Origin of the sequence: Georgenia subflava (assembly GCF_009193155.1) — a bacterium.
GTDB classification, from domain to species: Bacteria; Actinomycetota; Actinomycetes; order Actinomycetales; family Actinomycetaceae; genus Georgenia; species Georgenia subflava.
The window spans coordinates 1-55,150 of the sequence record NZ_VUKD01000003.1 but is presented as its reverse complement, the minus strand read 5'-3'; the positions used below and the strand labels follow the sequence as shown (position 1 = coordinate 55,150).

The 55,150-nt window shown below is 72.8% G+C and carries 55 protein-coding genes and 1 rRNA gene (1 of these 56 cut by a window edge); 17 read left to right on the top strand and 39 right to left on the bottom strand.

Annotated elements, in window-relative coordinates; genetic code table 11:
- The 3 genes from GD748_RS10380 to GD748_RS10370 form a co-directional block, all read left to right on the top strand.
- Nucleotides 1–561 carry the final stretch of an AAA family ATPase gene (locus GD748_RS10380; RefSeq protein ID WP_152195154.1) on the top strand. It extends 720 nt beyond the left edge of the window, so only the last 561 of its 1,281 coding nucleotides appear in the window; the start codon falls outside the window, past its left edge; it ends in the stop codon at nt 559–561.
- A 38-nt stretch (nt 562–599) separates the two neighbouring features.
- Nucleotides 600–1,142, top strand: coding sequence for a ferritin (locus GD748_RS10375; protein WP_152195153.1), 543 nt, complete (start codon nt 600–602; stop codon nt 1,140–1,142).
- A gap of 251 nt (nt 1,143–1,393) precedes the next feature.
- Nucleotides 1,394–1,858 (top strand): tRNA (cytidine(34)-2'-O)-methyltransferase, encoded by a 465-nt coding sequence (locus GD748_RS10370; RefSeq protein WP_152195152.1) that lies wholly within the window; start codon nt 1,394–1,396, stop codon nt 1,856–1,858.
- A 9-nt stretch (nt 1,859–1,867) separates the two neighbouring features.
- Here the strand turns inward: GD748_RS10370 and GD748_RS10365 are convergent, their stop codons facing one another.
- On the bottom strand, nt 1,868–2,917 hold the full coding sequence (locus GD748_RS10365; protein WP_152195151.1) for a S66 family peptidase: 1,050 nt from the start codon (nt 2,915–2,917) through the stop codon (nt 1,868–1,870).
- A 110-nt stretch (nt 2,918–3,027) separates the two neighbouring features.
- Here GD748_RS10365 and GD748_RS10360 point away from each other — a divergent pair, with 110 nt between their 5' ends.
- Together GD748_RS10360 and GD748_RS10355 are read left to right on the top strand one after the other, a co-directional pair.
- On the top strand, nt 3,028–3,384 hold the full coding sequence (locus GD748_RS10360) for an ArsR/SmtB family transcription factor (protein WP_226921153.1): 357 nt from the start codon (nt 3,028–3,030) through the stop codon (nt 3,382–3,384).
- Entirely contained in the window at nt 3,381–5,111 is a 1,731-nt protein-coding gene (locus tag GD748_RS10355; RefSeq protein WP_152195149.1) for a SulP family inorganic anion transporter, read from the top strand. Before GD748_RS10360 ends, GD748_RS10355 begins: the two co-directional genes overlap by 4 nt.
- On the opposite strand, the gene GD748_RS10350 is transcribed toward GD748_RS10355, so the two are convergent.
- Nucleotides 5,108–5,386, bottom strand: coding sequence for a DUF2277 domain-containing protein (locus tag GD748_RS10350; protein ID WP_152195148.1), 279 nt, complete (start codon nt 5,384–5,386; stop codon nt 5,108–5,110). The genes GD748_RS10355 and GD748_RS10350 overlap by 4 nt on opposite strands.
- Nucleotides 5,387–5,535: 149 nt before the next feature.
- Complete coding sequence (locus GD748_RS10345) at nt 5,536–5,973, bottom strand: MmcQ/YjbR family DNA-binding protein (RefSeq protein WP_152195147.1); 438 nt, start codon at nt 5,971–5,973, stop codon at nt 5,536–5,538.
- Between the two features lie 196 nt (nt 5,974–6,169).
- On the opposite strand from GD748_RS10345, the gene GD748_RS10340 reads away from it, so the two are divergent.
- Together GD748_RS10340 and GD748_RS10335 are read left to right on the top strand one after the other, a co-directional pair.
- Complete coding sequence (locus GD748_RS10340; protein WP_226921150.1) at nt 6,170–6,553, top strand: nitroreductase family deazaflavin-dependent oxidoreductase; 384 nt, start codon at nt 6,170–6,172, stop codon at nt 6,551–6,553.
- A 121-nt stretch (nt 6,554–6,674) separates the two neighbouring features.
- On the top strand, nt 6,675–7,148 hold the full coding sequence (locus GD748_RS10335) for a hypothetical protein (protein WP_152195146.1): 474 nt from the start codon (nt 6,675–6,677) through the stop codon (nt 7,146–7,148).
- A gap of 41 nt (nt 7,149–7,189) precedes the next feature.
- On the opposite strand, the gene GD748_RS10330 is transcribed toward GD748_RS10335, so the two are convergent.
- The 6 genes from GD748_RS10330 to GD748_RS10305 form a co-directional block, all read right to left on the bottom strand.
- Nucleotides 7,190–8,050, bottom strand: coding sequence for a TrmH family RNA methyltransferase (locus GD748_RS10330; protein ID WP_152195145.1), 861 nt, complete (start codon nt 8,048–8,050; stop codon nt 7,190–7,192).
- Nucleotides 8,050–9,969, bottom strand: coding sequence for an ABC transporter ATP-binding protein (locus GD748_RS10325; protein ID WP_152195144.1), 1,920 nt, complete (start codon nt 9,967–9,969; stop codon nt 8,050–8,052). Before GD748_RS10325 ends, GD748_RS10330 begins: the two co-directional genes overlap by 1 nt.
- Nucleotides 9,966–11,717 (bottom strand): ABC transporter ATP-binding protein, encoded by a 1,752-nt coding sequence (locus GD748_RS10320; protein ID WP_152195143.1) that lies wholly within the window; start codon nt 11,715–11,717, stop codon nt 9,966–9,968. The genes GD748_RS10325 and GD748_RS10320 overlap by 4 nt, the downstream gene beginning before the upstream one ends.
- Before the next feature lie 217 nt (nt 11,718–11,934).
- Nucleotides 11,935–13,329, bottom strand: coding sequence for an SPFH domain-containing protein (locus GD748_RS10315; RefSeq protein WP_152195142.1), 1,395 nt, complete (start codon nt 13,327–13,329; stop codon nt 11,935–11,937).
- Nucleotides 13,330–13,366: 37 nt separating this feature from the next.
- Nucleotides 13,367–13,816 (bottom strand): NfeD family protein, encoded by a 450-nt coding sequence (locus tag GD748_RS10310; RefSeq protein WP_152195141.1) that lies wholly within the window; start codon nt 13,814–13,816, stop codon nt 13,367–13,369.
- A 197-nt stretch (nt 13,817–14,013) separates the two neighbouring features.
- Nucleotides 14,014–14,811, bottom strand: coding sequence for an ABC transporter ATP-binding protein (locus GD748_RS10305; RefSeq protein ID WP_152195140.1), 798 nt, complete (start codon nt 14,809–14,811; stop codon nt 14,014–14,016).
- A gap of 297 nt (nt 14,812–15,108) precedes the next feature.
- Between GD748_RS10305 and GD748_RS10300 the strand changes: the two genes are divergently transcribed.
- On the top strand, nt 15,109–15,918 hold the full coding sequence (locus tag GD748_RS10300; RefSeq protein ID WP_152195139.1) for a hypothetical protein: 810 nt from the start codon (nt 15,109–15,111) through the stop codon (nt 15,916–15,918).
- A 181-nt stretch (nt 15,919–16,099) separates the two neighbouring features.
- On the opposite strand, the gene glgA is transcribed toward GD748_RS10300, so the two are convergent.
- Nucleotides 16,100–17,332 carry a glycogen synthase gene (glgA, locus tag GD748_RS10295; RefSeq protein WP_152195138.1) on the bottom strand — a complete coding sequence of 411 codons (1,233 nt, stop codon included), beginning with the start codon at nt 17,330–17,332 and terminating at the stop codon, nt 16,100–16,102.
- Nucleotides 17,333–17,497: 165 nt separating this feature from the next.
- Between glgA and GD748_RS10290 the strand changes: the two genes are divergently transcribed.
- Together GD748_RS10290 and serB are read left to right on the top strand one after the other, a co-directional pair.
- Nucleotides 17,498–18,739 (top strand): glucose-1-phosphate adenylyltransferase, encoded by a 1,242-nt coding sequence (locus tag GD748_RS10290; protein ID WP_152195137.1) that lies wholly within the window; start codon nt 17,498–17,500, stop codon nt 18,737–18,739.
- A gap of 195 nt (nt 18,740–18,934) precedes the next feature.
- The gene (gene serB / locus GD748_RS10285; protein WP_319593310.1) at nt 18,935–19,831 is read left to right on the top strand and encodes a phosphoserine phosphatase SerB; all 897 of its coding nucleotides are present in this window, start codon (nt 18,935–18,937) and stop codon (nt 19,829–19,831) included.
- A 36-nt stretch (nt 19,832–19,867) separates the two neighbouring features.
- On the opposite strand, the gene GD748_RS10280 is transcribed toward serB, so the two are convergent.
- The 3 genes from GD748_RS10280 to fabG form a co-directional block, all read right to left on the bottom strand.
- Complete coding sequence (locus GD748_RS10280) at nt 19,868–20,368, bottom strand: SixA phosphatase family protein (RefSeq protein WP_152195136.1); 501 nt, start codon at nt 20,366–20,368, stop codon at nt 19,868–19,870.
- On the bottom strand, nt 20,368–21,135 hold the full coding sequence (fabI, locus tag GD748_RS10275; RefSeq protein ID WP_152195135.1) for an enoyl-ACP reductase FabI: 768 nt from the start codon (nt 21,133–21,135) through the stop codon (nt 20,368–20,370). Before fabI ends, GD748_RS10280 begins: the two co-directional genes overlap by 1 nt.
- Nucleotides 21,136–21,213: 78 nt before the next feature.
- Nucleotides 21,214–21,930, bottom strand: coding sequence for a 3-oxoacyl-ACP reductase FabG (gene fabG, locus GD748_RS10270; RefSeq protein ID WP_152195134.1), 717 nt, complete (start codon nt 21,928–21,930; stop codon nt 21,214–21,216).
- A 163-nt stretch (nt 21,931–22,093) separates the two neighbouring features.
- Here fabG and GD748_RS10265 point away from each other — a divergent pair, with 163 nt between their 5' ends.
- Genes GD748_RS10265 through GD748_RS10255 form a run of 3 tightly spaced genes read left to right on the top strand, consistent with a single transcriptional unit; the run spans nt 22,094 to nt 23,525 of the window.
- Nucleotides 22,094–22,420, top strand: coding sequence for a DUF3099 domain-containing protein (locus GD748_RS10265; RefSeq protein ID WP_226921147.1), 327 nt, complete (start codon nt 22,094–22,096; stop codon nt 22,418–22,420).
- Nucleotides 22,417–22,638, top strand: coding sequence for a hypothetical protein (locus GD748_RS10260; protein ID WP_152195133.1), 222 nt, complete (start codon nt 22,417–22,419; stop codon nt 22,636–22,638). Before GD748_RS10265 ends, GD748_RS10260 begins: the two co-directional genes overlap by 4 nt.
- On the top strand, nt 22,635–23,525 hold the full coding sequence (locus GD748_RS10255; RefSeq protein ID WP_152195132.1) for an SURF1 family cytochrome oxidase biogenesis protein: 891 nt from the start codon (nt 22,635–22,637) through the stop codon (nt 23,523–23,525). The genes GD748_RS10260 and GD748_RS10255 overlap by 4 nt, the downstream gene beginning before the upstream one ends.
- Here the strand turns inward: GD748_RS10255 and GD748_RS10250 are convergent.
- Entirely contained in the window at nt 23,512–25,125 is a 1,614-nt protein-coding gene (locus GD748_RS10250; protein ID WP_152195131.1) for an ABC-F family ATP-binding cassette domain-containing protein, read from the bottom strand. The genes GD748_RS10255 and GD748_RS10250 overlap by 14 nt on opposite strands.
- Before the next feature lie 356 nt (nt 25,126–25,481).
- On the opposite strand from GD748_RS10250, the gene ypfJ reads away from it, so the two are divergent.
- Nucleotides 25,482–26,357: a KPN_02809 family neutral zinc metallopeptidase gene (ypfJ, locus tag GD748_RS10245; RefSeq protein ID WP_152195130.1), complete on the top strand. Its 876-nt coding sequence runs from the start codon at nt 25,482–25,484 to the stop codon at nt 26,355–26,357.
- A gap of 186 nt (nt 26,358–26,543) precedes the next feature.
- Here ypfJ and GD748_RS10240 read toward each other — a convergent pair whose 3' ends face one another.
- The 9 genes from GD748_RS10240 to GD748_RS10200 form a co-directional block, all read right to left on the bottom strand.
- A complete protein-coding gene (locus tag GD748_RS10240) occupies nt 26,544–28,019 on the bottom strand; it encodes a nucleobase:cation symporter-2 family protein (protein ID WP_152195129.1) in 1,476 nt (491 codons plus the stop codon).
- Between the two features lie 424 nt (nt 28,020–28,443).
- Entirely contained in the window at nt 28,444–28,776 is a 333-nt protein-coding gene (locus tag GD748_RS10235; RefSeq protein ID WP_152195128.1) for a metal-sulfur cluster assembly factor, read from the bottom strand.
- Nucleotides 28,773–29,258: a Fe-S cluster assembly sulfur transfer protein SufU gene (sufU, locus tag GD748_RS10230; protein WP_152195127.1), complete on the bottom strand. Its 486-nt coding sequence runs from the start codon at nt 29,256–29,258 to the stop codon at nt 28,773–28,775. Before sufU ends, GD748_RS10235 begins: the two co-directional genes overlap by 4 nt.
- A complete protein-coding gene (locus GD748_RS10225; RefSeq protein ID WP_152195126.1) occupies nt 29,251–30,594 on the bottom strand; it encodes a SufS family cysteine desulfurase in 1,344 nt (447 codons plus the stop codon). The genes sufU and GD748_RS10225 overlap by 8 nt, the downstream gene beginning before the upstream one ends.
- A gap of 17 nt (nt 30,595–30,611) precedes the next feature.
- Entirely contained in the window at nt 30,612–31,370 is a 759-nt protein-coding gene (gene sufC / locus GD748_RS10220; protein ID WP_152195125.1) for a Fe-S cluster assembly ATPase SufC, read from the bottom strand.
- Nucleotides 31,371–31,417: 47 nt separating this feature from the next.
- Nucleotides 31,418–31,762, bottom strand: coding sequence for a non-heme iron oxygenase ferredoxin subunit (locus GD748_RS10215; RefSeq protein WP_152195124.1), 345 nt, complete (start codon nt 31,760–31,762; stop codon nt 31,418–31,420).
- The gene (gene sufD / locus GD748_RS10210; RefSeq protein WP_152195123.1) at nt 31,759–32,976 is read right to left on the bottom strand and encodes a Fe-S cluster assembly protein SufD; all 1,218 of its coding nucleotides are present in this window, start codon (nt 32,974–32,976) and stop codon (nt 31,759–31,761) included. Before sufD ends, GD748_RS10215 begins: the two co-directional genes overlap by 4 nt.
- Entirely contained in the window at nt 32,976–34,427 is a 1,452-nt protein-coding gene (sufB, locus tag GD748_RS10205) for a Fe-S cluster assembly protein SufB (RefSeq protein WP_193312914.1), read from the bottom strand. The genes sufD and sufB overlap by 1 nt, the downstream gene beginning before the upstream one ends.
- Nucleotides 34,427–35,200: a helix-turn-helix transcriptional regulator gene (locus GD748_RS10200; RefSeq protein WP_152195122.1), complete on the bottom strand. Its 774-nt coding sequence runs from the start codon at nt 35,198–35,200 to the stop codon at nt 34,427–34,429. The genes sufB and GD748_RS10200 overlap by 1 nt, the downstream gene beginning before the upstream one ends.
- A 251-nt stretch (nt 35,201–35,451) precedes the next feature.
- Between GD748_RS10200 and GD748_RS10195 the strand changes: the two genes are divergently transcribed.
- The 3 genes from GD748_RS10195 (at nt 35,452) to GD748_RS10185 (ending at nt 38,457) form a co-directional block, all read left to right on the top strand.
- Entirely contained in the window at nt 35,452–36,489 is a 1,038-nt protein-coding gene (locus tag GD748_RS10195; protein ID WP_152195121.1) for an ABC transporter ATP-binding protein, read from the top strand.
- Nucleotides 36,486–37,271 carry an ABC transporter permease gene (locus GD748_RS10190; RefSeq protein WP_152195120.1) on the top strand — a complete coding sequence of 262 codons (786 nt, stop codon included), beginning with the start codon at nt 36,486–36,488 and terminating at the stop codon, nt 37,269–37,271. Before GD748_RS10195 ends, GD748_RS10190 begins: the two co-directional genes overlap by 4 nt.
- 169 nt (nt 37,272–37,440) lie before the next feature.
- Entirely contained in the window at nt 37,441–38,457 is a 1,017-nt protein-coding gene (locus tag GD748_RS10185; protein ID WP_226921144.1) for a COX15/CtaA family protein, read from the top strand.
- Here GD748_RS10185 and GD748_RS10180 read toward each other — a convergent pair.
- The 16 genes from GD748_RS10180 to rrf all read right to left on the bottom strand — a co-directional run bounded on the left by GD748_RS10180 (nt 38,406) and on the right by rrf (nt 55,018).
- Nucleotides 38,406–39,233, bottom strand: a complete 828-nt coding sequence (locus tag GD748_RS10180; RefSeq protein ID WP_152195119.1) for an NAD(P)H-binding protein — start codon at nt 39,231–39,233, stop codon at nt 38,406–38,408. The two genes, GD748_RS10185 and GD748_RS10180, sit on opposite strands and share 52 nt — an antisense overlap.
- 251 nt (nt 39,234–39,484) lie before the next feature.
- Nucleotides 39,485–40,114 (bottom strand): NUDIX domain-containing protein, encoded by a 630-nt coding sequence (locus GD748_RS10175; RefSeq protein WP_152195118.1) that lies wholly within the window; start codon nt 40,112–40,114, stop codon nt 39,485–39,487.
- On the bottom strand, nt 40,111–41,877 hold the full coding sequence (locus tag GD748_RS10170) for a CTP synthase (RefSeq protein ID WP_319593309.1): 1,767 nt from the start codon (nt 41,875–41,877) through the stop codon (nt 40,111–40,113). The genes GD748_RS10175 and GD748_RS10170 overlap by 4 nt, the downstream gene beginning before the upstream one ends.
- 75 nt (nt 41,878–41,952) lie before the next feature.
- A complete protein-coding gene (locus tag GD748_RS10165; RefSeq protein WP_152195117.1) occupies nt 41,953–43,113 on the bottom strand; it encodes a glycosyltransferase family 4 protein in 1,161 nt (386 codons plus the stop codon).
- A 36-nt stretch (nt 43,114–43,149) separates the two neighbouring features.
- Complete coding sequence (gene murJ, locus GD748_RS10160; RefSeq protein WP_152195116.1) at nt 43,150–44,793, bottom strand: murein biosynthesis integral membrane protein MurJ; 1,644 nt, start codon at nt 44,791–44,793, stop codon at nt 43,150–43,152.
- A gap of 1 nt (nt 44,794) precedes the next feature.
- A complete protein-coding gene (locus GD748_RS10155; RefSeq protein ID WP_152195115.1) occupies nt 44,795–45,658 on the bottom strand; it encodes a hypothetical protein in 864 nt (287 codons plus the stop codon).
- A complete protein-coding gene (locus GD748_RS10150; protein ID WP_152195114.1) occupies nt 45,655–46,794 on the bottom strand; it encodes a copper transporter in 1,140 nt (379 codons plus the stop codon). Before GD748_RS10150 ends, GD748_RS10155 begins: the two co-directional genes overlap by 4 nt.
- Nucleotides 46,795–46,815: 21 nt before the next feature.
- The gene (steA, locus tag GD748_RS10145; RefSeq protein WP_152195113.1) at nt 46,816–48,018 is read right to left on the bottom strand and encodes a putative cytokinetic ring protein SteA; all 1,203 of its coding nucleotides are present in this window, start codon (nt 48,016–48,018) and stop codon (nt 46,816–46,818) included.
- A 4-nt stretch (nt 48,019–48,022) separates the two neighbouring features.
- The gene (gene recN / locus GD748_RS10140; protein WP_152195112.1) at nt 48,023–49,744 is read right to left on the bottom strand and encodes a DNA repair protein RecN; all 1,722 of its coding nucleotides are present in this window, start codon (nt 49,742–49,744) and stop codon (nt 48,023–48,025) included.
- Nucleotides 49,741–50,580, bottom strand: coding sequence for an NAD kinase (locus tag GD748_RS10135; protein WP_152195111.1), 840 nt, complete (start codon nt 50,578–50,580; stop codon nt 49,741–49,743). Before GD748_RS10135 ends, recN begins: the two co-directional genes overlap by 4 nt.
- Nucleotides 50,577–51,428, bottom strand: coding sequence for a TlyA family RNA methyltransferase (locus GD748_RS10130; RefSeq protein ID WP_152195110.1), 852 nt, complete (start codon nt 51,426–51,428; stop codon nt 50,577–50,579). Before GD748_RS10130 ends, GD748_RS10135 begins: the two co-directional genes overlap by 4 nt.
- Nucleotide 51,429: 1 nt before the next feature.
- The gene (locus GD748_RS19505; RefSeq protein WP_193312913.1) at nt 51,430–51,591 is read right to left on the bottom strand and encodes a hypothetical protein; all 162 of its coding nucleotides are present in this window, start codon (nt 51,589–51,591) and stop codon (nt 51,430–51,432) included.
- A 40-nt stretch (nt 51,592–51,631) separates the two neighbouring features.
- The gene (locus GD748_RS10125) at nt 51,632–52,705 is read right to left on the bottom strand and encodes an HAD-IIA family hydrolase (protein WP_152195109.1); all 1,074 of its coding nucleotides are present in this window, start codon (nt 52,703–52,705) and stop codon (nt 51,632–51,634) included.
- A complete protein-coding gene (locus GD748_RS10120; RefSeq protein ID WP_152195108.1) occupies nt 52,702–53,607 on the bottom strand; it encodes a hypothetical protein in 906 nt (301 codons plus the stop codon). Before GD748_RS10120 ends, GD748_RS10125 begins: the two co-directional genes overlap by 4 nt.
- Entirely contained in the window at nt 53,577–54,527 is a 951-nt protein-coding gene (locus GD748_RS10115) for a hypothetical protein (RefSeq protein ID WP_152195107.1), read from the bottom strand. Before GD748_RS10115 ends, GD748_RS10120 begins: the two co-directional genes overlap by 31 nt.
- A gap of 374 nt (nt 54,528–54,901) precedes the next feature.
- A 5S ribosomal RNA gene (gene rrf / locus GD748_RS10110) occupies nt 54,902–55,018 on the bottom strand.
- Nucleotides 55,019–55,150: the final 132 nt, after the last annotated feature.

The window sequence follows — 55,150 nt, the reverse complement described above, 5'->3', positions numbered from 1 at the left end:
GCCGCGCTCGAGGACGCCTTCCCGGGGTCGCGCCTGAGAATCTCCGCGCACGAGGGCGTCTTCGAGGTGCTGCTCCACCAGCCGGGGCTGCTCCGCCCGCTGCACGCCGCCGAGCTCTCCGACGGCACGCTGCGCTTCCTCATGGTCGCGGCGGCGCTGCTGACGCCGCGCCCGCCCCAGCTGATCGTGCTCAACGAGCCGGAGCAGTCCATGCACCCGAGCGTGCTGCCTGCGCTGGCCCGGATGACGGTGCGGGCCGCGCGGCGCACCCAGGTCGTGATGGTCACCCACTCGACGGCGCTGTCCGAGGCCGTCGCCGCGGCGGCCGCGGACACGGCCGGCTCGGCCGGCACGACCAGGACGGCGGGCACCGCGGGCACGACCGGCGCGACTCCCACGACCGGTGCGACGCGCGTGACCGGCGGGGGTGGAGCGACGACGGCGGCTGGCGAGGACGACGCGGGCCGCGTCGTCGCCGTCGAGCTGGCGAAGGAGGCGGGCGAGACGGTGGTGGTCGGCCAGGAGGGGCCGCTGGACCGCCCGGCCTGGCACTGGCCGTGACCATCGACCAGGACACAGCCGGCGCGTAGCGTGGGTGCATGACCGAGACGACGCCGTCGACGTTCCTGCAGCTGCTGCGCGAGCAGGTGGGCCACGAGTTCGACGCCCACCAGCAGTACATCGCCATCGCGGTGTGGTTCGACGCGCGCGACCTGCCCCAGCTCGCCCGGCACTACTACCGCCAGTCCGTCGAGGAGCGCAACCACGCGATGATGCTGGTGCAGTACATGCTCGACCGGGACCTGGCGATCGAGATCCCGGCCGGCTCACCGGTGCGCAACGACTTCACCTCCGTCACCGAGCCGATGACCCTGGCGCTGGAGCAGGAGAAGCAGGTGACGGCGCAGATCGAGGCGATCTTCCGGGCCGCCCGGGAGGAGGGTGACGCCTTGGGCGAGCAGTTCATGCTGTGGTTCCTCAAGGAGCAGGTGGAGGAGGTCGCCTCCGCCACCACGCTGCTCACGGTGGCCGAGCGTGCCGGCGACAACCTCTTCGACCTGGAGAACTACGTCGCCCGCGAGCAGATCGGGGACTCCGGCGAGTCCGCCGACGCACCGGCGGCGGCCGGCGGCGCGCTGTAGCGCTCGAGACTCGCGCCAGGGCGCTGCCCCGCAGGCGCGCCAGGGCGCTGCCCTGCACGCCGGGGCGCTTCCCCTCCAGGTTCGGCGTGCGCTGCCGTCCGAACGGGAGGCCGCGCGCGCGCCGGCAGCGGGCGACCGCACGGTGACGCCGGAGGACGTCTCGCAGCCGTCTGGACAGTGACGGGCGGTCGACCGCGAGTCCTCCCTCGGCCTCCTCCGGTCCGGCGTCCCGGTACTGGCACGATGTCCCCGTGTTCCACGTCGTCTTCTACGAGCCCCGGATCCCACCGAACACCGGGAACGCGATCCGGATGACGGCGGGGGTCGGGGCGACGCTCCACCTCGTCGAGCCGTTGGGCTTCGACCTCAGTGACGCGAACCTTCGCCGCGCGGGCCTCGACTATCACGACCTCGCCAACGTCGTCGTCCAGCCCGACCTCGACGCCGCCCTGGACGCCGTCGCACCCGGCCGCGTCTACGCCTTCACCGGCAAGGGCGACCGCTACGTCGCGGACGTCGAGTACGCCGCCGGCGACGCCCTGCTCTTCGGTCCGGAGCCGACCGGTCTGCCGGACGACGTCCTCGCCGACCCACGGATCGAGGCGCTGGTGCGGATCCCCATGCTCCCCGGAGTCCGCTCGATGAACCTGTCCAACTCGGCCGCCGTCGCCGTGTACGAGGCCTGGCGCCAGCACGGCTATGCCGGTGGGGTGTGACAGAGCCCGTCAGGAGTAGTCCGCCCACACGCGCTGCTCTGTCCCGTCCACGGTGACGAGGCCCCCGTGGGGCAGGATCCACTGCGGTCGGGTGTGGCCGAACGGCACGCCCACGACGACGACCGCGTCGGGGTTGTACCGCTGCACCGTCTCGATCGCCACGTCCCGCTGCTCAGCCCGCTTGGACGCCCGCTCGGCGGAAGAGGGGTGCACCTCGAAGCTCGAGGTCGGTGGCCGGGCCACCATGACCGCGTCGACCGTCTCGAGGACACCGCGCTCGCCCAGGGAGCGCACGATCAGGCCGAACTCCCGCGCCGGGATCAGCTCCTCCGACGACTCGAGCAGGAGCACGCCGCCGTCGAGGACCGCCGGGTCGGTCGGGAACCGTCCAGCGGTCAGCAGCCACTGCAGGACCTCGATGCAGCCGCCCCAGGTCCGGCCGGTCACCGTGCGCGCCGGACCGGCCCAGGTCCACGGCTCCGTCGGCTCGCGGTCGCCGTAGTCGGTCAGCGCCGCCGGGTCCTTCCAGTCCTTGCCGAGGTCCTCGGACTCCCCCGGCTCGGTCACCTCCAGGCGTTCGCCGGTGAGCAGGGCGGCGCGCAGCGACCGCGCATGGACGTCGTCGACGGCGGGGCCGGGGCCCAGCTGCACCTGGGTCGAGCCGCCGTAGTATCCGGCGACGCCGTTGGTCCAGAGCCAGTTCAAGATGTTGGTGTTGTCGCTGTAGCCGAGGAACGGCTTGGGGTCGGCGAGCACGGGCTCGGGATCGAGGTGCGGCACGACGGTGATCTGGTCCTCGCCGCCGATGGTGGCGAGCACGGCCCGGATCTGCGGGTCGGCGAAGGCCGCGTTGAGGTCTCGGGCGCGCTCGCGCGGGGCAGCCCCGAGCTGGCGCGTGGTGGGGTACTCGACGGGCACCAGGCCGGTGAGCCTCGCGAGCCGTTCCATCGCCTGCTCGTGCACCTCCGGCGCGAAGCCGGGGGCGGCGAACGACGGGGAGAGCACGGCGACCTTGTCGCCCGGGACAGCCTTGGCCGGATACTTCACGGCGACAGTCAACAAGTGGCCGGCCGTCCATGGCAAAACAGCCACAGCCACAGCCACAGCCACAGCCGGATGATGACTTGATAGAGTTATCAAGTCATCATCCCCGAGGAGAGCTGCCCACCGTGCCCGAACGCGCCGTCGTCGAGACTCCGATCTACGAGATCAAGGCCGAGCTGTTCAAGGCGCTCGGGCACCCCGTGCGGGTGCGCACGCTGGAGCTGCTCGTCACCGGTGCGCAGCCGGTGAGCGCGCTGCTCGCCGATCTCGGCCTCGAGGCCTCACACCTGTCCCAGCACCTGGCCGTGCTGCGCCGTGCCGGCGTGGTGACCAAGGTCCGCGCCGGCAACACCGTCACCTACGCGCTCGCCGACCCGTGCGTGGCCGACCTGCTCTCCGCGGCCCGCTCCTTCCTGCTGCACCGCCTCGGCGAGACCAACGACGCGCTGGCCGATCTGGCCGAGACCCCCGAGCAGGCATGAGCACCTTCTCCGCTCTGACGCCCCGGTTCACCTGGCGCGGCGCTCTGCGCTCGGCCGCACACCTCGCGCTCCCCCGGCGCAGCGACTACACCGAGCTGCCGAGCTCGTGGCGCAAGGACCTGGTCGCCGGCGTCACCGTCGGGATCGTCGCGCTGCCGCTGGCGCTCGGCTTCGGGGTGGCCTCCGGCGTCGGCGCCACCGCCGGCCTGATCACCGCGATCGTCGCCGGCTTCGTCGCGGCGGTCTTCGGCGGCTCCCACTTCCAGGTCTCCGGCCCGACCGGGGCGATGACCGTCGTCCTGGTGCCCGTCGTCGCGCGCTACGGCGCCGAGTCCGTCTACGCCCTGGCCATCCTGGCCGGTGTCCTCGTCATCCTCATGGGGCTCACCGGGATGGGCCGGTTGCTCTCCGTGATCCCCTGGCCGGTCATCGAGGGCTTCACGCTCGGGATCGGCGTCATCATCTTCCTCCAGCAGGTACCGCTCGCCCTGGACACCGCCAAGCCCGACGGCGAGAACGCCGCCGTCGTCGCCCTGGACACCCTTCGTGTCACCTACTGGGACCGGGCGCTGACGCCGCTGGTGGTCACCGTTGGCGTCATCGCGCTCATGCTGGTGCTCACGCGGATCCGTCGCTCGCTGCCGGCGTCGCTGATCGCCGTCGCGGCGGCCACGGTGGTCGTCGAGCTCGTCGACCTCGACATCGCCCGGATCGGCGCCCTGCCTGCGGCGCTGCCCTCGCCGTCGGTGCCCGCCTTCGACGCGTCCGCGCTCGCCACGATGTTCCCCTCGGCGATGGCGATCGCGGTGCTTGCGGCGCTGGAGAGCCTCATCTCGGCCCGGATCGCCGACGGGATGGTCGAGGGCGTCGGCCACACCCACGCCAACCGTGAGCTCGTCGGGCAGGGCCTGGCGAACGCGGCGAGCGGCCTGTTCGGGGGGATGCCCGCGACCGGGGCGCTGGCGCGCACAGCCGTCAACGTGCGCGCCGGTGCCCGCACCCGGGCGGCCGCCGCCAGCCACGCGCTCGTGCTGGTGCTAGTGGTGCTGGTCGCGACGCCGGTCGTGGCGCTCATCCCGATGTCCGCTCTGGCGGGCGTGCTCATCGTGACGGCCCTGCGGATGATCGACCTGGGCACCGCCCGCTCGATCCTGCGCGCCACCCGCTCCGACGCCGCCGTGTACCTCGTCACCGTCGGCGTGACGATCGTGTTCGACCTGATCGTGGCCGTGCAGGTGGGCGTGGCCGTGGCGGCCTTCCTCTCGCTGCGGGCGATGTCCCGGGTCTCCGGACTGCGACGCGCGCCCCTGGAGCTCGACGCCGCCGAGGAGGACGCGCTGCTCGACGAGCACATCGCCGTCTACCGCTTCCACGGCGCGTTGTTCTTCGGCGCCACGAAGCAGTTCCTCGACGAGATCGCCACGGTGCGGGACGTCCACGTGATCGTCCTGGTGCTGACCGAGGTGCGGGTGATGGACACCTCGGGCGCGAACGCGCTGCAGGAGATCGTCAGGGACCTGCAGCGGCGCGGCATCACGGTCCTGCTTAAGGGCCTCGACGCCGACCAGCTGCGGATGGCGTCCTCGGTGGGCGTGCTGCAGTCGCTGGGCACCAAGGACCACTACTTCCACGATCTCCGTGCGGCCGTCGCCCACGCCCGCAACCACGTGCGCCACGAGCTCGGCGGGCTGTGGTCGCTGGAGTGCGCCCGCCCGCGGGTCGGTTAGACGGCCTGGGCGGCGAAGCGCTTCCGGCCGCGCTCCCGGGCCTTCTCGGCCTCGACCTCCCGGTCCTTGGGCGGTGCGGAGGTCACCAGCGCCGCAAGCAGCTCCTCGGTGGCGTTGGCGACCCGCTCGACCGCGAGGTCGAATGCGTCCTGGTTGGCCTGCGAGGGCTTGGTCATCCCGGCGACCTTGCGCACGTACTGCAGCGCGGCCGCGTGGACCTCGTCCTCGGTAGCTGGCGGGGCGAAGTTGTGCAGGGTATGGATGTTTCGGCACATAGGTCCAGCGTGCCATCAGCGCCCGACCAGGAGAAGAGCTCGCTGTGCCGAAGCCATGACCGTCGCCAGTGCCGTAGCCGTCACCGACGGCCAGGCGGTGCCCAGAAGGGAGCGGCGTCATCCTCGCCGGAAGGCAGCCCCGCCACCACTCATGTCCCGCGTGCGGCCGGCCCGCCGTCAGCGTCGAGCTGGGCGATCTGTCGTACGCCAGCGACCTGACGGTAGGAGCTGTCCAGAAGCTCGGCGACCTCCTGCCAGTCGACCTCTTCCGGGCCGTCGCCGGAAGCCGCCAGATCCAGGCCGATCCAGCCCGAGGGTGCGAGATAGGCGGGAGCGAAGGTGCGCGGGTCCTCAGCGAGGGCCAGCCGGTCGGACTCCTCGGGCAGCACGAGCAAACCGCGCGGGTACTCGGTGCGGACCGCGGCCGAACCCTTGGTGCTCGAGCCGTACACGCAGAAGACCTTGCTGACCCTGAAGTTGGGCCGGCCGTGTGCGACAGTCTCCTCGGCGTCCGGGAATCCGAGCGCGATGGTGCGCAGCCGGGCGAGGTAGGGATCGTCGTCGTCGAACATCTGCGGGTGGACCATGGGTCTCCTCTCGTCCTCGAGCGTGCCCAACAGCCTATGGCGCAGCATCCACGCCGATGACGCGGGCCGCTCCTGGACCGTGAGTGACGCCTCGGAGAAGACGGTTCGCCCGGCCGGTCCCCATCCGGCCAGCCGGTAACGGGCACCATCACGAGACTCCCGCACCTTGCCGACCGGCGTAGCGTCGATGGTGACCATGAGTCCACTTCCCCGCGGCATCGCCCGCGTCAACCGGATCGCCCTCAACCGCGTGATGCGCGTCCTCGCACCGCGGGCGCCCGGCTTCGCCCTCGTCCGGCACCGCGGCCGCCGGACGGGTACCGAGCACACCACGCCGGTCAACATCTTCCGCTCGGGCGCCGGTTACCGGATCGCACTGACCTACGGCACCGAGACAGACTGGGTGCGTAACGTCCTGGCGGCGGGTGGCTGCACAGTCATCATCCGTGGTCGCACCGTCGAGCTCGTCGAGCCGCGCCTGATTCATGACGCGGACCGCTCCTGGGCACCGCCTGTCGTCCGACAGATCCTCGGCATCCTCCACGTGCCGGACTCGATGGTCCTGGACGTCCGACGCTGACATTCGGAGCGGGTCCCTACTGCACCGCCACCGCCACGGCACGGCACGGCACTGCACTGCACTGCACTGCACTGAGAACCGAACCAGATCGCCCGCGCCGCCGATCTGCTTGAGTAGCCGGATGCGCGATCGAGTGGCGGCCCGCACTATGCCGGGCGACCCGATGGGCGGGTTCCGCACGCTCGGCCGCCTCCTCGCAGTGGGCCTGGCAGCCGGTGCGGTGATCGGTGGCACGACCGGCGCTCTGATCTACGCGCCGACCGGTGCGGTGCCCGGCATCCTGACCGGCGTGATGCTCGGCGCCGTGTTCGGGCTGGTTCTCGGCGGCGTGACTCAGGTGATCACCGCGACGCTGGCCTTTGTCGGGCGCCACTTCCGCCTGAGCAGGCGGGCGACGGGTCTCGTGGTTCAGATCTTCCCGGTGGCGGCTGCGTGCGGGGTGGCGTGGTGGGTGACGGCGAGTCTGGACACCTGGACCGGCCTGACCATGACTGCCACGGCGCTCGCGCTCGGCCTGGGGCTCCTCGCCGTCCGGACGACGACCCCATGGTGCCTGGCACCAATCGCCGACCAGTACGCGACGGCCCGCACCTGACAGGTCCGGCACGCGGGGGCGCCGCCGCAGAGCCGGCGGCGTCAGACCCGCGTGGCCCAGAACGCGACGGCGGAGGCTGCGGCGACGTTGAGCGAGTCGACCGCGCCCGCCATCGGGATGCGTACGACGACGTCGGCGGCCTCCACCGTGCTGCGGGCCAGGCCGTCACCCTCGGTGCCGAGAACCAGCGCCACCCGGGAGTGCTCGGCCTGCACGGCGTCGGAGGCGGCGAACTCGTCCAGGCTCACGGAATCGTCGCTCAGGGCGAGCGCCGCGACCGTGTACCCGGCGTCATGGAGCTTCTCGACGGACCCGGGCCAGGTGGTCAGCCGGGTCCACGGCACCTGGAAGACGGTGCCCATGGACACGCGCACGCTGCGCCGGTAGAGCGGGTCGGCGCAGCGCGGCGTCACCAGGACGGCGTCGACCCCGAGCCCGGCGGCGCTGCGGAACATGGCACCGACGTTCGTGTGGTCGACGATGTCCTCGAGGATCGCGACCCGTCGCGCCCCCGCGCCGCCGCGGGCGGAGGCGAGCAGCTCGCGCACCCCGGCAAGCGGCGGCCTGTGCATGGCAGCCAGGGCGCCACGGTGCAGGTGGAACCCGGTGATGGCGCGCAGCACCGGCTCCTCGGCGACGAAGACTGGCACCTCGGCTCCGCCGTCGTCCGCTCCCCCGCACGCTGCCGCTACCACCGGGCGCATCGAGTCCAGCCACTTCTCCGCCATGAGGAACGAGCGGGGCCGGTGCCCGGCCTCGATGGCGCGGCGGATCACGTTGGAGCTCTCGGCGATGTACAGCCCCTTGGCGGGCTCGTGCTTGGAGCGCAGCGCGACGTCGGTGAGGTTGGTGTAGTCGGTGAGCCGGTCGTCCTCGGGATCGGTGATGCGGACGACCGGCATCAGGCCTCCTCCACGACCGGCGCGGCGAACTGGGACTCGTAGAGCCGTGCGTAGGCACCGCCGGCCTCGAGCAGCCCGGCGTGGGTGCCCTGCTCGACGATCCGGCCGGACTCCATGACGAGGATCAGGTCGGCGTCACGGATGGTGGACAGCCGGTGGGCGATCACGAAGCTGGTGCGTCCCTTGCGCAGCTCGCCCATGGCCTGCTGGACCAGCACCTCGGTGCGGGTGTCCACCGAGGAGGTGGCCTCGTCGAGGATGAGGATCTGCGGGTCGGACAGGAACGCCCGGGCGATGGTGATGAGCTGCTTCTCGCCGGTGGAGACGCCGCCGCCCTCGTCGTCGATGACAGTCTCGTACCCCTCGGGCAGCGAGTGGACGAACCGGTCGACGCCGGTGGCGCGAGCGGCGGCGAGCACGTCCTGCTCGTCGGCGTCGGTGCGGCCGAACGCGATGTTCTCCGCGATGGTCCCCTTGAACAGCCAGGTGTCCTGCAGCACCATGCCGATCCGGGCGCGCAGCTCCTCGCGGGTCATCTCGCGCGTGTCGACGCCGTCGAGGAGGATCCGGCCGCCGTCGATCTCGTAGAACCGCATGATGAGGTTGACCAGCGTGGTCTTGCCGGCTCCGGTGGGGCCGACGACGGCGACGGTCTGCCCCGGCTCCACCACCAGGTCCAGGTGCTCGATCAGCGGGGTGTCGGCCTCGTAGCGGAAGCTGACGTCATCGAACTCCACCTTGCCGCGCAGGTGCGCCGGGGCGTTGCCCGGCGCCGGGTCGGGGATCTCCTCCTCGGCGTCCATGAGCTCGAAGATCCGTTCCGCAGAGGCGACGCCGGACTGGACGAGGTTGGCCATCGAGGCGATCTGGGCCAGCGGCTGGCTGAACTGGCGCGAGTACTGGATGAACGCCTGCACCTCGCCGAGCGTCAGGGCTCCGGAGGCGACGCGCAGCCCGCCGACGACGGCGACGAGCACGTAGTTGAGGTTCGAGACGAACGCCATCGCCGGCATGATCGTCCCGGAGATGAACTGGGCCTTGAAGCTCGCCCGGTAGAGCTTGTCGTTCTCGGCGTCGAAGGTCTCGGTGAAGCTGTCCTGGCTGTTGAAGGCCGTGACCAGCTCGTGCCCGGTGAACGCCTCCTCCACGTGCCCGCCGAGGGTGCCGGTGGACGTCCACTGGGCGACGAACTCCGGCTGGGCCCGCTTGGCGATGGCCATGGTCATCACCGCCGAGAGCGGCACGGTGACCAGCGCGATCAGCGCCAGCTGCCAGGACAGGTAGAACATCATGCCCAGCACGCCGAGCACGGTCAGCGTCGATGTGATGAGCTGCGAGAGCGTCTGCTGCAGCGACTGGGTGACGTTGTCGATGTCGTTGGTGACCCGCGAGAGGGTGTCGCCGCGGGCCTGGGAGTCGAGGTGGCGCAGGGAGAGCCGGTCGATCTTGGCCTGCACGTCGCGGCGCAGCCGGTAGCCGGTGCGCTGGACCACGTAGGCCAGGATCAGGCCCTGCCCCCACAGGAAGAGCGCGGAGACGAGGTAGACGGCCAGCACCGTGAGCAGCGTGGTGCCGAGCGCACCGAAGTCGATGCCCTGGCCGGGGACGACGTCCATGCCGGAGACCATGTCCGCGACCTGGTCCTCCCCGGCGGCGCGCAGGCCCTGCACGGCCTGGTCCTGGGTGATCCCCTCGGGCAGCATCCGGCCGACGACGCCGTTGAACACGATGTTCGTGGCGTCGCCGAGCAGCTTGGGGCCGAGGACCTGGAGGGAGACGGCGGCGGCACCGAGGACGACGACGAGGATCATCCAGGGCCGCTCGACGCGCAGGTGCTGGAGCAGCCGGCGCAGCGAGGGGCCGAAGTTCATCGACTTCTGGCCCGGGGGCAGGCCGGGACCGGGGCCGTGGGGGCTCATGCCGCCTCCGCCGCGCTCAGCTGGGACAGGACGATCTCGTTGTAGGTCTCCGACGTCTCCATCAGTTCGTGGTGGGTGCCGATCCCGACGACCTGGCCGTCGTCGAGCACGACGATCTGGTCGGCGTCCTTGATGGAGGCCACCCGTTGGCCGACGATCAGCACCGCCGCCCCGGCGGTGGCGGTGGGCAGCGCGGCGCGCAGGCGGGCGTCGGTGGCGAAGTCCAGTGCGGAGAAGGAGTCGTCGAAGAGATAGACGTCGGCGCGCCGCAGGAGCGCGCGGGCGATCGCCAGACGCTGGCGCTGCCCGCCGGAGAAGTTCCGCCCGCCCTGCTCGACGGACGCGGCGAGCCCCTCGGGCAGCGCCTCGACGAAGTCGCGTGCCTGGGCGACGTCGAGCGCGTCCCACAGCTCGTCGTCGGTGGCGCCGGGGCGGCCGTGGCGCAGGGTGGAGGCGATGGTGCCGGAGAACAGGTAGGCGGTCTGCGGCACCAGGGCGATGCGCTGGCGCAGCTCGCCCGGGTCGAGGTCGCGCACGTCGACGCCGGCGACGCGCACCGCACCTGCGGTGACGTCGACCAGGCGCGGGATCAGGTTGATCAGGGACGTCTTGCCCGCACCGGTGGAGCCGATGACCGCCGTCGTACGGCCCGGCTCGAGCCGCAGGTGCACGTCGCGCAGGACCGGCTCCTCGGCACCCGGGTAGCCGAACGTGGCGCCGTCGAGCTCGACGACCAGCCCCCGGGCGGCCTGGTCGGCGGCTCGGGGCAGCGCGGCCGGCGAGTCGGGGACCACGATCTGCGGGACGACGTCGAGGACCTCCTTGATGCGCTCGGAGCTGACCTCGGCGCGCGGCACCATCATGAACATCATGACCGCCATGAGCACGGACATGAGGATCTGCATGAGGTAGTTGAGGAAGGCGATGAGCGCCCCGACCTCCATGCTCCCCGCGTCGATGCGCATCCCGCCGAACCAGATCACGCCGACCGAGGACGCGCCGATGATCAGCTGCACGGCCGGGAAGACGACCGCGAAGATCTTGCCGACGCCGAGCGCGGTGGTCATCAGCTCGGTGTTCGCCTCGACGAACCTGGTCCGTTCGGTGGGCTGGCGGTTGAACGAGCGCACGACGCGCACGCCGGAGATCTGCTCGCGCAGCACGAGGTTGATGCGGTCGATGCGGCGCTGCATCTGCTTGAACAGCGGACCCATCTTCGCGGCGACCAGGCCCATCACGACGGCGAGCACCGGCACGACGACGAGCAGCAGGCCCGAGAGCGCCACGTCCTGCTGCAGCGCCATGAACACCCCGCCGACCATCATGATCGGCGCCATCACCATGATCGTGAAGGTCAGCACCGTGACCATCTGGACCTGCTGGACGTCGTTGGTGCTGCGGGTGATCAGCGACGGCGCACCGAAGCGGCCCATCTCGGCGGCCGAGAAGCGCTGCACCCGGTCGAAGACGGCGGCGCGCAGGTCACGGCCGACGGCCATCGCCACCCGGGCGCCGAGGTAGGTGGCCGCGATCGCGCATGCCACCTGCACCGCGGTGACGCCGAGCATCACGCCGCCGATGCGCAGGATGTACCCCGTGTCGCCGAGCACCACGCCGTTGTCGATGATGTCGGCGTTCAAGGTCGGCAGCGACAGTGCGGCGAGGGTCTGCACCAGCTGCAGGACGACGACGATGACGACGTCGCGCCGGTAGGGACGCAGAAAGCGCCGCAGGACACGGATGAGCATCAGACCTACTTCTCGGGTGCCGACCGCCGGGTGCGGCAGCCGGTCAACACTACGCCGCGTCGTCGGGAGCGGTCACCTACATTTTCGGACAGCGCGACGACGACCACGATGCGCAGCCACCGGGACCCTGCCGCCTGGATCGGGGATGATCACCTGCCGCAGGAGAAGGTGATCATCCCCGTTGTCGACATCGGTCGACTCGGCGTCGTGGCCGCCGCTACTGCTGGCGCGGGCCCTGCTCCTCGCCGCCGTCGTCCTGGCGCGGCGGGGCGAAGCGGGAGGTGTCCTCGCCCTGACCGGGCTCGTAGCCGTAGCCGCCCTCGGCGCCGGGTCCGGACTTGGTGCGCTCGCTCAGCTCCTCGGCCTTGCGCTGCGCCTCCCGCCGGGCCCGCTCGCCGCCCTCCTCCAGCGCCTCGTCGATACGGGACTCCGAGGCGGCGCGCCGCTGGGCGCGGGTGGGCGCCGACTCGGCCGGCTCCTGACCGCGGGCAGCGGAGCGGGAGAAGGGCACGCCGGACCCCTCGCCGGCCGTCGATGCCTCGGAGGTGGCGCGCTGCGCCTCGCCGCGGGCCTGGGCCAACGCCTCGTCCGGGTCCTGCAGCGTCGTCTCCTGCAGGTTCTTGGCCATGCCCTGGCCGTAGTCGCCGAAGTCGACGGTGGGGTGCTCGCCGTCGTCGATGTCCGAGCCAGGGCCTCCGGGCCCGCCCTTGCCGCCGCCACCACCGCCGACACCGCCGAAGCCGCGCGTGATGCCGTTGAGCGCAGCGGTGAGCTCGGTCGGGATGACCCACATCTTGGAGGAGGAGCCGTTGGCGATCTCCGGCAGCATCTGCAGGTACTGGTAGGCGAGCAGCTTGCTGTCCGGCTTGCCGCGGTGGATGGCGTCGAAGACCTGCAGGATCGCGCGGGACTCGCCCTGGGCCCGCAGGATCGCGGACTGCGCCTGGCCCTCGGCGCGCAGGATCGCTGCCTGCTTCTCACCCTCGGCGGTGAGGATCTGCGACTGCTTGACACCCTCGGCGGTGAGGATCGCGGCGCGGCGGTCACGCTCGGCGCGCATCTGCTGCTCCATGGAGCCCTGCACCGAGGCGGGCGGGTCGATGGCCTTGAGCTCGACGCGGTTGACGCGGATGCCCCAGCGCCCGGTCGCCTCGTCGAGGACGCCGCGGAGCTGGCCGTTGATCTGGTCGCGGCTGGTCAGGGTCTGCTCGAGGTCCATCGAGCCGATGACGTTGCGCAGCGTGGTCACCGTCAGCTGCTCGATACCGGTGATGTAGTTGGCGATCTCGTAGGTGGCCGACTTGGGGTCGGTGACCTGGAAGTAGATGACCGTGTCGATGCTGACCACGAGGTTGTCGGAGGTGATGACCGGCTGGGGCGGGAAGGACACGACCTGCTCGCGCAGGTCGACGCCGGCGCGCACCTTGTCCACGAACGGGATGAGGAAGTGCAGGCCCGCGTACATGGTGGTCTGGTACTTGCCCAGCCGCTCCACGATGAGCGCCACGGCCTGCGGCACGATCCGGACCGCGCGCGAGATCGCGACGATCACGAAGATGCCGACCAGGATCAGGATGATGGTCAGGACGATGCCGCCGGCACTCTCTGGCATGTTGCTCCTTGTTCGGGGGCGGGTGCGTGGTTCGGTGTCAGCTGTACAGCGTGTTGTCGGCGGTGGACTCGACGACGGCGATGGCGCCCTCGATGCGCACCACGCGCACCGTGGTGCCGGTCGCCAGGACGGCGCCGGGCAGCGCGGCGCGGGCGGTCCAGACCTCGCCGGCGAGCTTGACCCGGCCCGCCCGGTCGGTGACGTCCAGGAGCACCGTGGCCTCGCGCCCGACGTGTGCGGCGATGTTGGTCAGCGTGTCGGGGGTCGAGCGCAGCAGCAGGTCCTTCGCCCAGGGACGCACGGCGAAGAGCAGCACCACCGAGACGACGGCGAAGACGAGCACCTGCGCCCAGAACGGCGCCCCGAGCATGGTCGCGACCACCGCCGCGAGCGCGCCGCCGGCGAACATGAGGAAGATCAGGTCGACGGTCAGCATCTCCACGACGCCGAGCACCAGCGCCGCGCCGAGCCACCAGAGCCAGGCCATGGTCCTCCACTCCTTCGTCCGGCGGACGGGCAGCTGCCGCGGGGTGCCGACGCTGCCGGATGTGATCTCGATCCTACCGGCGTTCGGCTGCGGTCACGGGCATCACCACGCGCCGATCACCGCGACGCCGCAGGTCGCAGGCCCGGGGATGCGGTGCCCGCTGGTCGTAGGACCCGGCGACCCGGTGGGCGGACGGGTCAGCTCCGGGCGGAGCCGGCGGCGCGGGCGCTGTAGCGGTCGCGGTGGCGCTCGACCTCCAGGTCGAGCCCGAACGCCGCGGAGAGGTGCTGCGGGGTGAGGACCTCCTCGATCGGTCCGGCGGCCTCGACCCTGCCGTCGCGCAGCAGCAGCGCATGGGTGAAGCCGGCGGGGATCTCCTCCACGTGGTGGGTGACGAGCACCATCACCGGGGAGCGGCCGTCGCCGGCGAGCTCGGACAGGGCCGCCATGAGCTCCTCACGGCCGCCGAGATCCAGGCCGGCCGCCGGCTCGTCGAGCAGCAGGACCTCCGGGTCGGGCATGAGGGCGCGGGCGATCTGGACGCGCTTGCGCTCGCCCGAGCTGAGGGTGCCGTAGGTGCGCTCGGCCAGGTCACCGACCCCGAAGACGTCCAGCAGCACCTGGGCACGGTCGAGGTCGAGCTCCTCGTACTGCTCGCGCCACCGGCCGGTGATCCCGTACGAGGCGGTGACGACGACGTCGATGGCTCGCTCCCCCGCCGGCAGTCGCTGGTCCAGCGCCGCCGAGGCCAGCCCGACCAGCGGCCGCAGCTCGCTGAGGTCGGTCCTGCCGACCTCCTCGCCGATGATGGTGACCTTGCCCGAGGTGGGGTGCAGCCGCCCGGCGACGAGCTGGATGACGGTGGTCTTGCCGGCTCCGTTGGGCCCGAGCACCACCCAGCGCTCTCCCTCGTTCACGGACCAGCTCACGTCGTCCAGGATCGTCCTGGTCCCCCGGCGCACGGAGACCTCTGCCAGCTCGAGCACATCACCCATGCGACGACCCTAGAACACCCCGAGGCACGGTCCGCGCCCGCGCGCCGGGGACGGACGTCCGGATCGCGCCCGGGCAGTGTCGGGGGGCGCGTCCCGTGCCGTGCACGGACGTCTGGATCGCGCCCCGGCCGTGTCCGGTGGGGGTCCGCGCCCCCGCGCCGGGGACGGACGGTGCGGATCGCGCGCCGGCCGTGCCGGGTAGGGGTCCGCGTCCCCGCGCCGGGGACGGACGGTGCGGAGCCGTCAGGGCCGGCTCGTCCGGCGCGGACCGTTGCGACGCTCCGTATCGTTGCCCCTATGGCCGGGCCCGCGATCCTCACCCTTCCCCTCTCGGTGATCCTCGCGCTCTGGCTGCCGGCGGTGCGCAACGGGAGCGACGCGGTGCGGGCGTCGCGCGCGGTCACCGGGACCGGCGAGCCGCACCTGGTCCACGAGCGGGGTGCGCTGGCCTCCGGGGCGGGCACGCTGGCCGAGCTCCTGCCGCACCTCGCGCCGGTCCGCGAGGTGGCGGCGATCCTGCCCCGTCCGGGCGACCCGATGGGCGCCCCGGCGGTGCGGTCGGCGGACCTCCTCGACGCCGGCGAGGGTGTGCTGGTGCGGCGGCCGGGCGACCCGGGCGGCGAGCGGTGCGGCGTCCTCGTCCCCGCCCGCGAGCGCTACGGCAGCATCTTCGAGCAGGGCGAGCTCGTCACGTGGACCGTGGACCACGACGTCACCGACCACCTGCCGGCGCCGAGCCTGCTGCTCGCCGGGGTGGAGTCGCTCTCCCACGCCCGGCGGGAGATCCAGCTGGCGCTCTCCGAGGCGGTCGAGGCGCTCGAGGCGCTCGACGTGGCCCGGGACCGGCCCGACCTGGCCGAGGACCTGCTCGACCTGTCGCTGGCGACGGTGCCCGACCGGCTCCTGCCGCCGGGGCTGGAGCCGCGCCGTCTGGACGTGCTCGAGCGGGCGGCACGCCTGCTGGCCATCGTCGACCTGGCGACGTCGGACGACGGCGCGGCGGTCACCGCCGGGCAGGCGGGTGCGCGGGCGGCTGCCCTGGCGAACGTGGAGCGCTCGGCCCGGCACGCGCTGGCGGCCGCGAGCGCGACCCGCAGCCCGCTGTGAGGCGGCGCGTGGTCACCTCCCGCCGCTGACGCCCCGCTCCGGACCGCCGCATGCCCCTCCCACCGACGCGCCAGGTCCGCCCGAGCCGGATCGGTGAGGAATCGGTGCAGCAGATGCATCGTTTCCTCACCGATCGCCGGAGCCGCGGCCGGGACGTCGTCGCGCCGGCGGGTACCCCGGCTCAGCCGCGCAGCACCGAGCGGTAGACCTCGAGCGTGCGCTCGGCGATGGCGTCCCACGAGAAGTGGTCCTCCACCCGCTGCCTGGCGGCGACCCCCATGCGCGCGGCCCGCTCGGGGTCGGTGACCACGGCGGTGAGCGCGTCGGCGAGATCGCGCTCGAACGTCTCGGGGTCCACCGGCGCGCCGGTTCCGTCGGCGACCTGGTCGATCGGGACCAGGGTGCCGGTGACGCCGTCGTCGATGACCTCGGGGATGCCCCCGGTGGCGGATCCCACCACGGGAAGGCCGACGGCCATGGCCTCGAGGTTGACGATGCCGAGCGGCTCGTAGACAGAGGGGCACACGAAGACCGTGCCGGCGGCCAGGACCGCGACGAGCTCGGGACGGGGAAGCATCTCCTCGATCCAGATCACGCCGTCGCGCCGGTCCTGGAGGTTCTCCACCAGCGAGGTGACCTCGGCGGCGATCTCCGGGGTGTCCGGGGCGCCCGCGCACAGCACGAGCTGGACCTCCGCCGGCAGCTGCTCGACGGCGCGCAGCAGGTGGGGCAGGCCCTTCTGGCGGGTGATGCGGCCGACGAAGACGACCGTGGGGCGGGTGGCGTCGATGCCGAGGCGGGCGAGCGTGGCCGCCGCTGCCTCCTCCTCGCCCGGGGTGCCGGGCCGCCGCCAGCCGTCGAGGTCGATGCCGTTGTGGACGACGCGCACCTTGTCGGCGTCGATGTGCGGGTAGGACCGCAGAATGTCCTCGCGCATGCCGCCGGAGACGGCGATCACGGCGGCGGCGCCCTCGTAGGCGGTGCGCTCGGCCCAGCTCGACAGCGCGTACCCGCCGCCGAGCTGCTCGGCCTTCCACGGCCGCAGCGGCTCGAGGCTGTGCGCGGAGAGCACGTGCGGCACGTCGTGCAGCAGCCCGCCGACGGTGCCGGCCAGGTTGGCGTACCAGGTGTGTGAGTGCACCAGGTCCGTGCCGGCGAGGTTGGCCGCCATGGCGAGGTCCACGCCGAACGTGCGCAGCGCGGCGTTGGCGCCCTCGAGGCCGGCCAGGTAGTCGTACCCGGTCACGGGAACCTCGACGTCGCCGGTGGTGTCGCCGGTCAGGCGCGGCCCGTCGAAGGCGTGCACCCGCACGTCCACGCTCTTGCGGAGCACGCGGGCCAGCTCGGTGACGTGCACGCCGGCGCCGCCGTAGACGTGGGGCGGGTACTCGCGAGTGAGGAGGTCGACCCTCATGATCATCTGCTCCCTGTGGCCGGTCGGCGGCGGTGCCGCACGTTGTCGGTCGCGTCGGCGCGACCACCGGGTCCAGCATGCCCGTCCGGACCGGGGCCGGAGCAACACCGTGCAAGATGTTGCCATCGCGAGCCTCTCGCGACGCTTCGGCCCTAAGGTCGGGGCATGGCAGCTCCACGAGTTCTGGCAATCGTCCTGGCCGGTGGCGAGGGCAAGCGGCTGATGCCCCTGACGACGGACCGGGCCAAGCCGGCCGTGCCGTTCGGCGGGATCTACCGGCTCATCGACTTCGCCCTGTCCAACCTGGTGAACTCCAACTTCCTGCGGATCGTCGTGCTGACGCAGTACAAGTCGCACAGCCTGGACAAGCACATCGCCAAGACGTGGCGGATGTCGAACCTCCTGGGCAACTACGTCGCCCCCGTGCCCGCGCAGCAGCGGGTGGGCAAGAACTGGTTCCTGGGGAGCGCCGACGCGATCTACCAGTCGCTGAACCTGCTCGACGACGAGCGGCCGGACATCGTCGTCGTGGTCGGCGCGGACAACATCTACCGCATGGACTTCTCCCAGATGGTGGAGCAGCACATCGACTCGGGCTTCCCGCTCACGGTGGCCGGGATCCGTCAGCCCCTGTCGATGGCGGACCAGTTCGGGGTGATCCAGGCGGACAAGGACAACCCCCACAAGATCGCCGAGTTCCTCGAGAAGCCCACGGACGCCGTCGGGCTCGTCGACTCCCCGGACGAGGTCCTCGCCTCGATGGGGAACTACGTGATGGACGCCGACGCGCTGATCGAGGCGGTCAGCTCCGACGCCAAGGACGCGAGCTCCAAGCACGACATGGGTGGCTCGATCGTCCCGGCGTTCGTGGCCGACGGCGCAGCCGGCCTGTACGACTTCACCTTCAACGACGTGCCCGGCTCGACCGACCGCGACAGGAACTACTGGCGCGACGTCGGGACGGTGGACGCCTACTACGACGCCAACCAGGACCTGATCTCCGTCTACCCCGTCTTCAACCTCTACAACGACGAGTGGCCGCTGTTCACCGGCTACACCGGCCTGCCGCCGGCGAAGTTCGTGTACGGCAACCGCGAGCGCCTCGGCCACGCGCTGGACTCGCTGATCTCCCCCGGGGTGATCATCTCCGGCGGCGAGGTGGTCGGCTCCGTGCTCTCCCCCGGCACCCGGGTGAACTCCTGGTCCTCGGTGCGCGACTCCGTCCTCTTCGACGGCGTCCAGGTGGGCCGCAACGCCACCGTCAACCGGGCGATCCTGGACAAGAACGTCCACGTGCGCGAGGGCGCGCAGATCGGGATCGACGCCGAGCACGACCGCGCCCGCGGCTTCACCGTCACCGACTCGGGCATCACCGTGGTGCCCAAGGGCGGCGTCGTCGACCGCTGAGCGCAGCCCTCGGAGCACCACCCGCCAAGCGGAACCTGGAGCTATCACCCGCTGCCCGGAGACCTGGGGCCGACGCCGTCACGCACGCTCGAAGACCGGGGGCCGACGCCGTCACGCACGGTCGGAGACCGGGGCGCGACGCCGTCACGCGGACGCTCGGACGACGGCGTGGCCCCCGCCCGTAGGCTGCCCATCGTGAGCGAGAACCCCGCGGTCTCCGTCGGCCTGGTCGCCCCCCGCCCGATCCCCCAGAGCCTGCTGCAGCACGCCCGCGCCCTGCTCGGCCTGGTCGCCGACGACGTGACCGAGCGCGAGACCACCCGGCCCGGGGTGTTCGCCCATGCGCTGCGGGGCACGCTGCGACCGGCGGCGGCGGCCGACGGGCTCGCCGCCGAGCTGCGCGGTCCGGCCACGGCGCTGGGCGTCGACGCGGCGGTCACGACCGGCGCCCTGGCGTCGGACGGCGTCGGCCTGCTCGTCATGGACGTGGACTCGACCCTCATCACCGCGGAGGTCATCGAGCTGCTCGCCGAGCACGCCGGCACCCGCGCGGAGGTGGCGGCGGTGACCGAGCGGGCGATGCGCGGCGAGCTAGACTTCGCCGCCAGCCTGCGCGAGCGGGTCGCGACCCTCGCGGGTCTGGACGTCGCCGTCGTCGAGGCCGTGCGCGCTGCCGTCGAGCTCAGCGCCGGCGCGCGCGAGCTCGTCGACGCCGTGCACGCGGGCGGGGGGAAGGTGGGCGTCGTCTCCGGCGGCTTCGCCGAGATCGTCACCCCGCTCGCCGCGTCGCTCGGCATCGACCACGTGGTCGCGAACACCCTCGAGACGGCGGACGGCCGCCTCACCGGCCGCACGACCGGCCCCGTCGTGGACCGGGCGGCCAAGGAGGCGCACCTGCGCGCGTGGGCCGCGGCCGACGGCGTCCCGCTCGAGCGGGTGGTCGCCGTCGGCGACGGCGCGAACGACCTGGACATGATCCGCGCAGCCGGGCTCGGGGTGGCGTTCTGCGCCAAGCCGGTGGTGCAGGAGCAGGCCGACGCAGCGGTTGGCTTCCCCCGGCTGGACGCCGTGCTGGGGCTGCTCGGCCGCTGACGGGTCACCGCGCCCCCCGTCGGTCCTGCTACGCCGTCAGTCCGCGACCCGGACCAGCCGGGTCAGGTGCGCGGTCGACCGGTCGAGCTCGGCCCAGGGTGTGCTCAGGTCGAGCACGCACGCCGAGGCCGTCGGGACGCCCAGGCTGACCTGCTGGGCGAGGTCGTCGCGGGTGTCGTGCAGCAGGGAGGCGAGACCCGACATGGTGGGCTCGTGCCCGACGACCAGCACGGTCGACGTCCGGGGGTCGATCTCCTGCAGCATGGCGAGCACCTGCCGCGGCCCGGCCTGGTAGAGCTCCTCGCGGATCTCGTGCTCGCGCACGGTCAGGCCCTGGGTCAGCAGCTTGAAGGTCTCGGTGGTGCGCAGGGCGCCGGAGACCAGCGCAACGTCGACCGCCCCGGTGACGGCGTCGATCCGCTCGCCGAGCGCGCCGGCCTGCGTGCGGCCCTTGGCGGCGAGGGGCCGCATGGCGTCGCCGAGGTCGCCCTCGGGCTCGGCCTTGGCGTGCCGCACGAGGACGAGGGTGCGCGCCATCAGATCCCCATCGCGTGGACGCCGCCGTCGACGTGGACGATCTCCGCGGTGGTCTTGGGGAACCAGTCCGAGCACAGTGCCACCACGGTGCGGGCCGTGGGCTCGGCGTCGGAGACGTCCCAGCCGAGCGGCGCGCGCTCGTCCCAGCCGCCCTCGACCTGGTCGAAGCCCGGGATGGAGGTCGCCGCGGTGGTGCGCACCGGGCCGGCGGAGACGAGGTTGACCCGGATGCCCTGCGGCCCGAGGTCGCGGGCGAGGTAGCGCGAGGTCGACTCGAAGGCGGCCTTGGCCACGCCCATCCAGTCGTAAACGGGCCACGCGAAGGAGGCGTCGAACGTCAGGCCCACGACGGCGGAGCCGGGCGCCATGAGCGGCTTGGCGGCGACGGCCAGGGCCTTGAGGGAGAACGCGGAGACGTGCACGGCGGTGGCCACGTCCTCCCACGTGCCGGCGAGGAAGTTCCCGCCCATGACCTCCTTCGGTGCGAAGCCGATGGAGTGCACGACGGCGTCGAGGTGGTCGGCGTGCTCACGGACGGCGTCGGCCAGGCCGTCGAGGTCCTCCTGGCTCTGGACGTCGAGCTGGACCACCGGCGCGGGCGAGGGCAGGCGCCGGGCGGTGACCTCGGTGAGCCGGAACTGGCGGCCGAAGGAGGTCAGGATCACGGTGGCGCCCTGCTCCTGGGCCAGCCGGGCCACGTGGAAGGCGATCGAGTTGTCCTTGAGGACCCCGGTCACCAGGATCGTCTTGCCCTCGAGCAGTCCCATCGGTTCTCCTTCTTCTCGCGGCGCGGTGCGCCCTGCGTGAGCGTGCGGCGCCCGTGGGGGCGCCGTCGGGTCAGGTGGTCAGTGGCCCATCCCGAGCCCGCCGTCCACGGGGACGACGGCTCCGGAGATGTAGGCGGCGTCCTCGCTCGCGAGGAACTGGACGGCAGCCGCGACGTCGTCCACGGAGCCGAAGCGGCCGGCGGGGATCGCGCCGAGGTAGGCCTGCTGCTGCTTCTCGGGCAGCGCCTGGGTCATGGCGGTGTCGATGAACCCCGGGGCGACGACGTTGGCGGTGATGCCGCGCCCGCCCAGCTCGCGGGTGATGGAGCGCGCGATACCGACGAGCCCGGACTTCGACGCCGAGTAGTTGACCTGGCCGGGCCCGCCGTAGAGGGCCACGACCGAGGAGATGAGAACGATGCGCCCGCGGCGCGCACGGATCATGGCCTTGCTGGCGCGGCGGGCCACGCGGAAGGCACCTGCGAGGTTCGTGTCGACGACGGTCTCGAAGTCCTCGTCGCTCATCCGCATCAGGAGCTGGTCGCGGGTGACGCCGGCGTTGGCGACGACCACCTCGACGGGGCCGTGCTGCTCCTCGACGGCGGTGAAGGCGGCGTCGACCGAGGCGGTGTCGCGCACGTCGCCGACGACCCCGAGGACGCCGTCGGGCAGCTCCCCGGAGCGGTAGATGGTGGCGACCTTGTCGCCCGCGGCGACGAAGCGCTCGGCGATGGCTCGTCCGATGCCCCGGTTGGCCCCGGTCACCAGCACGCTGCGCCCACCCTGCTCGGTCACGATCGTCTCCGTCTCATCCGCCTGCGTTGCGTGGAAACCGTAGCCGACGCGTGCAGCCGCGGGCGACGAGCGCCCATGCGGCGGCCGTGGCACCGCCCACAGTCGATGCCGGCAGCGCCGAACCGGCGCCGCCGCGGGCGGCCCTGAAGCGTAGCCTTGAGGGGTGAGGATTCCCGGCCGGTCGCACAGGGGGTCGCAGGTCCAGGCGATCACCTCGGCACCGCGCGCCCTGGCCGAGGACGTGCACGCCCGCACCGTTCGCTACCTCGTCTCGATGGGCATCCGCACCGCGTGCTTCCTGCTGCTCCTCGTGGTCCCGGGGTGGTGGAAGTGGGTGTGCGTGGCCGGTGCGGTCATCCTGCCGGGCATCGCGGTGCTCATGGCGAACGCCGGGCGCGTACGGCCTGAGCCGCCCACGACCTACCTCACCCCCCAGGACACGCCGCCGAAGCAGCTGCCCTACGACCCGACGACGGAGTACCTGCGATGACATCGGACGAGCGCGTGCTGCGCTGCAGCGCCAAGGGCTGCGGCGCCGAGGCTGTCCACGCGCTGCTCTGGAACAACCCACGCCTGCACACCACCGGCCGCCGCAAGGTCTGGCTCGCCTGCGACGCGCACCGCGAGCACCTGAGCAGCTTCCTCTCTACGCGCGACTTCCTGCGCGACGTCGTCGCCGTGTCCGAGCTCGACGAGACGCACGGGTGAGCCCGTCGACGTCCCCGGCCAGGCGCTACGCCTTCCTGCGCACCCGACGCTGGGCCGGCCTCATCGCGGCCATGGTCGTGGTCTCGGTGACGTGCGCCCTGCTGGGGGTGTGGCAGTGGGGCCGGTACGAGTCCCGGTACGCCGAGGCCAGGCAGGTCGAGGCGGTGCACGACGCCGAGCCGGTGCCGCTCACCGAGGCGCTGGACTCCCTCGCCGGGCCCGTCGGCACCGACGAGGCCTGGCGGACGGTGGAGCTGACCGGGCGCTACGTCGACGGCGGCACGGTGCTCCTGCGCAACCGGCCGGTGGACGGCACCCCCGCCGTGCACGTCGTCGCCCCGTTCGTGGCGACCACCGACGCCGGCGAGGTGCTCGTGATCGTCGACCGCGGCTGGGTCGAGGCCTCCCGGGCCGACACCGCCGGGGCGGAGCTGCCGCAGCCGCCGGCCGGCGAGGTCACGCTGACGGCCCGGCTGCGGGTCGCCGAAGAGCCGTACGACCGCGTTCCCCCGGCCGGGCAGATCTACACCCTGGCCCCCGAGCAGGTGATGGCCGGCGTCGCCACGGTGACGGACGCGGTTCCCGCCGGGCTGCCCGTGCTCGACGGCTACGTCGCCGCCGTCGCGGAGGACCCGGCGGCGACGACGGCCCTGCCCGGCTACGGCCGGCCCACGTTCAGGTACGCGACGAACATGTCCTACGCGTTCCAGTGGTGGTTCTTCTCCGCCGGTGCGCTGGCCGCCCTCGTGATCCTCGCCAGGCGGGAGGCGGCCGAGGACGCCGGCGACCGGGCCGGCTCCGAGGACGCCGTGCCGGCCCGGAAGCCGCGCCTGAGCGCAGAGGCCGAGGAGGACGCGATCGTCGAGGCGCAGCTCAGGCGAGGGTGACGAGCTCCAGGTAGGCGTCGGACCACAGGTCCTCGTCGGCGTCGGGCAGCAGCAGCACCCGCTCGGGGTTCAGCGCCTCCACCGCGCCCTCGTCGTGGGTGACCAGGACGACGGCGCCCGTGAAGGAGCGCAGCGCGGCGAGGATCTCCGCGCGGCTGGCCGGGTCGAGGTTGTTCGTGGGCTCGTCGAGCAGCAGCACGTTGGCCGAGGACACCACCAGCACGGCGAGCGCCAGGCGGGTCTTCTCGCCGCCGGAGAGCACCTTGGCGGGCTTGTCGGCGTCGTCGCCGGAGAACAGGAAGGACCCGAGGACGCTGCGGACGCCGGTGTCGTCCAGGTCCGGGGCCGCGGAGCGCAGGTTCTCCACCACGGTGCGCTCGACGTCGAGGGTCTCGTGCTCCTGCGCGTAGTAGCCGACCTTGAGCCCGTGCCCGGCGATGACCTCGCCGGTGTCCGGGTCCTCCACGCCGCCGAGGATGCGCAGCAGCGTGGTCTTGCCCGCGCCGTTCAGCCCGAGGACGACGACCTTGGAACCACGGTCGATCGCCAGGTCGACGTCGGTGAAGACCTCGAGCGAGCCGTAGGACTTGCTCAGCCCCTCGGCCGTCAGCGGCGTCCTGCCGCAGGGCGCGGGGTCGGGGAAGCGCAGGTGGGCGACCTTGTCCGCCCGGCGCACGTCCTCGAGCCCGGAGAGCAGGCGCTCGGCGCGGCGGGCCATGTTCTGCGCGGCGACGGTCTTGGTGGCCTTGGCCCGCATCTTGTCGGCCTGGGCCATGAGCTGGCCGGCCTTCTTCTCGGCGTTGGCGCGCTCGCGGTGGCGCCGGCGCTCGTCGGCCTCGCGCTGCTTGATGTAGGCGTCCCAGCCCATGTTGTAGACGTCGAGCACGCTGCGGTTCGCGTCCAGCAGCCACACGTGGTTGACGGTCTCGCGCAGCAGCTCGACGTCGTGGGAGATCACGACGAAGCCGCCGGAGTAGTTCTTCAGGTACTCGCGCAGCCAGACGATCGAGTCGTGGTCGAGGTGGTTGGTCGGCTCGTCGAGCAGCAGGGTCTGGACCCCGGAGAAGAGGATGCGGGCGAGCTCGACGCGGCGGCGCTGACCGCCGGAGAGCGTCTCCAGCGGCTGGTCGAGCACACGGGTGGGCAGCCCCAGGTTGGAGGTGATGCGGGCCGCCTCGGACTCCGCGGCCCACCCGCCCTGGGCGGCGAACTCCGCGTCGAGGCGCACGTACTTCTCCATCGCCTTCTGCTGCTCGTCGCCCTCGGTGGTGGCCATCTTCTGCTCGGCCCGCCGCACGCGGCGCACGATCTCGTCCAGGCCGCGGGCGGAGAGCACCCGGTCGCGGGCGAGGACGTGCAGGTCGCCGGTGCGCGGGTCCTGCGGGAGGTAGCCGATGTCGCCGGAGCGCACGATCTGGCCGGTGTGCTGGACCACCGAGGCGGTCTCGTCCTGGCCGGAGAGCAGCTTCGTGAGCGTGGTCTTGCCGGCCCCGTTGCGTCCGACGAGGCCGATCCGCATGCCGGCGTCGATGCGGAAGCTCGCCTCGTGGAGGAGCTCCCGGGCGCCGATGCGCATGGAGACGTCGTGGGCGGTGATCACAGGGCAGACCTCAAGACACGGATGTGGGGATGGGGGCACCGAGGCGGTGCGCCGACCAGTCTACGGGGCGGGCCTGAGCCCGCCGAGAGAAATTGCTCTCACCCCCACGTGCAGCGGACGCCTACCGCTCCCTGCGCCGACGAGATCGCTCCGATGGTCGCGACAGCGACCAGATCAGCGACTGGAGCGGGGATGGCGGTACCCACGTCTGCCCTGTGGTCGGGTCGAAGGCCCCGATCGCCAGACGGTCGGTCCGGGCGGTCGGTCCGAGCGGTCGGTCCGAGCGGTCGGTCCGAGCGGTCGGTCCGGGCGCCGCCCCGAGTGCCCCTGCCACGGACCCGCAATACGTTGTGCTCATGACCTTCAACGAGGGTGTCCGGGCCGATCCCGGGCGAGTGCGGAGCTCACGCGGGGCCAAGGGTGCCGCCATCGGCGGCGGGGCGGGCGTGATCGCGCTGCTCGTGTTCCTCTTCACGGGCCAGGACGTCTCGGGCATCCTCGGCGGCGGTGAGCAGGTGGCGTCGCAGCCAGGCGACGACTTCTCCCACTGCCAGACCGGCGCCGACGCCAACGAGTTCGTCGAGTGCCGCATGGTGTTCACCGCCGACGCCCTCGACCAGTACTGGGTGGCGGCCCTGCCCGAGCAGGCCGGGATCGAGTACCAGCAGCCCGCCTTCACCGTCTTCGAGAACTCCGTCGGCACCGGCTGCGGGAACGCCACCTCCGCCGTCGGACCGTTCTACTGCCCGCCGGACGCCGGCGTCTACCTCGACACCGGGTTCTTCGACCAGCTGGAGACCCGGCTCGGGGCGGAGAACGCGCCGCTGGCGCAGATGTACATCGTCGCCCACGAGTGGGGGCACCACATCTCCAACCAGCAGGGCATCATGGACGCGATCGATCGGCAGGACACCGGGCCGACGTCGGACGGCGTCCGCCTCGAGCTCCAGGCCGACTGCTACGCCGGGATGTGGGTGGGCCAGGCCGCCACGGTGGTCGACCCCGACTCGGGCGAGACCTTCATCCAGCCGCCGACCCGGCAGCAGGTCGCCGACGCCCTCGACGCCGCGGCCGCCGTCGGCGACGACCGGATCCAGCAGGGCGCCGGCCAGGAGGTCAACCCCGAGGCGTGGACGCACGGCTCGGCCGAGCAGCGCATGCGCTGGTTCACCACCGGCTACGAGCAGGGCTCGATGGCCGCCTGCGACACGTTCTCGGCCGGCCGGCTCTGACGCCGGGTCCGGGTCCCCTGGAAACGCCGGCCCTGAACTCGCCCCGCCCGAACGCCACGACGCGGAGAGACTCTGGCCCTCGCGTGGCTCGGGGTCAGAGCGAGGTGGCTCGACACACAAGGCCCCGGGGCGGACGAACCGCCCCGGGGCCTCTGACATGGTCCCGGCCGAGCCGGGCTGTGCGTCTTACCGGCCGCTGCCGGGGTCGTGCTCGCCCTCGACGGCGAGCTCGGCCTCCCGGCCCTCGCCCGCACGACCGTTGCCGCCACCCCGGTTCTGCCCCTGGCGCTCCAGTGCCGCACGGACCTCGTCAGGTCGGGTGAGAGACTGCGGGATACCCCGTGCGTGGTGATCCCCCGAGATCTCCGTGTGAACCAGCTGCTCGCGGTTGAGCAGCAGGTTCAGCAGGATCGCGGCGATCGCACCGGCACTGATGCCGGAGTGGAAGATCAGCTGGAACCAGTCCGGGAACTCGGCGTAGATGCCCGTCGAGACGGTGGGCAGCAGCGCGATGCCCACCGAGATCGCCACCACCAGGACGTTGGTGTTGGTGAAGTGGACGCGGGTGAGCGTGCGCACGCCGGCGGCGACCACCATGCCGAACAGCGCGATCCCGGCCCCGCCGAGCACGGCGCGCGGCACGCCCTCGACGATCGCGGCGACCTTGGGCACCAGCCCGAGCGCGATCAGGATGACGCCGGACATCGCGGTGACATAGCGGGACTTCACGCGGGTGAGGCTGACCAGGCCGACGTTCTGGGCGAACGCGGTGTAGGGAAAGGTGTTGAAGAACCCGCCGAGCAGCGTGGAGAGGCCGTCCGCGCGCAGACCGTCGGCGAGCTGCTTGCGGCCGACGGGCCGGTCGACGATCTCCCCGACGGCGATCATGTCGCCGGTGGTCTCGGTCATGATCACCAGGCCGACGACGAGCATGGAGATCACGGCGGCGATCGGGAACGTCGGGATGCCGAAGTGCAGCGGCGTGATGATGGCGAACCAGCCGGCGTCACCGACGCCCGACCAGTCGACCATGCCGAACGGGATCGCGATCAGCGTTCCGACCACCAGGCCGAGGAGCACCGAGATGCGCGCCAGCGCGGGCGGCGCGAACTTCTCGAGCAGGATGATGAAGAGCAGCGTGCCGGCGGCGAAAGCGAGGTCCCTGGGCTCCGCGGACTCCTGGTTGTTGGTGATCCAGCCCGCGGCCACGCCCATGAGCGACAGGCCGATGATCATGATGACGGTGCCGGTCACCAGGGGCGGGAAGAAACGCAGCAGCGACCCGAACACCGGCGCCAGCGCGATCATGAAGAGACCGCAGGCGATGGTGGCGCCGAAGATGGCGGTGATGTCGTACTGGTTCCCGATGGCGATCATCGGACCGACGGCCGCGAAGGTGACGCCCTGCATGAGCGGCAGGCGGACGCCGAACCGCCAGAACCCGATCGACTGGATCAGCGTGGCGATGCCGGCGACGAAGAGGTCGGCGCTGATCAGGAAGGCGATGTCGTTGGCGGAGTAGCCGAGCGCGCTGCCGAGGATCAGTGGGACCGCGACGGCACCGGCGTACATCGCCAGCACGTGCTGGAGCCCCAGCGGGAAGAGCCGAGCGAGCTTCGGGATCTCGTCGACCGGATGCTTGTCGACCGCGGCGTTGGACATGTATGACCTCCTCGTTGAAGCCGGGCAGTGCGGCGAACGTACACCAGCGCGGCCTCGATCAGAAGAGGTTTGGGGCAAATATCGAAAGTGCGTTTCCGCTGAGCGAAAACATCACGGTCAGGATGGGCGCCGTACGTCTCACTAACTGAGACACGACTTGTCCCGTCTCCGCGGGACTTCGCCGATTGACACGTTGCGCACCGGTTCTGGGGCGGTGCGACGGCCGAGACGTGTCACTCGGCGCGGCGCCTGCTTCAGCGGGCCGACGTTCGCCTTCCTGGCCGGGGCCGAATCGTTCGACGCTCGCTCGTGGTGGGGCCGGACGTGCAGGTTCGGGAAGCTGGACGCACGCCGCGGCCCGGTGTCTTCCGTGAGGCACCGGGCCGCGTCGCGTCGTCGGCGGGCTGGCCGACGGGTGCGAGTGTCAGACGTTGAAGCCGATGGCGCGGAGCTGCTCACGGCCGATGGGCGTGATCTTCTCCGGGCCCCACGGCGGCATCCAGACCCAGTTGATCCGCATGCCCTCGACCAGCCCCTCGAGGGCCTGGCTGGTCTGGTCCTCGATGACGTCGGTCAGCGGGCAGGCGGCCGAGGTCAGCGTCATGTCGATGATGGCCTGGTTGTTCTGGTCGAGCGTGATGCCGTAGACCAGGCCGAGGTCGACGACGTTGATCCCGAGCTCGGGGTCGATGACGTCGCGCATGGCCTCCTCGACGTCGGCGGCCGTGGTCGGCGAGGGGTTGATCGTCTCGCTCATGAATCCTCCTTCTGCGACGGCTCTGCCGTCAGGGCGTGGGCGAGGGCGTCGCGCAGGGCCATCCAGCCGAGCAGCGCGCACTTGATGCGGGCAGGGTATCGGGCCACTCCCACGAACGCCGCGGCGTCCTCCAGGGAGTCCTGCTTCTCGGCGTCGAGCTCCTTGCCGCGGTTGTGCATGAGCTCGCGGAACGTCTCGTTGAGGCGGTCCACCGTGGTGATGTCCTGGCCGGTGACCAGGTCGTTGAGGATCGACAGCGACGCCTGGGAGATGGAGCACCCCTGGCCGACCCAGCCGACCTCGGCGACGGTCGGTGCGCCGTCGCCGTGCTCCATCCGCACCCGCAGGGTGACCTGGTCGCCGCAGGTCGGGTTGACCTGGAACGACTCGCCGTCGAAGAGGGCGATCTCCCCCGCCCCGTGCTGCTCGCGCGAGTGGTCCAGGATGACCTGCTGGTAGAGCTGCTCCATCGCGTCAGCCATGGTCCACCCCGAAGAAGCGGCGCACCTGGCCGAGCTTGTCGACGAAGACGTCGATCTCCTCGGCGGTCGTGTAGAGCCCCGCCGACGCGCGGGCCGAGGCGTGCACCCCGAGCCGGCGGTGCACGGGCTGGGCGCAGTGGTGCCCGACCCGCACGGCGATGCCGGCGTCGTCGAGGACCTGGCCGACGTCGTGCGGGTGCACCCCGTCGACCGAGAACGCGACGACGGCGAGGCGGTCGACCGGGTCGGCCGGACCGAGCACCCGCACGCCCGGCACCGAGGCGATGCCGTCAAGCAGCCGGACCGTCAGGTCGTGCTCGTGCGCGGCGACGGCGTCCATGCCCAGCTCGGACAGGTAGTCCACCGCGGCGTGCAGCCCGACCGTCTGGGCCACCATCTGCGTGCCCGCCTCGAACCGGGCGGGTGCCTCGGCGTAGGTGGTGGACTCCATGGTCACCACCTGCACCATCGACCCGCCGGTGAGGAACGGCGGCATGGCGGCGAGCAGCTCGCGCCGCCCGTAGAGCACGCCGATGCCGGTCGGCCCGAGCATCTTGTGCCCGGAGAACGCGGCGAAGTCGACGTCGAGCGCCTTCAGGTCCACCGGCAGGTGCGGCACGGACTGGCACGCGTCCAGCACGACCAGCGCACCGGCCCGGCGAGCCAGGGCGACGACGTCGGCCACCGGGCTCAGCGCGCCGGTGACGTTGGAGGCGTGGGTCAGGGCCACGACCTTCGTGCGCTCGGTGATGACGTCGAAGGTGCTCTCGTCGAGCCGGCCCTCGTCGGTGACGCCCAGCCAGCGCAGGGTGGCCCCGGTGCGGGCGCACAGCTCCTGCCACGGCACGAGGTTGGCGTGGTGCTCGGCCTCGGTGACCACGACCTCGTCGCCCGGACCGAGCCCGAACAGCTCGCGCGCGGCGTCCCCGCCCCGCCCGAGCGAGGCGTTGGACATGGCGTAGGTGACGAGGTTGAGGCCCTCGGTGGCGTTCTTCGTCCAGAGGATCTCGTCCTCGGCCACGCCCACGAAGGCGGCGACGGCGGCCCGGGCGGCCTCGTAGGCCTCGGTGGCCTCCTCGGCGAGCTGGTGGGCGCCCCGGTGCACCGCGGCGTTCCTGCGCTCGTAGAAGTCCTGCTCGGCGTCGATGACGCACTGCGGCTTCTGCGAGGTCGCGGCGCTGTCGAGGTAGACCAGCGGCCGGTCCCCGCGCACGGTACGTCCCAGCAGGGGGAAGTCCGCGCGCACGGCCGCCAGCTCCGCCGCGCTCAACGAGCGGGCGGGGCCGGCGGCGGGTGCGGCGAGGCCGGTCACCGTCGTGGGTCCGGCTGCGGTCATGAAGGGTCCCGTCCGTCTCAGACCGTGGCGGTCAGGTACTTGTCGTAGCCCTCGGCCTCGAGCTGGTCGGCCAGCTCGGCGCCGCCCTGCTCGGCCACGCGGCCCTCGACGAACACGTGCACGTGGTCGGGCTTGATGTACTGCAGGATCCGCGTGTAGTGCGTGATGAGCATGACGCCGAGCCCGGTGTTCCCGTGGACGCGGTTGACGCCCTCGGAGACCACGCGCAGCGCGTCGACGTCGAGGCCCGAGTCGGTCTCGTCGAGCACGGCGAACTTCGGGGCGAGGAGCTCCATCTGGAGGATCTCGTGGCGCTTCTTCTCACCGCCGGAGAAGTTGTGGTTGACGTCGCGCTGGGCGAACTCGGGGTCCATGCGCAGGGCGCCCATGGCGTCCTTGACGTCGCCGACCCACTGGCGCAGGGCGGGGGCCTCGCCGGTGATCGCGGTCTTGGCGGTGCGCAGGAAGTTCGACACGGTCACGCCGGGGACCTCGACGGGGTACTGCATGGCGAGGAACAGGCCCGCGCGGGCGCGCTCGTCCACGCTCATCTCGAGGACGTTCTCGCCGTCGAGGAGGACCTCGCCGTCGACCACGGTGTACTTCGGGTGCCCGGCGATGGAGTACGCCAGGGTGGACTTGCCGGAGCCGTTCGGGCCCATGATGGCGTGGATCTCGCCGGAGTTGATGGTCAGGTCGACGCCGCGCAGGATCGGCTTCGGGCCGTCGTTGGTCTCGACGGAGACGTGGAGGTTCTTGATCTCAAGGGTGGACATCTAGGTTTCTTCTCTTCCTTGGGGCTTGGGGCCGGAGCGGCGGGGCGTCAGGCGGAGACGTCGGCGGTGGCGTCGACGTCGACCAGGACGCGCTCGCCGTCCAGGGTCACGAGGTAGACGGGCACGGGCTGGGTGGCGGGCAGGCTGAGCGGTCGGCCGGTGCTCAGGTCGAAGGTCGAACCGTGGAGCCAGCACTCGATGGTGCGGCCCTCGACCTCGCCGTCGGAGAGGTTCACCTGCCCGTGGGAGCAGATGTCCGAGATGGCGTGGAAGTCCCCGTCCTCGTCGCGCACCAGCGCGACCGGCAGGGGTGAGCCGTCGGGAGCGTCGAGCTCGAGGCGCATGGCCTCGCCGGGCTCGAGATCCGCGACGTCGGCGACGTGCTCCATCATCGGGCGGCTGCCTCCATGGTGCGGTCCAGCTCCTCCTCGATGGCGGCCATGAGCCGCTCCTGGACGAGCGGGACGCCGATCTGGTTGATGAGCTCGGCGAAGAAGCCGCGCACCACCAGCCGGCGGGCGTCGGCCTCGGGGATGCCGCGCGAGCGCAGGTAGAACAGCTGCTCGTCGTCGAAGCGGCCCGTCGCGGACGCGTGCCCGGCCCCCTCGATCTCGCCGGTCTCGATCTCCAGGTTCGGCACCGAGTCCGCGCGGGCACCCTCGGTGAGCACCAGGTTGCGGTTGAGCTCGTAGGTGTCGGTGCCCTCTGCCTCCTTACGGATCAGCACGTCGCCGACCCACACCGCGTGCGCGCCCTCGCCTTGCAGCGCGCCCTTGTAGGTGGCGCGGGACTTGCAGCTCGGCACGGCGTGGTCGACGAAGAGGCGGTGCTCCTGGTGCTGGCCGGCGTCGGTGAAGTACAGGCCGAGCAGCTCGACGTCGCCGCCGGGGGCGGTGAAGACGGCGTCCGGGGTGATCCGGACGAGGTCGCCGCCGAGCGTGACGACGATGTGCTTGAGCTTGGCGTCGCGGCCCACCTGCGTGCGGTGGTTGGACACGTGCACGGCACCGGCGTCCCAGTCCTGGACGGAGACGACCGTGAGGTGTGCGCCGTCGTGGACGTCGATCTCGACCGTCTGGGCGAGCTCGGCCGAGCCGCGGTGGTCCAGGACCACGAGGGACTCGCTGTGCTGCTCGGCGACGACCAGGACGTGCTGGGCGGCCGGCGCGGCCGCGGTCGCGGCGTCGCCGTTCACGGAGACCATGGTGTGGCGGCCGCCGGTGTGGTTCTTCGGGACGGTGACGACCAGCGCCTCGCCGAAGGACTCCCAGGCGACGGCGGAGATGCGGTCGCCGGGTGCGGAGACCTTCCCCAGGCGCTCGTCGTCGCGGCCGACGTGCTCGACGCGCACGGCGTCGTCGGTCTCGACGGTCACGGCCGGGCCGGTACCGGTCAGCGAGCCCGCGAAGAGCTTCTGGAGCCGGTCGACGGGGCTGAAGCGCCAGTCCTCCTCGCGCCCGGTGGGCACGGGGAAGTGCGCCAGGTCGAACGACGTCGCACGGTCGCCGCGCGAGCTCTCCGGGACGCCGCCCTGACCGTGGGTGTGGGCGGAGTCCGCGGTCGCGCGGGAGTGGTCGGTGGACAAGTTCTGAGTCGTGGCGGTCATCAGCCGACGGCCCCTTCCATCTGCAGCTCGATCAGGCGGTTGAGCTCGAGGGCGTACTCCATCGGCAGCTCACGGGCGATGGGCTCGACGAAGCCACGGACGATCATCGCCATGGCCTCGGTCTCCGCCATGCCCCGGGACATGAGGTAGAACAGCTGGTCCTCGCTCACCTTCGAGACGGTCGCCTCGTGGCCCATCTCGACGTCGTCGACGCGAACGTCGACGTACGGGTAGGTGTCCGAGCGGGAGATCTGGTCCACCAGCAGCGCGTCGCACAGCACGTTGGACTTGGAGTGCGTGGCACCCTCGAGCACCTGCACCAGCCCGCGGTAGGAGGCGCGGCCGCCGCTCCGGGCCACCGACTTCGACACGATGGACGAGGAGGTGTTCGGCGCCATGTGGACCATCTTGGAACCGGTGTCCTGGTGCTGGTCCTCGCCGGCGAAGGCGATCGACAGGGTCTCCCCGCGGGCGTGCTCGCCCATGAGGTAGACGGCCGGGTACTTCATGGTGACCTTGGAGCCGATGTTGCCGTCGATCCACTCCATGGTGCCGCCGGTCTCGACCGTGGCGCGCTTGGTGACCAGGTTGTAGACGTTGTTCGACCAGTTCTGGATCGTCGTGTACCGGACGCGGGCGTCCTTCTTGACGATGATCTCCACGACCGCCGAGTGCAGCGAGTCGGACTGGTAGATCGGGGCGGTGCAGCCCTCGACGTAGTGCACGTACGAGCCCTCGTCGGCGATGATCAGCGTCCGCTCGAACTGGCCCATGTTCTCGGTGTTGATCCGGAAGTAGGCCTGCAGCGGGATCTCCACGTGGACGCCCTTGGGGACGTACACGAAGGAGCCGCCGGACCACACGGCGGTGTTGAGCGAGGCGAACTTGTTGTCACCGGCCGGGATGACGGAGCCGAAGTACTCCTCGAAGATCTCCGGGTGCTCCTTCAGGCCCGTGTCCGTGTCGAGGAAGATGACGCCCTGCTGCTCCAGGTCCTCGCGGATCTGGTGGTAGACGACCTCGGACTCGTACTGGGCGGCGACGCCGGCGACGAGGCGCTGCTTCTCGGCCTCCGGGATGCCCAGCCGGTCGTAGGTGTTCTTGATGTCGTCGGGCAGGTCCTCCCAGCTGGTGGCCTGCTTCTCCGTGGACCGCACGAAGTACTTGATGTTGTCGAAGTCGATGCCGCTCAGGTCGGCGCCCCAGCTGGGCATGGGCTTCTTGTCGAAGAGCCGCAGGCCCTTGAGCCGGCGCTTGGTCATCCACTCCGGCTCGTCCTTCAGTGCGGAGATGTTCCGCACCACGTCCTCGTCGACGCCGCGCCGGGCGTTGGCGCCGGCGTCGTCCGCGTCGGACCAGCCGTACGCGTAGTTGCCGATCGAGGCGATCGTCTCGTCCTGGGTCATGGGTGCGTCGGGCACCCTGACGTCCTGCTGGGTGGGACTTGTCATCAGTTTCCTTCCGTGACGTCGCCGGCCGGCGACGTGGTGGTCCGTGGAAGACCGGTCGTGGCTCCGGGGCGCACCTGGGGGGTGCGTACCGGGACCGGTGCGAGTGGGACGTGGGTGGTGCACACGTGGCCGCCGCCCGCCAGGGTGGCGAGGCGCTGCACGTGCACGCCCAGCAGCCGCGAGAAGGCCTGGGTCTCGGCCTCGCACAGCTGGGGGAACCCTTCGGCGACGTCCTGCACCGGGCAGTGGCCCTGGCACAGCTGCAGGGCCACTCCCTGCGTGCCGATCGTGCGGGTGGTGGCGGCGTAGCCGTCGGCCGTCAGTGCCCCGGCGAGCGCGTGGACGCGGTCGGCGGTGGTGGTGCCCGCCTGCTGCACCAGCGGCCGGTAGCGGCGCTCGAGCTCGTTGATGCGTGCCTCGGCGAACCGGTCGAGCGCCTCCGGCCCGGCGACCTCGACGAGGAAGTCCAGGGCGTGGGTGGCCAGGTCGGAGTAGGCGTCGGTGAGGACGGCCCGTCCGGCGTCGGTGGCCACGTAGTGGCGCGCGGGGCGGCCGCGGCGGCGCAGCCCGGGGCCGCCGGGCTCGTGCACGACGATCTGGCCCTGCTCCTCGAGGTGGGCGATGTGGCGGCGCACGGCGGCCGGAGTCAGCTCCAGGACCCGCGCGAGGGTGGCGGCGCTGACCGGTCCCTGCTCGACTACGAGCTCGAGCACCCGCTCGCGCGTGGTGGCCTCGACGTCGCCGTGGGCAGGACGGTCGTGGGACGAGCCCATGGGTCCTCCCTCGCTTCGGCGGGTGTCGTGCGGCGGAGCGGTCCGGCCGCGGAGACGGGCGCGGTCACGCCTATCGCATTAGGTAACAGTGTCCTTCCTTAAATGGGTTCCCGCAAGGAAGGCGACCCTCACCAGCACTGTGAGCATGGGCACGACGGCGGCCGCGCAGGCCAGGCGGCACCTCGATCCGGCCCGGGGCGGGCGCGGTTCCGGACGACGGGCGGCCGTCATCGGCAGCCTACGCTGTGGGCGTGCCACTTCCCCACGACGCCGTCCCGACGGCAGGCGCCGCGCGCGGTGCCGAGCCCGCGGGCGCCACCACCGCCGGGACCGCGCTCGCCGTGCGCGGCCTGCGCAAGTCCTACGGTAACCGCGAGGTGGTCCGTGAGCTCTCGCTGACCGCCCGGCGCGGCGAGCTCACCGCCGTCCTCGGCCCCAACGGGGCCGGGAAGACGACGACCATCGAGTGCTGCGAGGGCCTGCGGCGCCCCGACGGCGGCACGATCGAGGTCCTCGGGCTCGACCGGGCGGCACGGGGCGCCGACGCCGAGCTGCGCGAGCGGGTCGGCGTCATGCTGCAGGACGGCGGGCTGCCCATGGCACCGCGGGCCGGCGCCGTCCTCGGCCACCTGGCCCGGCTGCACGCGGACCCGCTCGACCCGACGGCGCTCCTCGCCCGGCTCGGGCTCTCCGACGTCGCCGGCACCCGGGTGCGCCAGCTCTCCGGCGGTCAGCGCCAGCGCCTCGCCCTGGCCGGCGCGGTGGTCGGCCGGCCGGAGCTGGTCTTCCTGGACGAGCCCTCGGCCGGGCTGGACCCGCAGTCCAGGCTGGCGGTGTGGGAGCTGCTGCGCGAGCTGCGGTCCGCCGGCACGTCGCTGGTGCTGACGACCCACCTGATGACGGAGGCCGAGGAGCTCGCCGACCACGTGGTGATCATCGACGCCGGCCGGGTCATCGCCGAGGGCTCCCCGGCCGAGCTGACCGGCGGGACCCAGGTTCGCGTGTCCCCGGCGCCGGCCGGCTCCGTGGCCGAGGTCGGCGACGCGCTCGCCACGGTGCTGGCCGGGCACCGGACGCTGACCGTACGGACCGGCCCGGAGTGGGTGGAGGTCTCGACCGCCGACGCCGGTGGACGCGGGCTCGACGCCGGCACGCTCGCCGTCGTGGCCTCCGCGCTGGCCGCGACCGGGCACGGCGACGCGGACGTGTCCTGGCACCGGCGCACCCTGGAGGACACGTTCCTGGACCTGACCGGACGTGCGCTGCGCGAGGCCGAGGAGCCGTCATGACCACGCCGACCACCACCCGAGCGTCCCGCCCGGCCGCCGGCCGCGGCGTGGTCCTGCGTCGTGTGCTGGCGCAGACCCGGTTCGAGACCGCCGCCGTGCTGCGCAACGGCGAGCAGCTGCTGCTGACCTTCGTCCTCCCGCTCATCGCGCTGGTCGTGCTGGTGCGCACCGACGTGGTCGACCTGCCCGGTGCCGAGCGGCCCCCGGCCGCGCTCGCCGGGGTGCTGGCCCTGGCCGTGGCCTCGACCGGTTTCACCTCCCAGGCGATCGCCGTCGCGTTCGACCGCCGCTGGGGCGTGCTGCGCATGCTGGCCACCACTCCCCTGGGCCCGCGCGGCCTGCTGGCGGGCAAGGTGGGCGCGGTGCTGTGCGTGCTCGCCGTCCAGACGATCGTGCTGGTCGTCGTCGCAGCGGTCCTCGGCTGGCGGCCCCACGGCGGCCTGGGACTGGTGCTGGGCGTCGTCCTGCTCATGCTGCTCGGCGCGGCGGCGTTCGTCGCGCTGGCGATGCTCGTGGGCGGCACCCTGCGCCCGGAGGCCGTGCTCGCCGTCGCCAACCTCCTGTGGGTGCTGATGGCGGCCGGCGGCGGGCTCCTGCTCCCGGTGTCGACGCTGCCCGGACCGCTGCCGACGATCGTGTTCCTGCTCCCCTCGGGCGCCCTGGGCGAGGGACTGCGCACGCTGGCCACCACCGGCGTCCTCGACCTGGCCGCGGTGGCCGTGCTGGCGGTCTGGGCCGCGGCCGGCACCTGGCTCGCGGCCCGGTTCTTCCGCTGGGACTAGAAGGCCGATCCGTCCACGAGGTCCCGGAGGGCGCGCCGGCGTCGGCACGGTTCACGCGGGCGGGCCCGACCGCGGCCCGCGCGTGGCTCCTCCGGTGGGACCGAGACCACACCGGAGGGGCCGCACCGGGACCACCGGCGCGCGGGGTGGCCGACGTACCCTTGAGCCTGTGAGCACCACGACCGACGCCGCCCACCGCAGGGAACCCGGACCGGACAGCCCCGGACGTCCGCCCGGCGGCCACGCCGGCACCGCCCGGGTCGACCGGCTCACGTGGGGCCTGGCCGTGGCCAACCTGATCGCCCAGATCGGCATCATCGTCACCGGCGGCGCCGTGCGTCTGACGGGCTCGGGGCTCGGCTGCTCGGAGTGGCCGATGTGCGAGCCGGGCTCGTTCACGCCGGTCTTCCACGAGGCGACGTCGATCCACCCGTACATCGAGTTCGGCAACCGCACGATCACGGGCGTGCTCACCGTCATCGCCGTGGCGCTGCTGTGGGCCGTGTACCGGCGCGAGCCGGTCGCCTCCCGGCCCGGGGGTGTGAAGGCTCTTGCCTGGGTGGTCCTCGGCGGCATCGCGCTGCAGGCCGTCATCGGCGGGATCACCGTCTGGGTGGACCTCCACCCGGCGATCGTCGGCTCGCACATGCTGATCTCTCTCGCGCTGGTCGCGGTCTCCGCGTACCTGCTGGTGCGGCTGCGCTCGGCCGACGGGCCCGCGCGCCCGCTGCTGGCAGGGCCGGCCCGCGTCCTGCCCTGGCTGCTCGCGACGCTCGCCGCGCTGATGGTGGCGCTGGGGACGGTCGTCACGGGCACGGGTCCGCACTCCGGCGACGAGGACGCGGCGTTCCGCTACGCGCTCGACCCGCTGATCGTCACCCGCGCGCACGCCCTGTCGGTGTGGCTGTTCGTCGCCGTCGCCGTGGCCGGCGCCGTGCTGCTGCTGCGTCGGCGCACGGACCCGAGCCTCGACGGCGCCCGTCGAGCGTGGTGGTGGCTGCTGGCCGTCACCCTTGCCGAGGGCGTGATCGGCTACACGCAGTACTTCACCGGGCTGCCCGAGGTGCTGGTCGGTCTGCACATGCTCGGCGCCGCGCTGGTCGTGACCACGGCGACGTTCGCCTGCAGCGGCCTCTACTCCCGCTCGGAGTCCCACGCGCCGGCCGCGGCCGCCTCGGCGGCGTAGGTCCGGAAGTCCTTCGGTCGGCGGCCGGTGACCCGCTCGACCGTGTCGTCCGCCACCGCGTCACCGCTCCGGCGCAGCGCGTCGAAGGCAGCGACCTCCGCGAGCACCTCCGCGCGGTCCCGCCCCAGCCCGGTCATGACGTCGACGTAGGCCTCGGCGTCGCCCTGGTACCGAACCGGCCTGCCCACGGCCTCGGCGACGATCCCGACCGCCTCGCCGAAGCTCAGGGCCTCCGGCCCGCTCAGCTCGTACGTGCGGCCCTCGTGGCCCTCCTCGGTCAGCGCCGCGACCGCGACGGCGGCGACGTCGTCGGCGTCGTTGAGGGTCTGGCGCACGTCGCCCAGCGGGAGCACGACCTCGCCACCGGCCACCGCGTCCCGCAGGAAGCCCTCGTCGAAGTTCTGGTCGAGCCAGTCCGCGCGCACGACGGTCCAGCCCACGCCGGCGGCCTTGACGGTTGCCTCGGCGTCGAGCAGGCGCTGGTCGCCCATGACGTCGATGGCCTTGCTCGACAGCAGCACGAGACGTCTCGCGCCCTGCTCGACGGCGCGGCCGACGAACCGCGGGTCCACCTCGACGCCGTCCGGCGCCAGCAGGAACACGGTCCGGCAACCTGTCAGGGCTGCGTCCCACGTGTCCGGGTCCGTCCAGTCGAAGCGCACGGGGCCCGTGCGGGACGCGACCGCGACCTCGGACCCGCGGGCGCGGAGCTGGTTCACCACCCGTCGGCCGATAGTGCCAGTTCCGCTGGTGAGCAGGATGCGTTGGGTGCTCATGGACCGATCGAATCATCCACGGGTGACAGACCACCTTCGCCGGGAGCGGTCTTGAGCCCCGCTCGGGTGTCTCGCACCCGTAGCTGCCAGCCCGGCGCAGGCGGCATCCGCAGCCGGCGAGGTCGCTGAAGTGGTTGCTATGGCGACCACATCAGCGACCTCGCCGACGCAGGCCAGCGCAGCCAGTCGCCTGCCCAGCCCAGCGCAGCCAGTCGCCTGCCCAGCCCAGCGCAGCCAGTCGCCTGGCTTGCTCAGCGCAGCCAGTCGGAGCCGACAGCGCGCAGCGGGGCCCAGTCCTGGGCCCGGGCGCTGGCCGCGGCGAGGATCCCGACGACGGCGCTCGGGTTGTGGATGCGCCCGGCGTGCACGGCGGTGACCGCCTCGCCCAGGGGCACCCAGACGAGCGGCATGTCCCGCTCCTCGTCCTCGCGGGCGTGGCGCTCGTCGTCGCCGACGTCGGTGAGGTCGCGGGCGAGGTAGACGCGCAGCGACTCGCTCGACCCGCCGGGCGTGGTGAAGTAGTCCACCAGCACGTCCCAGCGGGCGGCGCGCAGGTCGGCCTCCTCGTAGAGCTCGCGGGCGGCTGCGGCCTCGTAGTCCTCGCCGGCCACGTCGAGGAGCCCGGCCGGGATCTCCCAGAGCAGTGCGCGGACCGGGTGGCGGTACTGCTGGATGAGCAGGACCTCCTCGGCACCGGGCTCGCCGCGCATCGCGAGGATCGCCACCGCGCCGGGGTGGGCGAGGTACTCGCGCACGACCGGGGCGCCGTCGCCGGGGTCCAGCCGGACCTCGTCGGCGACGAGGTCGAAGACCCGGCCCTCGTGCAGGCGGGTGCTCGCGACCACCTCCCGGGAGGCGTCCCGGACGTCCTGCGGGGTCATGCCCCCTCGGTCTCCGACACCGCGCCGACCGGCACCTCGTGCTCACCCTCGCCGTGCTCCGGCGTCTCGACCTCGAGCAGGCGGGTGGCCCGCTGACGCTCCAGGGCCGCCCCGACCAGGCCGGCGAACAGCGGGTGCGCACGCGTGGGCCGGGACTTGAACTCCGGGTGGGCCTGGGTGGCGATGTAGTACGGGTGCTGGGCGCGGTCGAGCTCGACGAACTCGACCAGCGAGGAGTCGGGCGAGCGCCCGGAGACCAGCAATCCGGCCTCCTCCAGCGCGTCGCGGTAGGTGTTGTTGACCTCGTAGCGGTGCCGGTGCCGCTCGGTGACGCGCTCGGAGCCGTAGACCTCGGCGGCCAGCGACCCGGCGGACAGGACGGCCTCGTAGCGGCCCAGGCGCATGGTGCCGCCCAGGTCGCCCTCGCCGCCGACGATCGCGAGCTGCTCCTCCATCGTGGCCACCACGGGGTCGGGGGTGCCCGGCTCGAACTCGGTGGAGCTGGCCTCCGTCAGCCCCAGGACGTTGCGGGCCATCTCGATCACCATCGCCTGCAGGCCGAGGCAGATTCCGAGGGTGGGGACCTGGTTCTCGCGGGCGTGACGCAGGGCGCCGAGCTTGCCCTCGATGCCCCGCACCCCGAAGCCGCCGGGCACCAGCACGGCGTCGACGCCGTCCAGGGCCGCGCGAGCCCCCTCGGGGGTGTCGCACGTGTCGGACGGCACCCAGCGGATGTGGACCTTCGCGCGGTGGTGGAAGCCGCCGGCGCGCAGCGCCTCGGTGACGGAGAGGTAGGCGTCGGGCAGGTCGATGTACTTGCCGACCATGGCGATCTCGACGTGGTCCTTGGGGTGACGGACCCGCTCGAGGAGCCGGTCCCACACGGTCCAGTCGACGTCGCGGAAGCTCATGGCCAGGCGGCGGACCACGTAGGCGTCCAGACCCTCCGCGTGCAGCACGGCCGGGATCTCGTAGATGCTCGGGGCGTCCTGGCAGGTGATGACCGCCTCGCGGTCGACGTCGCACATCGAGGCGATCTTGGCCTTGACGCCCTCGGGGAGCTCACGGTCCGAGCGGCACACCACGGCGTCGGGCTGGATACCGATGGAGCGCAGCTCGGCCACCGAGTGCTGGGTGGGCTTGGTCTTCAGCTCGCCGCTGGCGGCCAGGTACGGGATCAGCGAGACGTGCAGGAAGAAGACGTTCTCGCGGCCGATGTCCTGCCTGACCTGGCGGGCGGCCTCCAGGAACGGCAGGGACTCGATGTCGCCGACCGTGCCGCCGATCTCCGTGATGATCACGTCGGGGGCCTCCTCGCCGTCGGCGGGCTCGGCCTGGGCGCGCATGCGCGCCTTGATCTCGTCGGTGATGTGCGGGATGACCTGCACGGTGTCGCCGAGGTACTCCCCGCGCCGCTCCTTGGCGATGACGGTGGAGTAGACCTGGCCGGTGGTGGCGTTCGCCTTGCCGGACAGCTCGACGTCGAGGAAGCGCTCGTAGTGGCCGATGTCCAGGTCGGTCTCGGTGCCGTCGTCGGTGACGAAGACCTCGCCGTGCTGGAACGGGTTCATCGTGCCGGGGTCGACGTTGATGTACGGGTCGAGCTTCTGCATCGTGACGCGCAGACCGCGGGCGCGGAGCAGGTGGCCGAGGCTCGACGCCGTCAGCCCCTTCCCCAGCGAGCTCGCGACGCCGCCGGTGACGAAGATCTGGCGGGGGATGCTGGCCTGGTTCCCGGGAAGCCGGGCGGAATGGTTGACCACGGACTTCGACACTAGCAGGCCGGACCCACGACACGCCCGGGAAGGACGCCTAGGGGCGCTGTGCCCTCGCCCACGTCAGGAGTAGACGGCGTGGAGCTGGGCGAGGACGTCCGCGGGGCCGGGCAGCCGGGCCGCCTGCGCGCGGGCGGCGTCCTGCAGGCGGGCGCGCAGGTCGTCGTCGGCCAGCACGTCCCGCACCGCCGCGGCCATCGCGGCGGCGTCCCCGCCGGGGACGAGCACCGCGGCGTCACCGGTGACCTCGGCCGTGCCGCCGACGTCCGTGGCGACCACCGCCGCTCCTGCGCGCAGCGCCTCCTGCACGGCGATGGGCTGGCCCTCCCACGTGGCGGTGGAGGCCACCACGTCGGCGACGGCGAGCAGCTCCGGGACGTCGTCGCGGCGGCCGGCGAGGAGCACCGGGAGGTCCTCCGCCCGGATGCGCCGGTCGAGCTCGGCGCGCAGCGGCCCGTCCCCCACCACGACCCAGCGCCACCCGGCGGTCGCGGCGGCGTGACGGCCCGGACGGGCGGCGCCCTCGGGCCCGGGGGCGGCGAGGCGTGCTGCGGCCTCGAGCAGGGTGCCCAGGCCCTTCTGCGGGGCGAGCCGGGCGACGGTGAGCACGAGCCGCTCTCCGTCGGCCAGCCCGAGCGTCCGGCGCACCGTGGCGGCGTCGACCCCGGCCGGCGGGCGGACCGGCGCCGGGACGAGGGCGCGGTCCACCTCGCGGGCGCCGCGGTCCCGCATGCGGGCGACGAGGTCGCCGCTGACGCCGAGGACCACGTCGGCACCGCCAGCCACGACGCGCTCGAGGACGGCGGAGACGCGCTGCACCCTCGCGCCGCCGACGGGGAGGTTGTGCAGCGTGACGACCAGCTTCGGGCGGTCCGGCAGGGTCCGCACGGCCAGGGCGGCGAGCGCGCCGGCGCGGAGCCCGTGGGCGTGGACGACGTCCGCCCCCGCCGCCAGCCCCCGCAGCCGTGCGACGGCGGCCAGGTCCTGCGGGCGGGGCCGGTCGGCGATGTCCACTACCGCGGTGCGGACCCGGCCGGCGCCGCGGGTGCCCTTGTGGCCGAGCGGGGCGAGCACCTCCGCGGGACCGGCCAGGACGACCCTCGTCGACGTCGTGCTGGGCAGGGCACCGGGCGGCTGCTCGCCGGCGGCGAGGAGGGCGCTGATCTCCCGCGCGTGGCGTGCGACGCCCCCGGCGCTCGACCCGGTCACCTGCAGCACCCGCATGCTCGTCCTCTTCCCTTCGGCAGGCCTCAGTATCGCTCAGCCCTTCCTGGCGGTCGCGCCGGGCTCCTGGGGCGACGCGTCGTGGGACCATCCCCGCACCCGCCAGGTGCCCCGGTCCAGCACGGTGACGGCCACCGCCGGCAGTGCGGCCCCGACCAGGGCACCGGCCAGGGCGCCGACCACCCCGCCACCGAGGCCCGTCCCCACCGCGTCGAGGGCGGCGTCGGCGACCAGGCGGCCCCCGACCGCGCCGAGCACGGCACCGGCGCCGGCGACGCCGATGGTGCGTGCCATGCCGGTCAGGACGCCCGGCCCGGCGGCGCGCCGCAGCGCGAGGAGGAGCAGGAGCCCCGCCACGACCATGCCGATGCTGGACGCCGCGGCCAGGGCGGTCAGCGTGGCGGGCCCGTCGCCGCCGTCGGGAGCGAGGACGAGGACACCGAGCCACGAGGCGAGGGAGACCACGCCCCAGCCGGTCGCCGTCGCCAGGACGGCGGCGCGCCCCTGGTCGACGGCGTACAGGGCTCGGCTGAGGTGGAAGATCAGGGCGTAGCCGACGATGCCGGGGGCGAACCAGGTGATCGCCGAGGTCATGCCGGCCATGTCGTCACGCAGGGAGAACACCGCCGTCGCGGCCGGGGCGACGGCGACCAGGATCGCCAGGCCGACCAGCGAGGCCGCCACCACCAGCCGTGTGGAGCCGGCGGCCATGACGGCGAAGCCGCCGCGGTCCCCGGTGCCGGCCCGCTCCGACAGCCGTGGGAAGACGGCCGTGGACAGGGGCACGGCCAGCACGGCGTACGGCAGGAAGTAGACCGCCTGGGCGTAGCTGTAGATGTTGATGGTGCCGGTCTCGCCGTAGGTGTTGGCGAGGTAGAGGACCACCAGGACGCTGAGCTGCTGGGCGAGCAGGGCACCGAGGCCGGCGGCGGCGAGGTGCCGGGCGCGCCGGGCCACGCCGGGCGGGAAGCGCAGGGCCGGTCGCAGGCGCACCCCCGTGCGCAGCACCGCGGGGAGCTGGCAGAGGCTCATCGCCGCGACGCCGGCGGTGGTCCCCCAGGCGAGCCAGGCGACGGCGCTCGTGGCCAGGGCGGCCGGGTCGTCCTGCCGTCCGGCGGCGAGGGCACCGAAGACGACGTACGAGCCGATGACGATCACCGAGGACAGCAGCGGCGCGAGCGCCGGCCAGAAGAACCTCTTCTGCGCCTGGAGCACCCCGGAGAGGATGACGCCGACGCCGTAGAGCGGTATCTGGAGCGCGAAGACCCGCAGGAACCTCTCGGTCAGCTGCCGCACGGCGGGATCGCCGTCGCCGCCGAGGAGCAGCCCGGCGACCGGGCCGGCCGTGAGGGCGACGAGCGCGGCCAGCGGGAGCAGGACGAGCAGCGCCCACCCGAGCAGCGCCGAGGCGGTCCGGTCGACGTCGGCCCGCAGGTGCCGCGCGAGCGGGACGGCCAGCAGGGGCACGACGGCGCCGGCCAGCGCCCCGCCGGCGGCGACCTCGAAGAGGACGTTGGGGATGCGGTTCGCCGTCTCGTAGGCCTGCGCGGAGGCGGAGGCGCCCAGCGTCCAGGACTGGACGAGCCAGCGCACGAAGCCGACCGCGCGCGAGAGCAGGGTGAGCACGGCGATCATGCCGGCGGCGCCCAGGACCCCGCCCGCCAGCCCGCGGATCCTCATGTCAGGACCGGCGGCCCAGGGCGTCGAGCCGGGACAGCGCCCCGGTGGTCTCGATGACCCGCGAGAAGCTGACCTTCTCGCTGAGCAGCGTCAGGGCGACGACGCCGGTCAGCGCGCCCACCCGCAGCGTCCGGGAGGGATGGGCGGCCAGTGCGGTGCCCACCAGGGCGCCGACGGCGTTGGCGCCTGTGTCGCCGAGCATGGTGACCTCGCCGAGGTCGTCGGGCAGGGCGGCCCCGGCCACCCCGAGAGCTGCCGCGGCGACGGCTGCGGAGCCTCTCGGAGCGGTCAGGGCGAGCGGGCCGGAGATGAGGGTGGCGACCTTCAGGGCGCGCCCGGGCCGCAGGTCGAAGAGGTTGTGCAGGTTCGCCGTGCCCGCCACGATCGCCGCTCCGGCGAGCGTCTCGGCGGCGTGGAGCACGGGGCCCGAGCGGCGCGGGGTGGCCAGGGCGGCGGCGAGCAGCGCGCCGGCTCCGATGCCGGCGATCTTCAGCGCGCCGGTGGTCACCCGGCCCCGGGCGAGGGCGCCGAGGTGCCCGCGCAGGCCCTTGGTGCGCTCGGCGGTCGTGTCCTCGCCGAGGTCGTCGACGAGCCCCATCGCCGCCCCGGCCGCGGCCGCCACGGCGCCCGCGGCGCAGGTGCGCGCGGTCGCACCGCCGGAGATCCCGGCCGCCGCGGCGCCCGCCCCCACGGCACCGGCCCCGACGGCTGCACCCCCGAGCAGCGTGACGGTCCGGCCGGCGTAGTTCGTGCGGTCCCACCGTGCTCGGCCGCCGGGCGGGCGGGACTCGAGCGCCGCCGCGGCCACGCTCGTGGCCGCGGCGCCCAGGAGGGCAGGCGGGATCAGCTCAGCGAGTCGGCTCATGCCGCACCGTCGGCCTGCTCCCCGGTGGCGGGCTCGCCGGCGGCCGCTGCCCCCCCGTCGGCCGCCGTCTCGCCGTCGGCCGGCTCGGCCCCCGACGTCTCCCCGTCGGCCGGCTCGGTCTCTGCGCCGTCGGCCGTCTCCTCCTCCGTCGGTCCGACGGGTTCCGGGGAGATGTCGACCCGCGGCGGCACCGGCTCCTCCGCCCCGGTCTGGAAGCCGTAGGCGTTGACGCTGCCGGATATCGCGACGGCGACGGCCAGCGGGCCGGAGATGGCGGCGGTGATCTCGCTGACCGAGTCGACGGTCGTGACCGTGCCCGCGGCCGTCTCGTCCGCCCGGAGGGCCGTGACGAGGTCGAGGTCGGTGACGGCGGAGCCGACGGTGACCGACCCGCGGCCGGTGGCGGCGAGGGCCTCGGCCAGGTCCACGTGGGCGGCGAGCACACGGGCGGCGGCCTCAGCCTCGTCGGGGTCGGCTTCCTCGTCGGGCACCTCGGCCGGCCTGGGGCCGACGAGGACCGTGGCGTCCGCCGGGGCGGACGGCTCGGCCGTCAGCGTGACGAGCGGCGCCTCTGCCGAGGTGAGCAGGTCGAGCAGGGTGGCGGCGTCGCTGCTGAGCGCGTCCTCACCCTCGCTGTCGGTCAGTGCGTGCCCGAGTGCGTGGCCGAAGATCGTCTCGGTGCCGGCGTCGTCGGCGGGGGCCGGGTCGAGGTAGCCGAGGAGCTGGCCGGCGAAGGTCTGACGGAACGACTCGGTCTCGGGGTCGGTCCACGCCTCGGTGACGGCGACCTCGCCGACGACCTCCGCGCCGGACTGGCCGAGACGGTCACGCAGGTTCTCGACGTCGTCGCCCACGGTGCCGGGCAGCGTCACGATCGCCACCCGCTGGTCGGTGAGCACGTCCTCGAGCAGGACCGGGGCCGAGGCCTCGAGGTAGGTGGTGCGCTCGGTGACGTTGACCTCCGCGGCCTCGAGCTCGCTGCGCAGCCGCTCACGGTCCGCACGCAGGTCCTGGACCTGGCCGGTGAGGGTGTCGCCGATGGTGTCCCGCAGCGGTCCCGCACCGAGGACGATCCCGACGGCGAGCGCCAGGAAGACGGCGATGAGGGAGACGAGGTGGTATCGGAAGTCGATCATCGGTTCTTCTCTCGAGCAGGGTCAGGTCGTCGGCGCGGATGGGGCCAGCCCCACCAGCGACCGGAAGAAGTTGACGACGTCGTCGAACCAGGCGCCGGAGAGGCCGAAGATCGTCTGCCCCACGTTCGTCGCCGCCAGGGCGACGAACAGCGCGAGGAGACCGGCCAGGGCGAGCAGGACGAGCTGCCACGTCGAGATCCGGGTGCGGTACAGGCGCGAGACGCCCTTGGCGTCGATGAGCTTGCCGCCCACCCGCAGCCGCGTGAGGAACGTCGACGCCATGCCGGAGCGGCCCTTGTCGAGGAACTCGATGAGGGTGTCGTGGGTGCCGACGGCCACGATCAGCTCGGCGCCGGAGTCGTCGGCGAGAAGCATCGCGATGTCCTCGCTCGTGCCGGTGGCGGGGAACACGACGTGCTCGACGCCGAGGTCCTCCATGCGCTTCTGGCCGGGGGCGCGACCGTCCCGGTAGGCGTGGACCACGATCTCCGCGCCCGAGGACAGGGCCTTGTCGGAGACGGAGTCCATGTCGCCGACGATCATGTCCGGCCGCAGGCCGGCCTCGAGGATCGCGTCGGCACCGCCGTCGACGCCCACGAGCAGCGGGCGGTACTCGCGGATGTAGGACCGCAGCATCGCGAGGTCCTCCTTGTAGTGGTACCCGCGCACCACCACCAGGACGTGCCGCCCCTCGAACGAGGTCCGTACCTTCGGCACGCCGATGCCGTCGAGGAGCAGCTCCCGCTCGCGGCGCACGTAGTCCATCGTGTTCGCCGCGAACGCCTCGAGCTGGGTGGACAGGCCCTCCCGGGCCTCGGCCATGTTGGCCTCGATCACCTCGGCGTCCTGCACGGTGCCCTCGGCCACGAGCGTCGCGCCGGAGCGGACCTCGGCCCCCTCGACGCTGAGCAGCTGGCCCTCGCGCACGGACATGATCGCCGGGCCGAGGTCGTCCACGAGCGGGATGCCGGCCTCGAGCAGGATGCCGGGGCCGAGGTTCGGGTATCGCCCGGAGGTGGACCTCGCGGCGTTGAGGACGGCGAGCGGCCGGCAGGCGACGAGCGCCTCGGCCGAGACCCGGTCGATGTCCTCGTGGTCGATGACGGCGATCTCGCCGGGCTTCAGCCGCTTCGTCAGGTTCTTGGTGCGGGCGTCCACCCGGGCAGGCCCGGTGGTCCCGGACCCGTCGACGACGTCGCGCCGACGCCGGAAGAGTGCACTCACCGCCTCATAGTTGCACGGCCGCACTCTCGAGGAGCTCAGCGGCGTGCCGACGGGCGGTGTCCGACTCGTCCTGCCCGGAGAGCATCCGGGCGAGCTCGCGCAGCCTGTTCTCGCCGTCCACGCGGATCACGTCGGTCGCCGTGACGACGTCCTGCGAGCCCGGTGTGTTCTTGCTCACCACGAGGTGCCGGTCGGCGAAGGCGGCGACCTGCGCGAGGTGCGTGACGACGACCACCTGAGCGCCGCGCGCGAGCTGGGCGAGGCGGCGTCCGACCTCGACGGCGGCACGGCCGCCGACCCCGGCGTCGACCTCGTCGAAGACGAAGGTGCGTCCCGTCCCCTCGGCCGGTGCGGCCCCGGCGAGCGCGACCTCGATGGCGAGCATGACACGCGAGAGCTCACCGCCGGAGGCACCCTGGCCCAGCGGCCGGGCGGGCGCGCCGGGGTGGGCGGCGAGGAGGAGCTCGACGGACTCTGCGCCGTGGGGACCGAGCTCGTCGAGCGGGGTCAGGCGTGCGCTCAGATGGGCACCGGTCATGGCGAGCCCGGCGAGCTCGGCGTCGACCTCCTCGGCGAGGCGCTCGCCGACGGCGGCGCGGGACGCGCTCAGGGCCGCCGCGGCCTCGACGGCCTCGCCCTCCGCCCCGCCCAGCTCCGCGCGCAGGCGTTGTGTCGTGTCCTCGGGCCCGTCGAGGTAGGCGAGCCGCTCGCGGGCCTGCTCGGCCCAGGCCAGGGCGGCGTCGACGTCGGGCCCGTGCAGGCGGGTGAGCTCGGTCAGCGCGGCCCGCCGCTCGTGCACCCAGGCCAGGCGGTTCGGGTCGGCGTCGAGGGAGGTCAGGTACGAGGAGAGCTCGGTCGCGACGTCGGAGACGAGGTAGGACGCCTCGGCCAGGCGCGACGCCCAGCCGTCGAGCGTGGCGTCGTCGCGCGCGCCCTGCTCGAGGCTGCGCCGGGCGTCGTCGAGCAGGGTGGTGGCGTCGAGCACCTCGGGGCCGCCGGCGTCGTCCCCGCCGGTGAGGGCCTGGTGGGCCCGTCCGGTGGCCGCCCGCAGCTCCTCGACGTTGCCGAGCCGGGCCGCCTCGTCGCGCAGCGCGTGGTCCTCCCCGGGCTGGGGCTCGAGGGCGTCGACCTGCTCGAGGCCGGAGCGCAGGCGCTCGATCTCCTGCTCGCGCTCACCCGCGGCCTGCTCCCACCGGGCCAGCTCTTCGCGCGCGGCGACGAGGTCCGCCCAGGCCCGTCGGTAGGTCTCGAGGAGTGCGGCGTGCGGCTCGCCGCCGAAGGCGTCCAGGGCCGCGCGCTGCTGCGCCGGTGCGCGCAGCCGGAGCTGCTCGGACTGCCCGTGGACGGTGACGAGCTGCTCACCGATCTCGGCGAGCACCGCGTACGGCACGGTACGCCCGCCCAGGTGTGCGCGGGAGCGGCCGGAGACGGGCACGGTGCGGGCGGCGATGAGCTCGCCCTCCTCGACGGCGGCGCCGGCCTCGTCGGCCCGCCGGGCGGCGGGTCCGGCGGGGTCGACGGTGAAGGTGCCCTCCACGACGGCCCGCTCGGCGCCCGTGCGCACGAGGACCGGGTCGGCCTTGCCGCCGAGGAGGAGGTCGAGGCTGGTGAGCACCATGGTCTTGCCGGCCCCGGTCTCGCCGGTGATGACGGTGAAGCCGGGCGCCAGGTCCAGCTCGGCGGCCGCGATGACGCCGAGGTTCTCGATCCGTACCTGTTCGATCACGGCCGCTCCCTGCCGCCTCGCCATCCCTGCACCGGCAGGTCGAACTTGGCGACGAGCCGGCCGGAGAAGGGAACCTCGTTCAGCCGGGCGAGGCGCACCGGGTGCGCACCGCGGCAGACGGTGATCCGGGAGCCCGGCGGGGCGTCGATGGTCCGGCGGCCGTCGCACCACACCACGGCGCCGGCGTCGCCGTAGGGCAGGACCTCGACCTCGAGCACGGACGCCGGCCCCACGACCATCGGCCTGGCGAAGAGCGCGTGCGCGGCGATCGGGACGACGAGCAGCGCCTCCACGTCCGGCCACACGACGGGTCCGCCGCCGGAGAACGCGTACGCGGTGGAGCCGGTGGGGGTGGCGAGCACGACCCCGTCGCACCCGAAGGTCGACACCCCGAGCCCGTCGACGCCGATGGCGGCCTCGACCATGCGGGCTCGGGCGCTCTTCTCCACCGCCGCCTCGTTGATGGCCCACCCGCCGCGCTCCTCACCCGTTGGGGTGGTGACCACCACGTCGATGGTCATGCGCTCCTCGACGGTGTAGTCCTCGGCGACGGCGCGGGCGACGACGTCGGGCAGCGTCTCGGGCTCCGCCTCGGCGAGGAAGCCGACGTGGCCGAGGTTGATGCCGAGGAGCGGCACGTCGTGGACGCGGGCGACCTCCGCGGCGCGCAGGATGGTGCCGTCGCCGCCGAGCACCATGACGAGCTCGGCCCCCTCGGCGGCGCCGTCGCGCACCACCTCGATGCCGTGCTGGCGCAGGTCCTCGCTGACCCTGTCGGCAGCGGTGACAGCCTCGGGTCTGCCCTCGTGCGTGATGACGAGGATGCGTCTGCTCATGGCCCCTCCCCCTCGGGCTCGTGCGACCGCCCGGCGGGACCGGTGCGGACGGCGTCGGCGACGGCGTCGGCGAGTGCCTGGCCGCGCAGCGCGCGCGGATGCTCACGCCGCAGGGCGACGAAGTACTCGACGTTGCCGGACGGGCCCGGCAGCGGGCTCGGCACGACGGCCCAGGTGTCCAGCCCCAGCTGTGCGGCGGCTGCCGCGACGTTCAGCACCGACTCCTCGTGCAGGGCGGTGTCCCGGACCACCCCGCCGTGGCCGAGGCGCTCCTTGCCGACCTCGAACTGCGGCTTGACCATGAGCAGCAGGTCGGCCGCGGGCGCGGCGCAGCGACTCAGCGCCGGCAGCACGAGCGTCAGCGAGATGAAGGACATGTCGCCGACGACGACCTCCGGCGCCGGCGCCACCTGCTCGGGCTCGAGGGTGCGCACGTTGGTGCGGTCCAGGACCGTGACACGCGGGTCGGACTGCAGGGTCCAGGCGAGCTGGCCGTACCCGACGTCGACGGCGACGACGTGCTCGGCCCCCCGGCGCAGGAGCACGTCGGTGAAACCCCCCGTGGAGGCGCCGGCGTCGAGACACCGGCGCCCGGTCACGACGGGCGCGGCAGGACCGAGCGCGTCGAGCGCACCGGCGAGCTTGTGGGCGCCGCGGGAGACGTAGTCGTCGAGCGACGGGGTGTCGACCCGGACGGCCTGGGCGGGGTCGACCTGCCGGGCGGGCTTGGTGACGACCTGGCCGTCGAGCAGGACGTGCCCGGCGGCAAGGAGCTCGGCAGCGTGCTGGCGCGACCGGGCGAGCCCCCTCCTGACCAGCTCGGCATCGATGCGGACGAGTCGGGCCACGTCAGCTCTCGGCACTGCTCAGGCGGTCCGACAGGTGCTCGTGGATGGCGTCGAAGACGGCGACCTGATCGGCGAGGGCGGAGCTGTCGATGTCGTCCAGGAGCGTGAGCGGGTCCTCCGTGGGCAGGCCGGCACCGGGCCGCTCGGCGGAGGTCTCTTCCATCCCTCGTTCCTTCCTCGTGCTCGGGTCGCGCACTGGAAGGCTATCGCGGCGCGACGACCTCCAGCGCTGGCACCTGCTCGGCTGTGAGTCCGGTCCCTCCGTCCGCCGCCTCCCACGCCGCCGCAGCGAGGCAGCGCCAGGCGTCGAGCGAGACGGTGACGGGCGAGCTGTCGGCCTCCAGCGCGATGGTGCGCTCACCGACGCGCATCTCCAGGTGCGGCTCCGTGCCGGCGATCCGGGCGGCCGCCGCACCGCAACGCCACCAGCCGTCGTCGTCACGGAGGGGCGCCGGGTGCGGCTCGACGAGCCCGCGCAGGTCCAGCGCCAGGAAGCTCGGACGCTCCTCCGGCACGGCCAGCACCACGTCCCGGGCGTCGCTGACGCCTGTGAGCACGTGCAGTCCCGGGATCCCGGCCGCACGCGCACCGGCGAGGTCGGTGTTGAGACGGTCACCCACGGCGAGCGGACGGCTGCTGCCGGCTCGGGCGACCGCCTGGTGGAAGATCTCCGGCTCCGGCTTGCCCGCGGAGACGGGGACGACGCCGGTGGCGTTGGTGACGGCGGCGACGAGAGACCCGTTCCCCATGGCCATCCCGCGCTCTGTGGGCAGGGTGGCGTCCAGGTTGGTCGCCACGAACCGGGCCCCGGCACGGATCGCGTAGACCGCCTCGGTCAGATCGCGCCAGCCGACGTCCGGGGAGAATCCCTGGACGACGGCGGAGGGGTCGTCCGCCGCGCTCTCGGCGAGCCGGAAACCGGCCTCGACGAGCGCGGAACGCAGGCCGGCTCCCCCGACGGGGAGCACGACCGAGTCCCGAGGAAGGTCCTGGGAAAGGATCGCGGCGGCGGCCTGCGACGAGGTCATCACCTCGTCCGTGCGCGCGGGGATCCCCAGCCCGACGAGCTGGTCTGCCACCGTCTTCGGCTCGCGCGCCGCGTTGTTCGTCACGAACATCATGCGCTGCCCGAGCTCGCGTGCGGTGGCGACCGCCTCGTCCGCACCGTCCACGGGTTGGTCCCCGCGGTAGCAGACGCCGTCGAGGTCCATCAGGGCGACGTCGTAGGCCGCGGCGAGGGGCTCGGTGGAGGCCAGCAGGCCCCGTGCCTCAGTCATGCCCGCTCCTCCGGCGCGGCCTCTCCGAGGCCCGGCTCGAGCTGCTCCGACGGCTCCGTCTCCGGTTCGTCGTCGGCCTCCGCTGCGTCGTCGGCCTCCTCTGCGGTACGCGCGGGGTCGGAGTCCGGCTCGTCGAGGTCCGCGGCGCCTTCGGATCCGGTCTCGTCAGACTCATCGGTAGCGCCGTCAGACTCATCAGTAGCGCCGTCAGACTCGTCGGCAGCGTCGTCAGACTCGTCGGTATTCCCGGCGGGTCCTACGGCGGTCGCGGAGTCGGCCGCCAGGTCCTCGTCGTCCCCGAGGTCCATCACGACGATGTCCTCCTCGGGCTCCGGTCCGGCCGCGGCGCGTACGGCCTGCGCCTCATCGGCGCGCCCGAGCTCGTCGAGGCGCTCGGCGCGGACCAGGGAAACACGGCGTTCGAGCTCTGGTTGGGTGATCCGACCGACGAGGGCGGACTCGAGGACCAGCAAGCCGGCCTCGTGCTCGCCGAGGTCGGCCCGGGCACCGCTCGCAACGATGGCGAGCTCGACGCGATCCTCTTCGGACAGCGACTTCGGGTCCGTCTCGGCGACGATGCTGAGCGCGCGCTCGGGCCGGCCCAGCCCGCGTTCGCAGTCTGCCTCCATGGGGCGGTGCGCATCGATCCCCGACAGCCGGCGCACGGTGCGGAGCTCACGGAGAGCCTCCGCGTAGTTCCCCGTGGCGTAGGCGGTCAGGGCAAGCGCCTCGCGCACGACGTCCACGCGACCCGCTCGACGCATGGCAGCCTGGGCGTGCTCGTACGCGACGTCCGGCTCGTGGTCGATGAGGCGTCCGGCCATCACGAGGTGCCGCGCCACGAGGTCGGCGTTGTTCTTGCCGAGGGTCCTCAGGCGGGCACGCGCACCCCGGTCGAGCATCTGAGGTTCGACGTCCTCGGGAATGTTCGGTTCGTCGGGGCGGTCGTCCCTGCGGTCGAACCGCTCGGTGTGTCCGTCGGCCGGACGCGAGAAGCCGCCTCCGCGCCTCTCAGCGTCCCGACGGGGTCCGCCGCTGCGCCCGCCGCCCTGGAAGCCGCGGTCACCGTCGCGGCGGGGATAGCCCCCCTCACGCCGGTCACCGTCACGGCGGGGCGCGCCACCACGACGCTCAGCCCCCTGGTAGCCACCCTCACGACGGTCGCCATCCCGACGGGGATACCCGCCCTCACGACGGTCGCCATCACGACGGGGCGCGCCACCACGACGCTCCGCCCCCTGGTATCCGCCCTCACGACGGTCACCATCACGACCGGGATACCCACCCTCACGACGGTCACCGCCACGACGGGGCGCGCCACCACGACGCTCCGCCCCCTGGTATCCGCCCTCACGACGGTCACCATCCCGGCGGGGATACCCACCCTCACGACGGTCACCATCCCGGCGGGGATACCCACCCTCACGACGGTCACCATCCCGGCGGGGATACCCACCCTCACGACGGTCACCATCACGACGGGGCGCGCCACCACGACGCTCAGCACCCTGGTAGCCACCCTCACGACGGTCACCATCCCGGCGGGGATACCCACCCTCACGACGGTCGCCATCACGACGGGGCGCGTCGCCGCGACGCTCGCCGCCCTGGTAACCACCTCGGCGCTCACCATCGCGGCGTGGATAACCGCCCTCACGACGGTCAGCATCACGACGGGGCGCGGCGCCGCGACGCTCAGCACCCTGGTAACCGCCCTCACGACGCTCACCATCACGACGGGGATAACCCCCCTCACGACGGTCGCCATCACGACGCGGCGCTTCGCGACGCTCTCCGCCCTGGTGCCCACCTCGGCGCTCACCGTCACGGCGCGGATAGCCGCCCGATCGCCCGCTCTGGCCGCGCTCGCTCTCGTCGCGTGGCGACGACGGCCGCGCAGCTCCCCTCGCCTGACGACGCTCCGCTCGCTCACGGAACGCAGACGAGGCTGGCTGCTGCGGGTCAAAGCGCCGCGGCTCGCCCTTGGGTGCACCGGAACGGCGACTGTCGGAGCCTCCGCGACCGGATTCCTCGCGACGGGGACGCTTGGCGTCCTCTCCCTCGTGCTGGCTCGACATGAGTCCCTCTATTGGTTTGGTGAGGCCGCAACCGCTGGGGCCCGGCTGGTGCGAAGTCAATTCTGCGGAAACGCCAAGAAGGCCGCAACTGTGAAGTTGCGGCCTCCTTGGAATGGGTGTTCGGCGGTGTCCTACTCTCCCACACAGTCTCCCGTGCAGTACCATCGGCGCTGAGGGGCTTAGCTTCCGGGTTCGGAATGGGACCGGGCGTTTCCCCCTCGCTATGACCGCCGTAACTCTATGGAGATGTTCGACCCAACCAACTGGTTGTAGGGGCGTATCTCGGGAACCGTACAGTGGACGCATAGCATTCTTGTTTCTTCCAAAACAGTGTTTTGGTGTGTGGTAAGTTGTCGGCCAATTAGTA

Excerpts from the sequence above, each read along its gene's own strand:
- GD748_RS10375 (WP_152195153.1), top strand. The coding sequence starts at position 600 with ATGACCGAGACGACGCCGTCGACGTTCCTGCAGCTGCTGCGCGAGCAG.
- GD748_RS10355 (WP_152195149.1), top strand. The coding sequence starts at position 3,381 with ATGAGCACCTTCTCCGCTCTGACGCCCCGGTTCACCTGGCGCGGCGCT.
- GD748_RS10350 (WP_152195148.1), bottom strand. The coding sequence starts at position 5,386 with ATGTGCCGAAACATCCATACCCTGCACAACTTCGCCCCGCCAGCTACC.
- GD748_RS10345 (WP_152195147.1), bottom strand. The coding sequence starts at position 5,973 with ATGGTCCACCCGCAGATGTTCGACGACGACGATCCCTACCTCGCCCGG.
- GD748_RS10340 (WP_226921150.1), top strand. The coding sequence starts at position 6,170 with ATGAGTCCACTTCCCCGCGGCATCGCCCGCGTCAACCGGATCGCCCTC.
- GD748_RS10335 (WP_152195146.1), top strand. The coding sequence starts at position 6,675 with ATGCGCGATCGAGTGGCGGCCCGCACTATGCCGGGCGACCCGATGGGC.
- GD748_RS10330 (WP_152195145.1), bottom strand. The coding sequence starts at position 8,050 with ATGCCGGTCGTCCGCATCACCGATCCCGAGGACGACCGGCTCACCGAC.
- GD748_RS10325 (WP_152195144.1), bottom strand. The coding sequence starts at position 9,969 with ATGAGCCCCCACGGCCCCGGTCCCGGCCTGCCCCCGGGCCAGAAGTCG.
- GD748_RS10320 (WP_152195143.1), bottom strand. The coding sequence starts at position 11,717 with ATGCTCATCCGTGTCCTGCGGCGCTTTCTGCGTCCCTACCGGCGCGAC.
- GD748_RS10315 (WP_152195142.1), bottom strand. The coding sequence starts at position 13,329 with ATGCCAGAGAGTGCCGGCGGCATCGTCCTGACCATCATCCTGATCCTG.
- GD748_RS10310 (WP_152195141.1), bottom strand. The coding sequence starts at position 13,816 with ATGGCCTGGCTCTGGTGGCTCGGCGCGGCGCTGGTGCTCGGCGTCGTG.
- GD748_RS10305 (WP_152195140.1), bottom strand. The coding sequence starts at position 14,811 with ATGGGTGATGTGCTCGAGCTGGCAGAGGTCTCCGTGCGCCGGGGGACC.
- GD748_RS10300 (WP_152195139.1), top strand. The coding sequence starts at position 15,109 with ATGGCCGGGCCCGCGATCCTCACCCTTCCCCTCTCGGTGATCCTCGCG.
- glgA (WP_152195138.1), bottom strand. The coding sequence starts at position 17,332 with ATGAGGGTCGACCTCCTCACTCGCGAGTACCCGCCCCACGTCTACGGC.
- GD748_RS10290 (WP_152195137.1), top strand. The coding sequence starts at position 17,498 with ATGGCAGCTCCACGAGTTCTGGCAATCGTCCTGGCCGGTGGCGAGGGC.
- GD748_RS10280 (WP_152195136.1), bottom strand. The coding sequence starts at position 20,368 with ATGGCGCGCACCCTCGTCCTCGTGCGGCACGCCAAGGCCGAGCCCGAG.
- fabI (WP_152195135.1), bottom strand. The coding sequence starts at position 21,135 with ATGGGACTGCTCGAGGGCAAGACGATCCTGGTGACCGGGGTCCTCAAG.
- GD748_RS10260 (WP_152195133.1), top strand. The coding sequence starts at position 22,417 with ATGACATCGGACGAGCGCGTGCTGCGCTGCAGCGCCAAGGGCTGCGGC.
- ypfJ (WP_152195130.1), top strand. The coding sequence starts at position 25,482 with ATGACCTTCAACGAGGGTGTCCGGGCCGATCCCGGGCGAGTGCGGAGC.
- GD748_RS10240 (WP_152195129.1), bottom strand. The coding sequence starts at position 28,019 with ATGTCCAACGCCGCGGTCGACAAGCATCCGGTCGACGAGATCCCGAAG.
- GD748_RS10235 (WP_152195128.1), bottom strand. The coding sequence starts at position 28,776 with ATGAGCGAGACGATCAACCCCTCGCCGACCACGGCCGCCGACGTCGAG.
- sufU (WP_152195127.1), bottom strand. The coding sequence starts at position 29,258 with ATGGCTGACGCGATGGAGCAGCTCTACCAGCAGGTCATCCTGGACCAC.
- GD748_RS10225 (WP_152195126.1), bottom strand. The coding sequence starts at position 30,594 with ATGACCGCAGCCGGACCCACGACGGTGACCGGCCTCGCCGCACCCGCC.
- sufC (WP_152195125.1), bottom strand. The coding sequence starts at position 31,370 with ATGTCCACCCTTGAGATCAAGAACCTCCACGTCTCCGTCGAGACCAAC.
- GD748_RS10215 (WP_152195124.1), bottom strand. The coding sequence starts at position 31,762 with ATGATGGAGCACGTCGCCGACGTCGCGGATCTCGAGCCCGGCGAGGCC.
- sufD (WP_152195123.1), bottom strand. The coding sequence starts at position 32,976 with ATGACCGCCACGACTCAGAACTTGTCCACCGACCACTCCCGCGCGACC.
- sufB (WP_193312914.1), bottom strand. The coding sequence starts at position 34,427 with ATGACAAGTCCCACCCAGCAGGACGTCAGGGTGCCCGACGCACCCATG.
- GD748_RS10200 (WP_152195122.1), bottom strand. The coding sequence starts at position 35,200 with ATGGGCTCGTCCCACGACCGTCCTGCCCACGGCGACGTCGAGGCCACC.
- GD748_RS10190 (WP_152195120.1), top strand. The coding sequence starts at position 36,486 with ATGACCACGCCGACCACCACCCGAGCGTCCCGCCCGGCCGCCGGCCGC.
- GD748_RS10180 (WP_152195119.1), bottom strand. The coding sequence starts at position 39,233 with ATGAGCACCCAACGCATCCTGCTCACCAGCGGAACTGGCACTATCGGC.
- GD748_RS10175 (WP_152195118.1), bottom strand. The coding sequence starts at position 40,114 with ATGACCCCGCAGGACGTCCGGGACGCCTCCCGGGAGGTGGTCGCGAGC.
- GD748_RS10165 (WP_152195117.1), bottom strand. The coding sequence starts at position 43,113 with ATGCGGGTGCTGCAGGTGACCGGGTCGAGCGCCGGGGGCGTCGCACGC.
- murJ (WP_152195116.1), bottom strand. The coding sequence starts at position 44,793 with ATGAGGATCCGCGGGCTGGCGGGCGGGGTCCTGGGCGCCGCCGGCATG.
- GD748_RS10155 (WP_152195115.1), bottom strand. The coding sequence starts at position 45,658 with ATGAGCCGACTCGCTGAGCTGATCCCGCCTGCCCTCCTGGGCGCCGCG.
- GD748_RS10150 (WP_152195114.1), bottom strand. The coding sequence starts at position 46,794 with ATGATCGACTTCCGATACCACCTCGTCTCCCTCATCGCCGTCTTCCTG.
- GD748_RS10135 (WP_152195111.1), bottom strand. The coding sequence starts at position 50,580 with ATGAGCAGACGCATCCTCGTCATCACGCACGAGGGCAGACCCGAGGCT.
- GD748_RS19505 (WP_193312913.1), bottom strand. The coding sequence starts at position 51,591 with ATGGAAGAGACCTCCGCCGAGCGGCCCGGTGCCGGCCTGCCCACGGAG.
- GD748_RS10125 (WP_152195109.1), bottom strand. The coding sequence starts at position 52,705 with ATGACTGAGGCACGGGGCCTGCTGGCCTCCACCGAGCCCCTCGCCGCG.
- GD748_RS10120 (WP_152195108.1), bottom strand. The coding sequence starts at position 53,607 with ATGCTCGACCGGGGTGCGCGTGCCCGCCTGAGGACCCTCGGCAAGAAC.